The sequence below is a fragment of the Mycolicibacterium sp. XJ662 genome (assembly GCF_053484035.1).
In genome coordinates this window covers 1-44,775 of record NZ_JBEFTL010000017.1, presented here as the reverse complement: position 1 = coordinate 44,775, position 44,775 = coordinate 1, and the positions used below count along the sequence as shown (strand labels likewise).

Here is a 44,775-nt window from a genome sequence, read left to right as displayed (position 1 = left end):
GGCTGAGAGCAATCTGCACGCGCCGAAGGTCGTTTTCGTCGAAGTGGACGAGGACACCAGTGCATATGACCGTGACCATATTGCCGGCGCGATCAAGTTGGACTGGCGCACCGACCTGCAGGATCCGGTCAAACGTGACTTCGTCGACGCCCAGCAATTCTCCAAGCTGCTGTCCGAGCGTGGCATCGCCAACGAGGACACGGTGATCCTGTACGGCGGCAACAACAATTGGTTCGCCGCCTACGCGTACTGGTATTTCAAGCTCTACGGCCATGAGAAGGTCAAGTTGCTCGACGGCGGCCGCAAGAAGTGGGAGCTCGACGGACGCCCGCTGTCCAGCGACCCGGTCAGCCGGCCGGTGACCTCCTACACCGCCTCCCCGCCGGATAACACGATTCGGGCATTCCGCGACGAGGTCCTGGCGGCCATCAACGTCAAGAACCTCATCGACGTGCGCTCTCCCGACGAGTTCTCCGGCAAGATCCTGGCCCCCGCGCACCTGCCGCAGGAACAAAGCCAGCGGCCCGGACACATTCCTGGTGCCATCAACGTGCCGTGGAGCAGGGCCGCCAACGAGGACGGCACCTTCAAGTCCGATGAGGAGTTGGCCAAGCTTTACGCCGACGCCGGCCTAGACAACAGCAAGGAAACGATTGCCTACTGCCGAATCGGGGAACGGTCCTCGCACACCTGGTTCGTGTTGCGGGAATTACTCGGACACCAAAACGTCAAGAACTACGACGGCAGTTGGACAGAATACGGCTCCCTGGTGGGCGCCCCGATCGAGTTGGGAAGCTGATATGTGCTCTGGACCCAAGCAAGGACTGACATTGCCGGCCAGCGTCGACCTGGAAAAAGAAACGGTGATCACCGGCCGCGTAGTGGACGGTGACGGCCAGGCCGTGGGCGGCGCGTTCGTGCGGCTGCTGGACTCCTCCGACGAGTTCACCGCGGAGGTCGTCGCGTCGGCCACCGGCGATTTCCGGTTCTTCGCCGCGCCCGGATCCTGGACGCTGCGCGCGCTGTCGGCGGCCGGCAACGGCGACGCGGTGGTGCAGCCCTCGGGCGCGGGCATCCACGAGGTAGACGTCAAGATCACCTGATAGCTAGGAAGGATGTCTGAATGGCCAATGTGGTAGCTGAAGGTGCCTACCCTTACTGTCGGCTCACTGATCAGCCGCTGAGTGTGGACGAAGTGCTAGCCGCCGTCTCGGGCCCCGAACAAGGCGGCATTGTCATATTTGTGGGAAACGTGCGTGACCACAATGCCGGGCATGATGTCACGCGGTTGTTCTACGAGGCGTATCCGCCGATGGTGATTCGGACATTGATGTCGATCATCGGACGGTGTGAAGACAAGGCCGAGGGTGTCCGCGTTGCTGTCGCGCACCGGACCGGTGAATTGCAAATCGGTGATGCCGCGGTCGTTATTGGCGCGTCAGCTCCCCACCGTGCGGAGGCATTTGACGCCGCGCGTATGTGTATCGAGTTGCTTAAGCAGGAAGTGCCGATTTGGAAGAAGGAATTCAGCTCGACCGGTGCTGAATGGGTCGGCGATAGACCATGAGTCCGTCTCCATCGGCCCTGCTCGCCGACCACCCGGACCGCATTCGTTGGAACGCGAAATACGAGTGCGCTGACCCCACGGAGGCGGTATTTGCGCCCATATCCTGGCTCGGCGACGTGCTGCAGTTCGGGGTGCCAGAAGGGCCGGTTCTGGAACTGGCGTGCGGTCGGTCCGGCACCGCGCTGGGGCTAGCCGCGGCGGGCCGCTGCGTGACTGCGATCGACGTTTCCGATACCGCGTTGGTTCAGCTCGAGCTCGAAGCGACCCGACGGGAATTGGCCGATCGCCTCACACTGGTGCACGCCGATCTCTGCTCCTGGCAGTCGGGGGATGGACGCTTTGCTCTGGTACTTTGCCGACTATTCTGGCATCCGCCCACTTTTCGCCAGGCTTGCGAGGCTGTGGCGCCGGGCGGTGTAGTGGCGTGGGAGGCATGGCGGCGGCCCATCGATGTCGCTCGGGATACCCGTCGAGCCGAATGGTGCTTGAAGCCAGGCCAGCCCGAGTCTGAACTTCCCGCCGGCTTCACGGTGATTCGGGTGGTCGACACCGATGGTTCAGAGCCGTCGCGGCGCATCATCGCCCAACGGTCACTGTGAACGGTCCCTGGTTGTATGCGCACGTCCTTTGTTGAGAACCCGTTTCGCACCGCTCCGATACCGCCAGTCTGATGCACCGACCGCGCCGCCTCCCACCCGCGGAAGCTAACGAGGTGTGCATGAAACCGGGGCGGTTCAGCAGCCCGGTTAATTGACAATCTGTGAAGAGGTTCCCACGACAATGGGCACGTTGGGCTCGCGATGTCGCGCGATTCGAGCGAGGTTGGGTGACGTTCCCGTTTGAGGATCTCGCCCCAGGGCGATGGGTTGGCGGGATGTCGATGTACCCGGAAGAGCAAAACGTGGCATGCGATAACGATCCGAGAGGAGTGCGATGACAAGCACCTCGATTCCGACGTTCCCGTTCGACCGGCCGGTCCCGACGGAGCCGTCCCCAATGCTGTCGGAACTGAGAAACAGCTGTCCGGTAGCCCCGATAGAGTTGCCCTCGGGGCACACAGCATGGCTCGTCACTCGCTTTGACGATGTAAAGGGAGTGCTGTCCGACAAGCGTTTCAGCTGCAGGGCGGCAGCGCACCCGTCGTCGCCCCCGTTCGTGCCGTTCGTGCAGCTTTGCCCCAGCTTGTTGAGCATCGATGGGCCCCAACACACCGCGGCCCGCCGTCTGCTCGCGCAGGGCCTAAATCCCGGCTTCATCGCACGCATGCGGCCCGTTGTCCAACAGATCGTCGACAATGCGCTCGACGATCTGGCAGCCGCGGAACCACCGGTGGACTTCCAGGAAATAGTAAGTGTCCCTATCGGAGAACAGCTCATGGCCAAGCTACTCGGGGTCGAGCCCGAAACCGTGCACGAGCTCGCGGCGCACGTGGATGCGGCGATGTCCGTGTGTGAGATCGGCGACGAGGAGGTGAGCCGGCGGTGGTCAGCACTGTGCACGATGGTCATCGACATACTGCACCGCAAGCTCGCCGAACCGGGTGATGACCTACTTAGCACGATCGCCCAGGCGAACCGGCAACAGTCCACCATGACCGACGAGCAGGTTGTCGGCATGCTCCTCACCGTCGTGATCGGAGGAGTCGACACACCGATCGCCGTGATCACAAACGGGCTGGCGAGCCTGCTGCACCACCGCGATCAATATGAACGGCTCGTTGAAGACCCAGGCCGTGTCGCTCGTGCGGTTGAAGAAATAGTCCGGTTTAATCCGGCAACTGAAATTGAGCACTTGCGAGTTGTCACCGAGGATGTCGTCATTGCCGGAACCGCGCTATCGGCGGGGAGCCCAGCATTTACCTCTATCACTTCGGCTAACCGCGACTCCGACCAATTCCTGGACCCCGATGAGTTTGATGTCGAACGTAATCCGAACGAACACATAGCATTTGGATATGGTCCACATGCTTGCCCGGCCTCAGCGTATTCACGCATGTGCTTGACGACGTTCTTCACCTCGCTTACCCAGCGATTTCCGCAACTTCAACTCGCAAGACCGTTTGAGGATTTGGAACGACGGGGTAAGGGCCTACATTCGGTGGGGATCAAGGAACTCCTTGTTACCTGGCCGACGTGACCCCGCGTGCCAGCAAGGGACTGTTGACTTCTCCGACGGATGAAAGCCGCCCTGGAATATCCAACCGCTCCTGCTCCTCGGTCAACTCAAGCCGAAACCGCCAACGGTGGCCACAAAATACGAGTTCGTCCACAACGTCGGCAGCCGGGACCGCAACCACGCAAACTCCTCACGCACTACCCGCAACCGACGGCCCCTAATTGGGGTTGGGCCCATGATCGGTTGGCGGCTCATCAGGCGGTGCAGGATCTTGGTGTGCCCGCCTCGGCGCGGCGGAGCCGGGGTCGAGCATCTCTTTGCGAGTGATGAAGGCACAGCCCCGGCGCGGGGTGGGTGTGCAACACGAATGTAGGTAGCGGGAGTTGAGGCTGGGCGCGGTGTATTCTGGTTGTTGGATAAACAACCAGAATAGGGAGACGCGGGTGGGCGAGGACTCGCTGGAGGATCTGGAGCAGCGGCGAGCGCGACTGTATGACCAGTTGGCCGCGACCGGCGATTTCCGGCGCGGCTCGATCAGTGAGAACTATCGCCGCTGCGGCAAGCCCAATTGTGTGTGCGCGCAAGAGGGTCACCCCGGGCATGGGCCGCGATATTTGTGGACGCGCACGGTGGCCGGGCGGGGTACCAAGGGGCGGCAGCTCTCGGTCGAGGAGGTGGACAAGGTGCGCGCCGAGTTGGCCAACTATCACCGTTTCGCGCAGGTCAGTGAGCAGATCGTGGCGGTCAACGAGGCGATCTGCGAGGCCCGCCCACCGAACCCGGCGGCCACGGCGCCCCCGGCCGGCACAACGGGGCACAAAAAAGGGGGCTCTGCGACCAGATCGCGGCGGAGTTCACCGCCGAGGTAGAGCGGCTGGTTGCGCTCGCGGTCGGTGCGCTGGGATCCTCGGTGCCGACCTGGTCGCAGTGGAGTTGGCGATCCGCACTGCGATGACCCGGCTGGGCTCCTCGCTGCTGGAGCAGCTGCTGGGCGCCGACACCGGGCACCGGGGCCAGCGCATCGATTGCGGGCAAGGGCATTGCGCGTGGTTCGTCGGTTACCGCGACAAGAACCTCGATACCGTGCTGGACCGGGTCCGGTTGCTCCGCGCCTGCTACCACTGCCGCACCTGCGGGCGTGGGATGGCGCCCCCTGGATCTGGAACCTGGCCACCGCGATCCTGCCCGAAGCCACCCCGATCGTGGACCTCTACCACGCTCGCCAGCACGTCCACGACCTCGCCGGCCAGCTCGCACCCGCCCTCGGCGAACACCACAGTGACTGGCTGACCGCCCGGCTGGTCGACCTCGACTCCGGCGACATCGAAACGCTGGTTCAACAACCGATCGGGCAGCACACCGGTCACACGTAACGAAGTGTGCATGAAACCCGGAGTGGTTCAGGGGTCCGCCGCGCTCGTCCGCGCTGTGAGGGTCTCGGCACTACCACGAGATGAGATCGAGGCACCAGGTGCATTGTGCACCACATTCTGGCGATGTTGGTGAGGTTTGTTCCTGCGCCCGTCCGTGGCGCGTTCGGGATCGTTGGGGTTGGCCGGTTGCCCACCTCGGCGGAAGCGGACGGTGAGCGCGGCCGAGTCGTCGACATTTGGCGGTAGGAGGTTTCGATGCTGTTTGTCAGCGTGGCCCCGGAGTCGGTAGGGGTGGCGGCGGCGACTCTTGTTGGGCCCCCGTTGATCGGCAACGGCGCCGATCGGCCCCCGGCACCGGACAAGCCGGCGGGATCTTGTGGGGCAACGGCCGTTTTCGCCCAATCACAGGAGTGGAGTTTTGAACGCAACGACGGCAGGTGCTGTGCAATTCAACGTCTTAGGACCACTGGAACTAAACCTCCGGGGCACCAAACTGCCATTGGGAACGCCGAAACAACGTGCCGTGCTCGCCATGCTGTTGCTATCCCGGAACCAAGTCGTAGCGGCCGACGCACTGGTCCAGGCAATCTGGGAGAAGTCGTCACCTGCACGAGCCCGACGCACCGTCCACACGTACATTTGCAACCTTCGCCGGACCCTGAGCGATGCAGGCGTTGATTCGCGCAACATCTTGGTTAGTGAGCCGCCGGGCTATCGCCTTCTCATTGGAGATCGACAGCAATGCGATCTCGACCGTTTCGTGGCAGCGAAAGAATCGGGACTGCGCGCTTCTGCCAAAGGATATTTTAGCGAGGCGATCCGTTATCTAGATTCGGCCTTGCAGAATTGGCGCGGTCCAGTACTGGGGGACCTACGCAGCTTTATGTTTGTCCAAATGTTCAGCAGGGCGTTGACCGAAGATGAGCTCCTCGTCCATACGAAGCTGGCCGAAGCTGCAATCGCCTGCGGACGCGCCGACGTCGTTATCCCTAAATTGGAAAGACTCGTTGCGATGCATCCTTATCGCGAGTCGTTATGGAAGCAGTTAATGCTCGGCTACTACGTGAACGAATACCAGTCCGCGGCAATCGACGCATATCATAGACTCAAGTCCACGCTCGCAGAGGAACTCGGTGTTGAGCCGGCACCCACGATACGTGCGCTCTACCACAAAATTCTTCGCCAATTGCCCATGGACGATCTCGTCGGCCGAGTCACGCGTGGCAGGGTTGACTTGCGTGGCGGCAACGGCGCTAAGGTAGAGGAACTGACCGAGAGCGATAAGGATCTCCTTCCCATCGGTTTGGCATAACTACGCCCCTCAATGCAAGCGAGCTGATTCGATGTTGTCGAGCCGGAGCCCGCTCCGACCTCCGTCACACAGACCGGACTACGAATACTGACCCGCGCTGCTAGCCAACCCCGGTTCGTGGAATCACAGTGAGACGTGCCTGCGTGACATGCCAACCCGCACCATCACGATCCATCAGCCCACCGGGCATACCAGCGCCGGCACCGCTAATACTCATTGGCATCAGCATCATCGGCATACCACCACCGGCGGCCCCGGCCGCCTGCGTCAGCGCGACTGGGTTAGGCGGCACACCCAACCCGGACATCGCTGAAGAAGCCATCGAAATGGGTATCGACCCCCGCCACGTCGGCGGCACCGACATCGACCCCACCAACTGAGCCTGCCCTAAGCCAGCGGACATCCCCGCACCCAATTCCCGACCGCCTAGCGGCTTGAACGCCGGAATAGCCGCACCACTCGGGTTCGGCGTATTCGCGGCAGCCAACCCGCCAGCCGGCGGACCTAACCTGGTCGCGCTTTCACGCGCCATACTCGCCAACGTCGTTATCGGCGACGTCAGGATGCGGACCGGGAGAAACAACATCGACGCATGTTGCAACGGCAGCTGCGACACCAGCGACTGCATCCCGCTCATCACGGTCGGCACCGACGCCATCGCACCCTCGACCACCGGCGTCACGGCAGCCGACGCCGTCGTCGCCATCCCGGCAACCTGGGTACCCACCTGCGCGGCCAACCCGGCTAAGCTCACCGGCGGCAGACTAAATGGCGCCAACGTCGCCGCCACGGACTTTGCCCCAGCGTGATAGCCCACCATCGCAGCCACATCCTGAGCCCACATCTCCAGGTAATCGAACTCCGTGGCTGCGATCGCCGGGGTGTTCTGACCCAAAACGTTCGCCGCTATCAACGACGCCAGCGACACCCGATTCGCCGTCACCGCCGTCGGATGCACCGTGGCCGCCAACGCGGCCTCAAACGCCGTCGCTGCCGCGCGAGCCTGAATGGCCGCCAGCTGCGCCTGCGACGCCACCGTGCTCAACCACCCGACATACGGAGACGCGGCAGCAGCCATCGACATCGACGCCGGACCGGTCCACGGCCCAGTCGTCAACGCGGCGAGCACCGACTCAAACGACGATGCCGATGCCCACAAATCCGCGGCTAGCCCCTCCCACGCCGAGGCCGCCGCAAACAACGGCCCCGAGCCGGCTCCGGCAAACATGCGCGCCGAGTTGATCTCCGGCGGCAGCCACGAAAAGCCCAAAACCATCGCAACCCCAGCCCAATCAGCCGCCCAGAAGGGTCTCGTACAAGGGTTAACTAAACAATCGTTACCGAATGAATCGACACATCGTGACGCACCGATGGCTCAGCACGCCGGACTTCTAGAACAACGAGCACAACGGATATGATGCGGCAGGCATCTTCATGGATTGTCAATGACAGCCCAAACCGCCTTCGGCCACTGGCATTGGTGCACTGCACCGTGCGCCATTCGTGGCGACAACTGCGAGCGGGAGCGGGACCAAGGATGATGGTCCCGGTCGCGACGGGCGCGATCCCGCTCCGGAGTGGTCAACGCATCAAACGACAAAGCGCTCAGCTCATCGACCGCAGCATCGAGCCGGTCCAGCGCCGCGACCAAACTAGAATTCTCGCGCAGACACCGCTGAAACGACAGTGACGCAAGGGATTTCATTGAGAGGACCAATGACCCTATTTGATCAAACCGGATGACCATACCGTCAACGTTGTGGACATACAGGTGCTCAAGAACGCAGTCTTGCTGGCATGCCGGGCGCCGTCGGTGCACAACAGCCAGCCCTGGCGTTGGGTGGCCGAAAGCGGCTCCGAGCACACTACTGTGCACCTGTTCGTCAACCGCCACCGAACGGTGCCGGCCACCGACCATTCCGGCCGGCAAGCGATCATCAGTTGCGGTGCCGTACTCGATCACCTTCGCATCGCCATGACGGCCGCGCACTGGCAGGCGAATATCACTCGCTTTCCCCAGCCGAACCAACCTGACCAGTTGGCCACCGTCGAATTCAGTCCCATCGATCACGTCACGGCGGGACAGCGAAACCGCGCCCAGGCGATTCTGCAGCGCCGAACCGATCGGCTTCCGTTTGACAGCCCGATGTACTGGCACCTGTTTGAGCCCGCGCTGCGCGACGCCGTCGACAAAGACGTTGCGATGCTTGATGTGGTATCCGACGACCAGCGAACACGACTGGTGGTAGCGTCACAACTCAGCGAAGTCCTGCGGCGGGACGATCCGTACTATCACGCCGAACTCGAATGGTGGACTTCACCGTTCGTGCTGGCCCATGGTGTGCCGCCGGATACGCTGGCATCAGACGCCGAACGCTTGCGGGTTGACCTGGGCCGTGACTTCCCGGTCCGGAGCTACCAGAATCGCCGTGCCGAGCTAGCTGATGACCGATCGAAAGTCCTTGTGCTGTCGACCCCTAGCGACACGCGAGCCGACGCACTGAGGTGTGGCGAAGTGCTGTCGACCATCCTACTCGAGTGCACCATGGCCGGCATGGCTACCTGCACGTTGACCCATCTGATCGAATCCAGTGACAGTCGTGACATCGTGCGGGGCCTGACGAGGCAGCGAGGCGAGCCGCAAGCCTTGATCCGGGTAGGGATAGCCCCGCCGTTGGCAGCAGTTCCCGCCCCCACACCACGGCGGCCGCTGGACAGCGTCTTGCAGATTCGCCAGACGCCCGAGAAAGGGCGTAATGCCTCAGATAGAAATGCCCGTGAAACGGGTTGGTTCAGCCCGCCTTGATCAGGATGCCTTTGTGGATGTCGGGTAGGGCGGTGGGGATGTTAGCGAGGTAGAGCTGCTCGGTTTTCTCCTTGGCCAAGATGAGGAGTCGGTTCTGCAGGTCGGCGATTTTGCGGCCGATCTGGGCGGGGTTGAGGCTGTCTCGGTAGGTGATCAGGTCGGCCTGCTGGGCCGCGGAGAGCACCCTTGCGGCCAGTGGCCGGTCCAGCGGCGTCTGTGGGGCATCGTAGAGGCGTCGGCGGCGGCCGTCGGCGCTGCTGGCATACCCGATCGGTTTGATGGTCGGGGTGAGGTAGTTGAGGCGGTCGTTGACCAGCTTCCACATCCGGTTGAGCACGGCGCGTTCCTCGGCGGTGTCATAGCGGTAGTAGAACGCGTACTTGCGGACCAGGTGGTTGTTCTTGGACTCGATGGTGGCCTAGTGGTTTTTCTTGTACGGGCGAAAGCGGGTGAAGTAGATACCGTTGTCGCCGGCCCAGCTGATGACCGGCTTGTTGAGAAACACGGTGCCGTTGTCGAAATCTAAACCCGTTATCCCATGCGGGATCTCGGTGACAGAAGCTTTGAGCCCGGCGAGGATGTGGGTACGGGCGTTGTTGCGGACGGTGCGGGTGAACACCCATCCGATGTGCACGTCGGTCAAGTTCAGGGTGTGGGCGAACTCGCCTTTGAGCGTCGGACCGCAATGGGCGACGGTGTCGCCCTCGAAGAACCCCGGCTCCGCCTCGACCTCATCGCCGGCCCTGCGAACCTTGATCGAATTACGCAGCAGTGGTGAGGGTTTCGTCGTCGACACACCCGATATCTGGTCTTTGGCCTTCGCGGTCTTCAGATAACGATCGATGCTGGCCGCACTCATCGCCAACAGCTCCTCACGCACCTCGGGGCCATAGCGGTCACGCCCAAACTCCAACACACCGTGACGTTCCAACCCATCAAGCTGCAGCACCATCGAGGCGGCAAGATACTTCCCGCACTGCCCACCCGAGGCGGACCACACCCTCTGCAACACCTTCAGCGCGTCATAGGAGTACTTCAGCGAACGCGGTTTGCGCCGCCGCTTGGCAACACTGCGGCCCAGCCCCGGCGATAGCTTGGCCGCTGCGACAAGCCGGCGCCGCGCGTTATCACGTGACTAGCCCGTCAGGTCAACCACCTGGTCGAAAATCCGGCCCCGGCTCTTCTTCAAAGCCTGCACATACGCCTTGGCGTACCTGCTGGTGACCTCCGCGCGAGATCTCATCGACAACCCACTTCCCATGCCTCACGACGGTCACCATGTCGCGGGCATATTTACGTGAGGCACCGAGGGTGTTTCGCGGGCATTCTTGGTGAGTCAAGTCGAACGGTTGAGCCATGATCGACGATTCCGTTACCGTGCTGTCAGAAGACGAAAGTTGGCACCGGCTGGGCAGCGTTGCACTCGGTCGGCTAGTTACCACCTTTGCTGATGAGCCTGGGATCTTCCAGTCAATTTCGTGGTGCAAGGCCGCACCGTGCTGTTTCGTACCGCGGAGGGCGCCAAATTATTTTCAGCCGTCGCGAAGTGCGCGGTGGCTTTCGAGGCGGACGACCACAACGTTGCCGAGGGCTGGAGCGTGATCGTCAAGGTTCGCGCCCAGGTGCTGACGACCGACGCGGGGGTCCGCGAAGCCGAACGCGCCCAGTTACTACCGTGGACCGCGACGCTGAAACGTCACTGTGTGCGGGTGATCCCGTGGGAGATCACCGGCCGCCACTTCAGGTTCGGTCCGGAACCGGACCGCAGCCAGACCTTTGCCTGCGAGGCCTCGTCACACAACCAGCGATAGCGCTCCGCGCCTGCGAGTCACCTTGCGCCGCTTACTGATCGCCACCAGCCGTGCGACGGCGTCTTCAATTCCTCGCGCCAGCTGGCCGGCATCTGCTACCACGTCGTAGTCGGCCAGGATCCCGAAGTACAGGTCGTCGGCGTAGCTGAGCATCGCGACACTGGTGCGCAGTTGCATCGCGATCGGCGAAACCGGGTATAGGTCAAGCACCCGTCTGCCCATAATCTGCAGCGGCCGTCGTGGACCCGGCACATTTGTCGCCACGGTGACAACACCACGCTGCGGCAGCCGCATCAACAGCCCGACCGCCCATGCGGTCATGGGGAACGGAAGGCGGTTGGCAATCGCCATCAAAGTATTTCCGAATTGTCTCTGTCCCCCCGCCTTGGCCCGAGTCAGCCGCGAGTGCACGATCCGCAGCCGCTGCAGCGGGTTCTCTTGATCCACCGGCAGGTTGGGCAGCATTAACGAAACACGGTTATCGGTCTTGCTCAAAGCGCTGTTGGAACGCGTCGAGACCGGCACTAGCGTACGCAGCGAATCAAACCTAGGCCGCTCACCCCGCTGGATGAGGACGTTGCGGTAGCTTTCCGTAATCGCGGCAAGCGCAACATCATTGATGGTGACGTCGAATTTCCGGCACACCTGTTCGACGTCGGCGAGAGGGACCTTTGCTGCGCTGTAGCGACGCAAATCACTGATCGGCCCGTTCAACGACGACGCGGCGGGACTTAGCACGCCGGCCGCGATCTCACTGGCACCCTTGGCCGCGCGAACGATGCCTGCCATCACGGCGGTCGACGCGGTCAACGCCTCGCTTGGATTGACACGGAATCCACCCCGCCGCACAGATGCGGATTGCGACTGCATGGTCGTGTGGATGTTGCTCGCGAAGCTGTCGCTCATACTTTCATCGGAGAGCCCAGCTAGCAGGTGAGTCGCCGCGATTCCGTCGGCCATGCAGTGGTGCAGTTTGGTCAGGATCGCCCACTTGCTGTCCGCCAGGCCTTCGATGACCCAGACCTCCCACAGCGGTCGACCCCGGTCCAAACGACGCGCCATCAGATCGGCGATCAGCTCGAATAACTGGTCTTCGTTGCCAGGCCGCGGCAAGGCGATGCGCCACACATGACGGCCAAGATCGAAGTCGGGATCGTCCACCCATTTGGGTGCACCGAGGTCGAACGGGCGCAGGCGTAACCGCTGCCCGAACCGGGTACAGGGACGTAGGCGTTGAGCGAGCGACGATAAGAAGGCTTCCTGATCGGGAGCCGGCCCCTCGATGACCGCCAGAGCGCCGATTGCCAGACTCACGTGCCGATCCACGTCTTCTGCCTTGAGAAACCCGGCGTCAAGTGTCGTTAGGTGATTCATGGTCAGCGCCTTCCCCGGTGATCCGGATTATCTGCAACCGTCAGTACCACTCTCCGCTGCGAGGAGCCGTTGAGGCAGGGCCAAAGGTCCTCCGCTGGCGAGCCTTCGTGCTCTGCCACCGCGGCTGTCGACGCGCGATCCTTAATAGATGACCGCAGCCGTTGATGGGAAAGGCCCGGCAGCCATGAACACCCATTTCCCGGACGCCGAAACCGTGCGAACGGTTCTCACCCTGGCCGTCCGGGCCCCCTCCATCCACAACACGCAGCCGTGGCGGTGGCGGGTATGCCCGACGAGTCTGGAGCTGTTCTCTAGACCCGATATGCAGCTGCGTAGCACCGATCCGGACGGGCGTGAGTTGATCCTCAGCTGTGGTGTGGCATTGCACCACTGCGTCGTCGCTTTGGCGTCGCTGGGCTGGCAGGCCAAGGTAAACCGTTTCCCCGATCCCAAGGACCGCTGCCATCTGGCCACCATCGGGGTACAACCGCTTGTTCCCGATCAGGCCGATGTCGCCTTGGCGGCGGCCATACCGCGGCGACGCACCGATCGGCGCGCCTACAGTTGCTGGCCGGTGCCAGGAGGTGACATCGCGTTGATGGCCGCAAGAGCAGCCCGTGGCGGGGTCATGCTGCGGCAGGTCAGTGCCCTAGACCGAATGAAAGCCATTGTGGCGCAGGCTGTCTTGGACCACGTGACCGACGAGGAATATCTGCGCGAGCTCACCATTTGGAGTGGGCGCTACGGTTCAGTGGCCGGGGTTCCCGCCCGCAACGAGCCGCCATCAGACCCCAGTGCCCCGATCCCCGGTCGCCTGTTCGCCGGGCCCGGTCTGTCTCAGCCGTCCGACGTCTTACCCGCTGACGACGGCGCCGCGATCCTGGCACTAGGCACCGAGACAGACGACCGGTTGGCCCGGCTGCGCGCCGGCGAGGCCGCCAGCATCGTCTTGTTGACCGCGACGGCAATGGGGCTGGCGTGCTGCCCGATCACCGAACCGCTGGAGATCGCCAAGACCCGCGACGCGGTCCGTGCCGAGGTGTTCGGCGCCGGCGGCTACCCCCAGATGCTGCTGCGAGTGGGTTGGGCACCGATCAATGCCGACCCGTTGCCACCGACGCCACGGCGCGAACTGTCCCAGGTCGTTGAGTGGCCGGAAGAGCTACTGCGACAACGGTGCTGACCATCGCAGCACTGTTCCGCTCGCGCCCGGTACGCTCGCGAGGGTGAATTCGCCGCCGGCCTGCTCTGCCCGCTGCCGCAGGTTCGTTAAGCCGCTTCCGGTGAACTCGTCGGGCAGCCCGCGGCCGTTGTCGGTCACCTCGATGCACAAGTCGTCGTCGACTTTGACCCGGACGGTCAACGTGCTGGCCTTCGCATGGCGAACCGCGTTGCTGACCGCTTCCCGAACCACCGCCTCGGCCTGATCGGCGAGCGCGCTGTCGACCACCGACAATGGACCCACGAATTGAACGCTGGTGCGCAACCCCGAGTCGGCAAATTGGGCTACGGCCGCATCGATTCGCTGCCGGAGCCGAGTGATACCCTGCGATGCTCCGTGCAGGTCATAAATGGTGGTCCGGATTTCCTGTATAACGTCTTGCAGATCGTCTACCACGTCCGAGAGTCGTTGCTGCACTTCAGGATTACGTTCGTGCGGGACAGCACCCTGCAAAGCCAGGCCAATCGCGAAGAGCCGCTGGATGACATGGTCATGGAGGTCACGGGCGATACGATCCCGGTCGGTCAGTACGTCGAGTTCGCGCATCCGACGTTGCGAAGTGGCCAATTGCCAAGCCAGCGCGGCCTGGTCGGCGAACGCGGCCATCATCTCGAGTTGTTCGTCGGTGAAAGCCCCTGGACCGCCTTGACTCAGCACAACAACGACACCCGCTACGGTACCTCTGGCCCGCAGCGGCAACAGCAGCGCCGGACCTGCGTCGGCCAGTTCGTCCAGGCCTTCCAAATCGACCCGGTCGACCCGTCGCGGAATGCCGTTGACGAAGACCTCCCGCAGCACCGCGCCCGCCACCGGAATCGTTCGCCCAACAATGGAAGCCACAGCGCTGCCGACTGTTTCAATCACCAGCAGCTCCCCCACGTCAGCGGCAGGCATGTCCTCGTCGACGGGAACGGCTACCAGGGCAGCGTCAGCCGCCGTCAGCTTGAGCGCCTCCGCGGCGACAAGCCGGAACACCGTCGCGGGTTCGGTGCCGGACAACAACTCGGTGGCGATGTCACGGGTGGCCTCGATCCACGACTGACGCGCCTTAGCCTGCTGGTAGAGCCGGGCATTCGCGACTGCGATACCCGCGGCGGCCGCCAGCGCCTGGACCAGAACCTCGTCGTCGTCGCTGAACGGTTGCCCGTTGGTCTTGTCAGTCAGGTACAGAGTGCCGAACGATTCATCGCGCACCCGAACCGGTACCCCGAGGAAGGTACGCATCGGCGGATGATACGGCGGAAAACCAATCGAGGCCGGGTGCGCAGAAACATCGTCCAGCCGTAACGGTTTGGGATCTTCGATGAGCAGCCCGATGACGCCTAGGCCTTTCGGTAGGTGGCCGATCCGCCGAACGGTCTCCTCGTCGATGCCTTCATAGACAAAGTGCAATACCCGATGCTGCCGGTCGTGCACCTCCATAGCGCCATAGCGCGCATCGACAAGGCTGGTCGCTGAATGCACGATAGCGCGTAGGGTTGCCTCCAGGTCCAGGCCCGCTGTGACCACGAGCATGGCCTCCACCAGACCATCGAGGCGGTCCCGGCCCTCGACGATCTGCTCGACCCGGTCCTGCACCTCGACCAGCAGCTCGTGCAGGCGTAGTTGGGAGAGCGTGTGACGCAGTGGACGCATTGCGGCGCCGTCGTTTTCGTCGACGAGGCCCCCTGTTGTCATGGTCCATCACCGGGTGGCCGCGAGCGCTTCAACTCCGTCGCGAATACCGCGGCTTGCGTCCGACGTTCCATGCCCAGCTTGGCCAGCAACCGCGACACGTAGTTCTTCACCGTCTTTTCGGCTAGGAACATTCGGTCGGCGATCTGCTTGTTGGTCAGGCCCTCGCTAAGCAGGCCCAGTAGCGTCCGCTCCTGGTCGGTAAGGCCTGATAGCGGGTCCTGCTTCTCGGCGCCACCGCGCAGCTTGGCCATCAGCGCGGCCGCGGCCCGATTGTCCAGCAGCGACCGTCCAGCGCCCACATCTTTGACGGCGCGCGCCAACTCCATTCCCTTGATGTCTTTGACGACATATCCGCTGGCACCGGCGAGAATCGCATCTAGCATGGCCTCGTCAGAGGTGTAGGACGTGAGGATCAGACAGCGCAGATCGGGCATGCGGGACAACAGATCGCGGCACAGTTCAATGCCGTTGCCATCGGGCAACCGGACATCCAGCACCGCGACATCTGGGCGCGCGGCAGGAACCCTGGCCATCGCCTCGGCGACCGAACCCGCCTCACCTACGACGTCAAGCTCGGGATCGGCCCCAAGCAAGTCAACCAGACCACGACGCACCACCTCGTGGTCATCGACCAAGAAGACCTTTACCACCAGGGCACCACTCCCAAGATCCGCTCCCTACAAGTTGGCACTGCGTACCGTAAGTACGGCGCATCCGGGCTGGTATGCACCGCACAATTCGTGCGCGGAGTGTGAGTCCGCGACGAACAGCTGACCCGGCTTTGCGTTGGCGGCCAGATGACGGCACGCACTGCCGCCGGCGATGGCCCGATCCACCCGCACCTCGGGGTAGAGCCGGGTCCAGTGGGCGAGCCGACGGCTCAGGTGTACATGCGCCAACCGGCTGCCCTGTTCGACGTCATCGGGTGTTTCAGCAGCGTGGACAGCCACGGCCCGCAGCGGAACTCCGCGCAGCCTCGCCTCCTCGAATGCGTGCCGCAGCACCACACCATTGTCCACCTCCGCGACAACCGCGCTGACCTGGGAGGTTGTCGCTGGCTCGGCCGGCGACGGGTGAATCACCGCCACGGGGCATAAGGCCGACCCAGCCAGGGTCGCCGCGACCGAACCCCGGCGACCGCGGACATGATCAAGCCCCACCGAACCGACGCACAGCATCGCCGCGGACCTGGACTCCTGCATCAGCTTGGTGAGCGGCCTGCCGCACAGAACCTCCGTTTCGATCTTGACCGGTTGCCCGGTGGCCTCGACCTTCCGAGAGGCGTCGTGCAGCGCCGCTCGGGCCGCTGATTGCCCACCGCCCTCGCCGGCGGCGGACAGTTGGGACGGATCGATGACGTACACCAGTCGCAGCGGAATGTCTCGGTTCACCGCCTCATCGACCGCCCACAACGCCGCATGCGTTGCCGCCCTTGACCCGTCGATACCAACGACCACTGCCCGAGCTGGCCGAGGATCGCTCATCGCCGTCTCCTTCGCTGGGGCGGATACATCCCGTCGGTTCAGCGGTACGTTACTGGCGGGGACCGCTATCTCCCAGGGGCGTTGGTCCCCACCTGAGGGCCGTTAGTCCTTATCGACCGATGACAGACGCAACCCGTCAGGGCGAGAATGAATCTCACCTATCGCACGGGTGGCTCGTCCAGGTCCACAACCATCGCCCAGCTTTTCACAGCAAAGTCCCAGAAATGGCTTACAGTTGCCGACAGCTGCCGAACCAGCGGCCGTCCATCGGCTGCATATCGCTTGACCCACAGAATATTTGGGCATAGCCGCGCTGTGAGAGCGCATCTCGATGCGGCCGGCACGGCGTCGATCAATCTCCGATCCGCCGTCAGTCGACTGCCATACAACCTGCCCGCCCAGTTGTACACTGGCCGCGGCACGAGTTGCCGCACTGGTCAACAAGTATCAGCCGGCCTGCGCCCGAGCGGAGCCCACTCGGAGCCGCTCGTGACCATGGGGGGAGCCACTGCCGTCTCCCGCATGCCCACACCGAGGTCCGAATTGGGCTGGGTGCGCAATCGACGTTAGGGGCCTGCGGAGTAATGGACTACGCGTTCTTACCACCGGAGATCAACTCCGCGCGTATGTACAGCGGTCCCGGACCGAATTCAATGTTGGTTGCCGCGGCCAGCTGGGATGCGCTGGCCGCGGAGTTAGCATCCGCAGCAGAGAACTACGGCTCGGTGATTGCGCGTCTGACCGGTATGCACTGGTGGGGCCCGGCGTCCACGTCGATGCTGGCCATCCGGGGTGCCATCGTCGTCGAAACGGCCAGTGCCAGCAACACCGCTGGCACTCCACCTTGACCCATTCAGTTCTCGACCAGCACGACACCGTATCCGCACAAATGTAAGGAGCTGAGACACAATGGATTTCGCACTGTTACCACCGGAAGTCAACTCCGCCCGGATGTACACCGGCCCTGGGGCAGGATCGCTGTTGGCTGCCGCGGGCGGCTGGGATTCGCTGGCCGCCGAGTTGGCCACCACAGCCGAGGCATATGGATCGGTGCTGTCCGGACTGGCCGCCTTGCATTGGCGTGGACCGGCAGCGGAATCGATGGCGGTGACGGCCGCTCCCTATATCGGTTGGCTGTACACGACCGCCGAAAAGACACAGCAAACAGCGATCCAAGCCAGGGCGGCAGCGCTGGCCTTCGAGCAAGCATACGCAATGACCCTGCCGCCACCGGTGGTAGCGGCCAACCGGATACAGCTGCTAGCACTGATCGCGACGAACTTCTTCGGCCAGAACACTGCGGCGATCGCGGCCACCGAGGCACAGTACGCCGAGATGTGGGCCCAGGACGCCGCCGCGATGTACGGTTACGCCACCGCCTCAGCGGCTGCGGCCCTGCTGACACCGTTCTCCCCGCCGCGGCAGACCACCAACCCGGCCGGCCTGACCGCTCAGGCCGCCGCGGTCAGCCAGGCCACCGACCCACTGTCGCTGCTGATTGAGACGGTGACCCAAGCGCTGCAAGCGCTGACGATTCCGAGCTTCATCCCTGAGGACTTCACCTTCCTTGACGCCATATTCGCTGGATATGCCACGGTAGGTGTGACGCAGGATGTCGAGTCCTTTGTTGCCGGGACCATCGGGGCCGAGAGCAACCTAGGCCTTTTGAACGTCGGCGACGAGAATCCCGCGGAGGTGACACCGGGCGACTTTGGGATCGGCGAGTTGGTTTCCGCGACCAGTCCCGGCGGTGGGGTGTCTGCGTCGGGTGCCGGCGGTGCGGCGAGCGTCGGCAACACGGTGCTCGCGAGTGTCGGCCGGGCAAACTCGATTGGGCAACTATCGGTCCCACCGAGCTGGGCCGCGCCCTCGACGCGCCCTGTCTCGGCATTGTCGCCCGCCGGCCTGACCACACTCCCGGGGACCGACGTGGCCGAGCACGGGATGCCAGGTGTACCGGGGGTGCCAGTGGCAGCAGGGCGAGCCTCCGGCGTCCTACCTCGATACGGGGTTCGGCTCACGGTGATGGCCCACCCACCCGCGGCAGGGTAACCCGGCGCCTAACCGACAGGCGGCCCGTTGGGCGTAAACGTCCAATTGTCAGGATTCTTCGGCGAGTACACCACCGGAAGTATTTGACCGACGGTCGGCCACTGGTCGACGTCGACGGCCATGCGCTGATACACGGCGTACTCATTGACCGTGGGCCCAGTGATGATCCCGGCGATGGTGACATACTGCTGGCCGCCTGCGTCCGGTCGCGGGCTGACTCCGGTCACCAGGAGCGTGCCGCTGGCCAGATCTCCCCGCGGGCCGCGCGGGATAAGCCGCGGAGCAAGAAATACCGCTAGGACCGCGATCAGTATGAGTAGCACGCCAAACTCCCATCCCACCCGGCCATGGTAGGACTGCTGGCATGAGCCGTTATTACGCCGAGCGTGAACTCAGTGCAAGAACGCACGCGAAAAATCGCACTGGGTACACGCTCGGCGAAAGGATGGTGCACCAGTGAGCCACGACGATCTAATGCTTGCGCTGGCTCTGGCCGACCGTGCGGACGAATTGACGCGGGTCCGGTTCGGGGCGCTCGATCTGCGCATCGACACCAAACCGGATTTGACGCCGGTGACCGACGCCGATCGGGCGGTCGAATCCGACGTGCGCCAGACGCTGGGCCGCGACCGGCCCGGCGACGGCGTCTTGGGCGAGGAGTTCGGCGGATCAACGACCTTCACCGGACGGCAGTGGATCGTAGACCCGATCGACGGCACCAAAAACTTTGTGCGCGGGGTGCCGGTGTGGGCCAGTTTGATCGCGCTGCTTGAAGATGGCGTCCCGTCGGTCGGTGTGGTGAGTGCGCCGGCGCTGCAACGGCGGTGGTGGGCGGCACGCGGCCGGGGCGCGTTCGCATCCGTCGATGGTGCGCGTCCACACCGGCTGTCGGTTTCCTCTGTGGCAGAGCTGCATTCGGCGAGCTTGTCGTTTTCCAGTCTGTCCGGGTGGGCGCGGCTGGGTCTACGTGAACGCTTCATCGGGTTGACCGATACCGTGTGGCGCGTGCGTGCTTACGGCGACTTTCTGTCTTACTGCCTGGTGGCCGAGGGCGCCGTCGATATTGCCGCCGAACCGCAAGTGTCGGTATGGGATCTGGCGGCACTGGACATCGTGGTGCGTGAGGCGGGCGGGCGGCTCACCAGCCTGGACGGCGTCGCCGGCCCACACGGGGGCAGCGCCGTTGCAACCAACGGTCTGTTGCACGACGAGGTGCTGACACGGCTCAACGCCGGGTAACCTGGCGCTCGAGAGCGCCATGAGCGACCCGTTCACCATCGCAACCAAACACTGGCACCGACTGCACGACAGCCGGATCCAGTGCGATGTATGTCCACGCGCATGCAAACTTCACGAGGGACAGCGTGGCCTGTGTTTCGTCCGCGGCCGATTTGACGATCAAGTGAAGCTCACCAGCTACGGACGCTCTAGCGGATTCTGTGTCGATCCGATCGAGAAAAAGCCGCTCAACCACTTCTTGCCAGGTTCGGCGACGCTGTCTTTCGGCACCGCCGGGTGCAACCTGGCGTGCAAGTTCTGCCAGAACTGGGATATCTCCAAGTCCCGCGAGATCGACGTCCTGGCCAGTCGGGCGGCCCCGGCCGACATCGCCCGGACCGCACACGAATTGGGTTGCCGCAGCGTGGCATTCACCTACAACGACCCAACGATCTTCTGGGAGTATGCCGCCGATGTAGCCGACGCCTGCCACGACCAGGGAATCAAAGCCGTCGCGGTGACGGCCGGGTACATGTGTCCTGAGCCCCGCGCGGAATTCTACCGGCGTGTCGACGCCGCCAACGTCGACCTAAAGGCATTCACCGAAGACTTTTATCGCAAGGTTTGCGTCAGTCACCTGCGCAACGTCCTGGACACCCTGGCCTACCTGCGGCACCAGACGAATGTGTGGTTGGAGATCACCACCCTGCTGATTCCCGGACGTAACGACAGCGACGCGGAAGTCGCTGCCGAATGCAGATGGATCCGCGAAAACCTGGGCGTCGACGTGCCGGTGCATTTCACCGCGTTCCATCCCGACTACAAGATGATGGACACCCCGGCTACACCAACCGCCACATTGACCCGAGCCCGCGAGATCGGCATTGGCGAAGGCCTGCGCTTCGTCTACACCGGAAACGTTCACGATGCCGTGGGTGGCAGCACCTCGTGCCCAGGCTGCCGGGCAACGGTGATCGTTCGCGACTGGTATTCGATACGACATTACGCCCTCACCGAGGACGGCCGCTGCCAAGCATGCGGCTATCAGATGCCTGGCGTGTACGACGGACCGGCCGGACACTGGGGCCAGCGCCGGCTGCCCTTGCTGACCAGCTTGTCCCGGATGTGAACAACTTAACAAGCACCCCTATCTTACTCCGGAGTAAGATAGGGTGGTCCGCTATCACCCCGATGACCGAGGCTGCCGTATGACCAACACCACCTCTGCTGCAAATGCTGCAAAACCCTCCGGCGCACGCACCGATAGACGCGGCCGCACGACCGGTGTCGGCCTGGCGCCCCACAAACGGACCGGCATCGACGTCGCACTGGCGCTGCTAACCCCGATTGTCGGCCAGGAGTTCCTGGACAAATACCGCCTGCGCGATCCGCTGAACCGATCACTGCGCTACGGCGTGAAGACGATGTTTGCCACTGCCGGCGCCGCCACCCGTCAGTTCCAGCGGGTGCAAGGCCTGCGGGGCGGACCGACCCGGCTGAAGTCCAGCGGCCGAGACTACTTCGATCTGACGCCCGATGACGACCAGAAGCTGATCATCGAGACCGTCGACGAATTCGCCGAAGAGGTACTGCGACCCGCCGCGCACGACGCCGACGACGCCGCGACCTACCCGTCCGACTTGACCGCCAAGGCCGCCGAGCTGGGCATTACCGCGATCAACATCCCCGAGGACTTCGACGGTATCGCCGAACACCGCTCCAGCGTCACCAACGTGCTGGTGGCTGAGGCACTGGCGTATGGCGACATGGGCCTGGCACTGCCGATCCTGGCGCCTGGCGGGGTGGCGTCCGCGCTCACCCATTGGGGCAGCGCCGATCAGCAGGCCACCTATCTCAAAGAGTTCGCCGGCGAGAACGTTCCGCAGGCCTGCGTGGCCATCACCGAACCGCAGCCACTATTCGATCCCACCCGGCTGAAGACCACCGCGGTGCGCACCCCGTCCGGTTACCGGCTCGACGGCGTGAAGTCGTTGATCCCGGCCGCCGCCGACGCCGAGCTGTTTATTGTCGGCGCGCAGCTGGGCGGCAAGCCCGCACTGTTCATTGTCGAGTCCGCGGCCAGCGGCCTGACCGTCAAGGCGGATCCGAGCATGGGGATTCGCGGCGCGGCGTTGGGCCAGGTCGAACTCTGCGGGGTGTCGGTCCCGCTTAACGCCCGGCTGGGCGAGGACGAAGCCAGCGACAACGACTATTCCGAGGCGCTTGCGCTGGCCCGGTTGGGTTGGGCGGCGCTGGCGGTCGGTACCTCTCACGCCGTGCTCGACTACGTCGTCCCGTATGTGAAACAACGCCAGGCTTTCGGCGAGCCGATCGCTCATCGCCAAGCGGTGGCGTTCATGTGCGCCAACATCGCGATCGAGCTCGACGGCCTGCGCCTGATCACCTGGCGCGGGGCGTCCCGTGCCGAGCAGGGTCTGCCGTTCGCAAGGGAAGCGGCGCTAGCCAAGCGGCTTGGCTCCGACAAGGGCATGCAGCTCGGCCTGGACGGGGTGCAACTGCTGGGCGGCCACGGCTACACCAAGGAGCATCCGGTTGAGCGCTGGTACCGCGACCTGCGAGCCATCGGCGTCGCCGAGGGCGTTGTTGTCATCTAGAACGAGCTGAAAGATCAATCATGGCAATAAATCTGGAACTGCCGCGCAAGCTGCAGGCGATCATCGTCAAGACCCATCAGGGCGCTGCGGAGATGATGCGGCCGATAGCCCGCAAGTACGACCTGAAGGAACATGCCTACCCGGTCGAACTCGACACCCTGATCAATTTGTTCGAGGGCGCCGCCGAATCGTTCAACTTTGCCGGAGCCCATTCGCTTCGCGACGAGGACGAAGGCAAGGACGAAAACCACAACGGTGCCAACATGGCCGCCGTGGTACAGACGATGGAGGCCAGCTGGGGCGACGTCGCGATGATGCTGTCGCTGCCCTATCAGGGGCTGGGTAACGCAGCCATCTCCGCGGTAGCCACCGACGAGCAGCTGGAGCGGCTGGGCAAAGTGTGGGCAGCGATGGCCATCACCGAACCGGAATTCGGATCGGACTCGGCGGCAGTGTCGACGACCGCCACCCTCGACGGCGACGAGTACGTGATCAACGGCGAGAAGATCTTTGTCACCGCCGGTTCCCGCGCCACCCACATCGTGGTCTGGGCCACGCTGGACAAATCCTTGGGCCGCCCGGCGATTAAGTCGTTCATCGTGCCCCGTGAGCATCCCGGCGTGACCGTCGAACGACTTGAACACAAACTCGGCATCAAGGGTTCTGATACTGCGGTGATCCGGTTCGACAACGCCCGTATCCCCAAGGGCAACCTACTTGGGAACCCGGAAATCGAGGTCGGCAAGGGCTTTGCCGGGGTGATGGAGACCTTCGACAACACCCGGCCGATTGTGGCCGCCATGGCCGTCGGGATCGGCCGTGCCGCACTGGAGGAAATCCGTAGTGTCCTCACCGGGGCCGGCGTGGAGATCTCCTACGACAAGCCCTCACACACCCAGAGCGCCGCGGCCGCCGAGTTCCTGCGGATGGAGGCCGACTGGGAGGCCAGCTACCTACTGTCCCTGCGCGCAGCCTGGCAGGCCGACAACAACATCCCCAACTCCAAAGAAGCCTCGATGAGCAAGGCCAAGGCGGGCCGGATGGCCAGCGACGTCACCTGCAAAACCGTCGAATTGGCAGGAACTACCGGGTATTCCGAGCAATCACTGCTGGAGAAGTGGGCCCGCGACTCCAAGATCCTGGACATCTTCGAGGGCACCCAGCAGATCCAGCAGCTGGTGGTCGCACGCCGACTGTTGGGCCTGTCGTCGTCCGAGCTCAAATAGCCTCGGCGAGCAGACGTCAAAGCCCCCGAATTTCAGTGAAATCGGGGGCTTTTGCGTCTGCTGGCGCCCGTCTGCACCCCCGCCAGTAGGCTGGTCGGCATGCGCGCGGTACGGGTGACTCGGCTGGAGGGACCAGATGCGGTCGAGGTGGCCGAGGTCGAGGAACCCACGAGCGCCGGTGTGGTCATCGAGGTGCACGCTGCCGGCGTGGCCTTCCCGGACGCACTGCTAACCCGTGGCCGTTACCAGTACCGCCCGGAGCCGCCATTCGTGCTCGGCGCCGAGATCGCCGGAGTGGTTCGATCGGCGCCGGATAACAGCCAAGTGCGTTCCGGAGACAGGGTTGTCGGCCTCACGATGCTCACCGGCGGCATGGCCGAAGTCGCGGTATTGTCGCCCGAGCGCGTGTTCAAGCTGCCGGACAACATGACTTTCGAGGCGGGCGCGGGCGTGCTGTTCAACGACCTGACGGTGTACTTCGCGCTGGCGGTCCGGGGCCGGCTGCAGGCCGGTGAGACGGTGCTGGTGCACGGGGCGGCAGGCGCGATCGGCACATCGACGTTGCGACTAGCGCCGGCGCTCGGGGCGTCTCGCACCGTCGCGGTGGTCAGCACGCAGGAGAAGGCCGAGCTTGCGACAGTGGCCGGGGCGACAGATGTGGTGTTGGCCGAGGGGTTCAAGGACGCGGTACAGGAGCTGACGAACGGCCGTGGTGTCGACATCGTCGTAGACCCGGTCGGCGGCGACCGGTTCACCGATTCGCTGCGCTCGCTTGCTGCGGGAGGACGGCTGTTGGTCATCGGCTTCACTGGCGGCGAGATTCCCACCGTGAAGGTAAACCGCCTTCTGCTCAACAACATTGACGTTGTCGGGGTAGGCTGGGGCGCCTGGTCGCTGACCCACCCCGATGCGCTGGCCCAGCAGTGGTCACAACTCGAGCGGCTGCTACGCTCGGGCAAGCTGCCTCCTCCCGAACCAGTGGTCTACCCACTGGACCAAGCCGCTGCGGCGATTGCATCGCTGGAGAATCGCACCGCCAAGGGGAAGGTCGTACTACGCGTGCGCGACTAACGCCCCTCCCGGGACGCGTCGCCGGCGTGCTCTGGCCAATTTGCCGCTTCCTCACTGGTCGCCGTTGGCGTCGGCTACGTCATGCCGCACAACTCGCAGCTTGCCTGGCGCCAGGCACGCGGCGTATCCGTGGTATTTGCCATACAGTTCCCATGCGGTGACGCAATCATCGGGGTGCACGTCGATCTGATGACCGTCGGAGAACTCAAGATGGAGATCTCCGGTGTCATACCACGAAAGCTGTGCAGGTTGCCCCGGCGAAATCGAAGAGCGGACGCTCGTGGTCGGCTGGGTCGTTTGGGTCGATGGCGACCACTTCTGCGGGCGAGGTTTCGATGGCCGGCAGAGTCAGCTGTAGTGGTACCGAGATGACCAGCTCGTTGTAATCGTCGAAGTTCAGCACCAGACCGTCGCGGAACATAATCCGCTGAACCGCACAGCCCTCTAACCACTGCTCGGTCATTTCCTGTTCGGTCATATATTCACTCTGGCCTTGTTGTGCCCATATGTCACGTACACAACCGCCGAAATCTCGTGCGGGATTACACCCTAGGCGTCCGATGGACACCAGTACCATCTGACACCGTGCCCGACTCCAGCACCGCATTGCGGATCCTCGTCTACAGCGACAACGTCCAGACCCGCGAACGGGTGATGCGGGCCCTGGGCAAACGGTTGCACCCGGATCTGCCCGATTTGACCTACGTCGAAGTGGCTACCGGTCCGATGGTGATACGCCAGATGGATCGGGGGGGCATCGACTTGGCCATCCTCGACGGTGAGGCGACACCGACCGGAGGCATGGGAATCGCCAAACAGCTCAAAGACGAACTTGCCAGTTGCCCGCCCATCCTGGTGCTCACCGGCCGTCCGGACGACACCTGGCTGGCCAGCTGGTCGCGGGCCGAGGCCGCAGTGCCGCATCCCGTCGACCCCATCGTGCTGGGCCGCACGGTGCTCTCACTGTTGCGCGCACCCGCCCACTAACCGGACGCGGCCGGCATTCGCGGCGCGAACGTTCAGCCGCCCCGCATTTGAATCTTCGGGTCCTGTCTTACCCGAGGTCGTAATTGGCCCGCTGCCGCTTCCGGCCGCAACGACGGCGCTGTCTCCTCCGCCGCTGAAGTCTCTGAAGCCTGCTGACCTTGCGCGGTGCGTAGTGTCGATTCCGGAATTCCAGAACCCGCGGATTGGCCTACCCGCGTTGTCGACAGCGGAGCGGCCTTGGCCGCAACTTTCGGATCCACAGTTGGCAGCACCCCCATTGCTGGAACTTCAAGTTCTGGAACTTCCACAACGGCTTCCGGTGGCGCGGAAGCCGCCGGCTCTGGCGCTCGAGCTGACTCGGTGGCAGTTCCCGGGGCAGAGTTAGTGCCGCCACGTGCCATCTGACCCAGAGCGGCGAGCGCGAGCGGGGCACCGATGAAGCCGGGGCTCACAACGCCGGCATGGGCACTGGTAGCGCTCGACGCGACGACGTCTCCGGCGCCAACATCGCCACCGCCGAAATTCCCTTGGCCTACACTGCCATGGGCCGGATCACCGGCCGCTAACCCGGCGCTAGCCACGCCGCCTCCGACGTAGCCGACGCCCCCGCCGCTAGCGGTTGCACCTCCGGTGCCGACGCTCTCACCGCCGCCGGTGCCGACGCTCTCGCCGCCAGTAGCGCCGGTGCCGACGCTCTCACCGCCAGTAGCGCCGGTGGCGCCGGCACCCAAACCCGGAAATCGCTGCAGCAAACTCGCCCACGGCACCACTTGCGCGGCAATCGCCGATGCCCCGGAGTAGTACCCCGACATGGCGGCCACATCCGCGGCCCACATCTCCTCGTACACACCCTCGGCGGCAGCAATCAACGGCGCGTTCTGCCCGAACAAATTCGTCATCACCAGCTGCACGAATGCGTCGCGGTTGGCGGCCACCGCCGCCGGAAGCACCGTCGCCGCCTGCGCCGCCTCGAAGATGCTGGCCACTGCGCGCGCCTGTCCCGCCGCCCCGGCCGACTGAGCCGCTGCCGCGGTCAACCACCCCGCGTAGGGAGCCGCCGCTGCCGCCATCGCCAAGGCTGCCGGACCCTGCCACGCCTGACCCGCCAGCCCGGCCGTGACCGACGCAAATGATTGCGCCGCGGTCCCCAACTCTTCGGCAAGCCCGTCCCAGGCTGCCGCCGCCGCCAGCATCGGCGCAGTGCCTGCACCGATGAACATTCGCAAGGAATTGATCTCCGGCGGCAGCACGACGAAACTCACAGCTCCCGTCCTTCCGCTTCGCTGCTCGATGCCACGCCGACCTCAATACGGCCAACGATTAACCGGCAAATGCCGAGATTAACAACAAATGCTGCGCTTATCAGGGGGTTAGACCAACATTCATACAATTCGCCGGGACGCGCAATCCCCAGTTTTGCTTCGCAGCGACCGACGCCGGACCCAGCCACGGGTTCTGCTTCGACTCGCACAGGTATGCACCAGCCTGACCCCGGGAATGTGGGGTGGCCGTTGCGCGACTATGTTGAAGGTCACTGTGACGGCCCGAAGCCCCGGTTCGTCACGGCAGCCCGGTCACCGCCCGGCCGCCGCGCTGGCGGCCCCGTACGACGGATCATGGAGCGAGTTGAACGTCTACATACCCATCCTGGTACTGGCGGCGCTGGCCGCCGCCTTCGCCGTGGTGTCGGTGGTGATCGCGAGCCTGGTCGGCCCGTCGCGGTTCAACCGGTCAAAGCAGGCCGCCTACGAATGCGGGATCGAGCCCGCTAGCACTGGAGCCAGAACCTCCATTGGCCCCGGCGCGGCGAGCGGGCAGCGGTTCCCCATCAAGTACTACCTGACCGCGATGTTGTTCATCGTCTTCGACATCGAAATTGTGTTCCTCTACCCGTGGGCGGTCAGCTACGACTCGCTGGGCACGTTCGCGCTGGTCGAGATGGCGATATTCATGCTCACGGTGTTCGTGGCCTACGCGTATGTGTGGCGCCGCGGGGGCCTGACGTGGGATTGAGGTAGGGCGTGGGACTGGAAGAACAGCTGCCCGGCGGGATCCTGCTGTCGACCGTCGAGAAGGTGGCGGGCTATGTCCGCAAAAACTCCCTGTGGCCGGCAACATTCGGATTGGCGTGCTGTGCGATCGAGATGATGGCGACCGCGGGACCAAGGTTTGACATTGCGCGGTTCGGGATGGAACGGTTCTCGGCCACGCCGCGGCAGGCAGATCTGATGATCGTGGCGGGCCGGGTCAGCCAGAAGATGGCGCCGGTACTGCGCCAGATCTATGACCAGATGGCGGAGCCGAAATGGGTTCTGGCCATGGGTGTGTGCGCCTCGTCAGGTGGGATGTTCAACAACTATGCGATCGTGCAGGGCGTGGATCATGTTGTTCCGGTCGACATCTACCTACCCGGCTGCCCGCCGCGCCCGGAGATGCTGCTGCACGCAATCCTGAAGCTGCACGAAAAGATTCAGCAGATGCCATTAGGTATCAACCGGGAACGCGCTATCGCCGAGGCCGAAGAGGCGGCGTTGTTGGCCCGGCCCACCATCGAGATGCGCGGACTGCTGCGATGAGCCCGCCGAACCAAGACGCCCAGGAAGGCCGCCCGGACTCCCCCACCGCGGAGGTGGTCGACGTTCGCCGCGGCATGTTCGGCGTCTCGGGCACCGGTGACACCTCCGGTTACGGACGGTTGGTGCGCCAAGTCGTCCTCCCTGGCAGCAGCCCCCGGCCCTACGGCGGCTACTTCGACGATATCGTCGACCGGCTGGCCGAGGCACTGCGGCACGAGCGCGTCGAATTCGAGGACGCCGTCGAGAAAGTCGTGGTCTACCGCGATGAACTGACCCTGCATGTCCGCCGGGATCTACTGCCGCGGGTCGCCCAGCGGCTGCGCGACGAACCCGAATTGCGATTCGAGCTGTGTCTTGGGGTGAGCGGGGTGCACTACCCGCACGAGACGGGTCGGGAGCTGCATGCCGTCTACCCGCTGCAGTCGATCACCCACAACCGTCGCCTCCGGTTGGAAGTGTCTGCGCCGGACAGTGATCCGCACATCCCTTCCCTGTTCGCGATCTATCCGACCAACGACTGGCACGAGCGGGAAACCTACGACTTCTTCGGGATCATCTTCGACGGCCATCCGGCCCTGACCCGGATCGAGATGCCCGATGACTGGCAGGGGCATCCGCAACGCAAGGACTACCCTCTCGGCGGCATCCCGGTCGAATACAAGGGCGCGCAGATACCCCCGCCCGACGAGCGGAGGGGCTACAACTGATGACGGCAATCGCCGACTCGGCTGGCGGCGCCGGCGAGACCGTCCTGGTCGCTGGCGGGCAGGACTGGCAGCAGGTCGTGGACGCCGCGCGCAGCGCGGATCCCGGTGAACGCATCGTCGTCAACATGGGGCCCCAGCACCCGTCTACCCACGGGGTGTTGCGGTTAATCCTGGAGATCGAGGGCGAAACAGTCGTCGAAGCCCGGTGCGGAATCGGCTACCTGCACACCGGAATCGAGAAGAACCTCGAATACCGGTACTGGACCCAGGGCGTCACCTTCGTGACCCGAATGGATTACCTGTCACCGTTTTTCAACGAAACCGCCTACTGCCTCGGCGTGGAGAAGCTGCTCGGCATCACCGATGAGATACCCGAGCGGGTCAACGTCATCCGCGTGCTGATGATGGAGCTCAACCGGATCTCGTCGCATTTGGTCGCATTGGCGACCGGGGGCATGGAATTGGGCGCCATGACTCCGATGTTCGTCGGCTTCCGGGCACGCGAGATCGTGCTCACGCTGTTCGAAAAGATCACCGGTTTGCGGATGAACAGCGCCTACATCCGACCCGGCGGCGTGGCGCAGGACTTACCGCCCAACGCGGCCACCGAAATCGCGGAAGCACTCAAGCAGTTGCGCCAACCACTGCGCGAAATGGGCGAGCTGCTCAACGAAAACGCCATCTGGAAGGCCCGCACCCAGGGCGTCGGATACCTGGATCTGACCGGATGCATGGCACTGGGCATCACCGGCCCGATACTGCGTTCCACTGGGTTGCCCCACGACCTGCGGAAAAGCGAGCCCTACTGCGGATACCAGCACTATGAATTCGATGTGATCACCGACGACAGCTGTGATGCCTACGGGCGCTACATGATTCGCGTCAAAGAGATGTGGGAGTCGATGAAGATCGTGGAGCAGTGTCTGGACAAGTTACGACCCGGCCCGACCATGATCTCCGATCGCAAGCTCGCCTGGCCGGCCGACCTGCAGGTGGGGCCCGACGGCCTGGGCAACTCACCCAAGCACATCGCCAAAATCATGGGCTCCTCGATGGAAGCGCTGATCCACCACTTCAAACTGGTCACCGAGGGCATCCGGGTGCCGGCGGGCCAGGTCTACGTCGCGGTGGAGTCCCCCCGTGGTGAGCTCGGCGTACACATGGTCAGCGACGGTGGCACCCGCCCCTACCGGGTGCACTACCGGGATCCCTCCTTCACCAACCTGCAGTCCGTCGCCGCGATGTGCGAAGGCGGGATGGTCGCCGATTTGATCGCGGCGGTCGCCAGCATTGACCCGGTCATGGGCGGGGTGGACCGGTGACACAGCCACCCGGTCAGCCGGTGTTCATCCGGCTCGGACCGCCACCGGACGAACCCAACCAGTTTGTCGTCGAGGGCGCTCCGCGGTCGTATCCGCCGGACGTACTGGCGCGGCTGGAGGTCGACGCCAAGGAGATCATCGGCCGCTATCCCGACAGGCGCTCGGCGCTGTTGCCGTTGCTGCACCTGGTGCAGGGCGAGGATTCCTACCTGACGCCGGCGGGTTTGCGGTTCTGCGCCGATCAACTCGGGCTGACCGGGGCCGAGGTGTCGGCGGTGGCCAGCTTCTACACCATGTACCGCCGGCGCCCCACCGGCGAGTACCTGGTGGGTGTGTGCACGAACACGCTGTGCGCCGTCATGGGCGGCGACGCCATCTTCGACCGCCTCAAAGAGCATCTCGGCGTCGGCCACGACGAAACCACCTCCGACGGTGTGGTCACCTTGCAACACATCGAATGCAACGCCGCCTGCGATTACGCACCGGTGGTGATGGTCAACTGGGAATTCTTCGACAACCAGACGCCGGAGTCCGCGCGCGAACTCGTCGACTCGCTGCGCTCCGACACACCGAAGGCGCCCACCCGCGGCGCGCCGCTGTGCGGCTTCCGGCAAACATCGCGCATCCTGGCGGGTCTACCCGACCAGCGTCCCGACGAAGGCCAGGGCGGTCCCGGCGCGCCCACCCTGGCCGGGCTGCAGGTGGCAAGGAAGAACGACATGCAGGCGCCACCAACCCCCGGAGCGGACGAATGACCACGCAGGCCACCCCGTTGACCCCGGTGATCAGCCGCCACTGGGACGACCTGGAGTCGTGGACCCTGGCCACTTATCAACGCCACGATCGCTATCGGGGCTATCAGGCGTTGCAGAAAGCCCTGACGATGCCGCCCGACGACGTGATCAGCATCGTCAAGGATTCCGGGTTACGCGGACGCGGCGGCGCGGGCTTTGCCACCGGGACCAAGTGGTCGTTCATCCCGCAGGGCGACACCGGCGCCGCGGCCAAGCCGCACTACCTGGTGGTCAACGCCGACGAGTCCGAACCCGGTACGTGCAAAGACATTCCGTTGATGCTGGCGACGCCACATGTGCTCATCGAAGGCGTCATCATCGCCGCCTACGCGATCCGCGCCCATCACGCGTTCGTCTACGTACGCGGTGAGGTGGTGCCGGTATTGCGCCGGCTGCACAACGCGGTGGCCGAGGCCTATGCCGCCGGCTTCCTAGGCCGCAACATCGGAGGTTCCGGATTCGATCTGGAGCTGGTGGTACACGCCGGCGCGGGCGCCTACATCTGCGGCGAGGAGACCGCCCTGCTCGACTCGCTGGAAGGCCGGCGCGGCCAGCCGCGGCTGCGGCCCCCCTTCCCCGCGGTGGCCGGTCTGTATGGCTGCCCGACCGTGATCAACAACGTCGAAACGATCGCCAGTGTCCCATCGATCATCCTGGGCGGCATCGACTGGTTCCGGTCGATGGGCAGCGAGAAATCGCCTGGCTTCACCCTGTATTCGCTGTCCGGCCACGTCACCCGCCCCGGCCAGTACGAGGCGCCGCTGGGCATTACGCTGCGCGAGTTGCTCGACTACGCAGGCGGGGTGCGCGCCGGGCACCGGCTGAAGTTCTGGACACCGGGCGGCTCGTCGACCCCGCTGCTCACCGACGAGCATCTGGATGTGCCGCTGGACTACGAGGGTGTGGGTGCGGCCGGCTCGATGCTGGGGACCAAGGCGCTGGAGATCTTCGACGAGACCACCTGCGTGGTGCGCGCGGTGCGCCGCTGGACCGAGTTCTACAAGCACGAATCGTGTGGGAAATGCACGCCGTGCCGGGAGGGCACCTTCTGGCTGGATAAGATCTACGAGCGGCTGGAAACCGGCCGGGGTAGCCATGAAGACATTGACAAACTGTTGGACATTTCCGATTCCATCTTGGGAAAGTCGTTCTGCGCGTTGGGCGACGGTGCCGCGAGTCCGGTGATGTCGTCGATCAAGCACTTCCGCGACGAGTACCTGGCCCACGTCGAAGGAGGCGGTTGCCCATTCGACCCCCGAGACTCCATGCTCGTCGCGAACGGAGTGGACGCGTGACCCAGGCGGCCGACACTGACATCCGGGTAGGCCAACCGGAGATGGTGACACTGACCATCGACGGCGTCGAAATCAGCGTCCCCAAGGGCACGTTGGTGATTCGCGCCGCCGAACTGATGGGAATCCAGATCCCGCGATTCTGCGACCACCCGCTGCTGGAGCCCGTCGGCGCCTGCCGGCAATGCCTGGTCGAGGTCGAAGGGCAACGCAAGCCGCTGGCGTCGTGCACCACCGTGGCCACCGACGACATGGTGGTGCGCACCCAACTCACCTCCGAGATTGCCGACAAGGCCCAGCACGGTGTGATGGAACTGCTGCTGATCAACCATCCGCTGGATTGCCCGATGTGCGACAAGGGCGGTGAATGCCCGCTGCAAAACCAGGCAATGTCTAACGGCCGCACGGATTCTCGCTTCACCGAGGCCAAACGTACCTTCGCCAAACCGATCAACATCTCCGCGCAGGTGCTGCTGGACCGCGAACGTTGCATCCTGTGCGCCCGCTGCACCCGGTTCTCCGACCAGATCGCCGGCGATCCGTTCATCGATATGCAGGAGCGCGGCGCCCTGCAGCAGGTCGGTATCTACGCCGATGAACCGTTCGAGTCGTACTTCTCCGGCAACACGGTGCAGATCTGCCCGGTGGGGGCGCTAACGGGGACCGCCTACCGGTTCCGCGCGCGTCCGTTCGATTTGGTCTCCAGCCCCAGCGTCTGCGAGCACTGCGCGTCGGGCTGCGCGCAACGCACCGACCATCGCCGCGGCAAGGTGCTGCGGCGGCTGGCCGGTGACGACCCGGAAGTCAACGAGGAGTGGAACTGCGACAAGGGCCGGTGGGCCTTCACGTACGCGACCCAGCCGGACGTGATCACCACTCCCCTGATCCGCGACGGTGGGGACCCCAAGGGCGCGCTGGTGCCCACCTCGTGGTCGCACGCAATGGCGGTGGCCGCCCAGGGACTGGCGGCAGCGCGGGGCCGCACCGGGGTGCTGGTCGGCGGCCGAGTGACCTGGGAGGACGCCTACGCGTACGCCAAGTTCGCGCGGATCACGTTGGGCACCAACGACATCGACTTCCGCGCCCGGCCGCACTCGGCCGAGGAGGCCGACTTCCTGGCGGCCCGCATCGCCGGGCGGCATATGGCGGTCAGCTATGCCGATTTGGAATCGGCTCCGGTGGTGCTGCTGGTGGGATTCGAGCCCGAAGACGAGTCGCCGATCGTGTTTCTGCGGTTACGCAAGGCCGCTCGCAGACACCGCGTCCCGGTGTACACGATCGCCCCCTTTGCCACTGGTGGCCTGCACAAAATGTCGGGCCGGCTGATCAAAACCGTTCCTGGTGGCGAACCCGCGGCGCTGGACGATCTGGCCACCGGTGCAGTGGGCGACCTGCTGGCCACCCCGGGCGCGGTCATCATGGTCGGGGAGCGCTTGGCCACGGTACCGGGCGGATTGTCGGCGGCCGCTCGGCTGGCCGATACGACCGGCGCCCGTTTGGCGTGGGTGCCGCGGCGGGCGGGGGAACGCGGAGCGCTGGAAGCCGGAGCGTTGCCCACGCTGTTACCCGGTGGCCGCCCGCTGGCCGACGAGGTCGCCCGCGCGCAGGTGTGTGCGGCGTGGCATATCGCCGAATTGCCTGCCGCGGCTGGACGGGACGCCGACGGCATCCTGGCCGCCGCTGCCGACGAGACGTTGGCTGCGCTGCTGGTCGGGGGTATCGAACCCGCGGACTTCGCCGACCCGGACGCCGTGCTGGCCGCGTTGGACGCCACCGGTTTCGTGGTCAGCCTGGAGCTGCGACACAGTGCGGTCACCGAACGCGCCGACGTGGTGTTCCCGGTCGCGCCGACGACCCAGAAAGCCGGCGCGTTCGTCAACTGGGAGGGTCGCTACCGTACATTCGAACCCGCGCTGCGCGGCAGCACACTGCAAGCTGGCCAGTCGGATCACCGGGTGCTGGACGCGTTGGCCGACGACATGGGTGTCCATCTGGGCGTGCCCACCGTGGAGGCGGCCCGCGAGGAGCTGGCCGCGCTCGGTATCTGGGACGGCAAACACGCTGCCGGTCCCCACATCGCGGCCACCGGGCCGACCCAACCCGAAGCTGGTGAGGCGATCTTGACCGGGTGGCGGATGCTCCTCGACGAGGGCCGCCTGCAGGACGGCGAACCATATCTGGCCGGTACCGCGCGCACACCCGTGGTACGGCTGTCGCCGGATACGGCAGCCGAGATCGGCGCCGCCGATGGCGAGGCGGTCACGGTCAGCACGTCACGCGGCTCAATCACCTTGCCGTGCAGTGTCACCGACATGCCCGACCGCGTCGTGTGGCTTCCGCTGAACTCGGCGGGCTCGACGGTGCACCGACAGCTGAGGGTGACAATCGGCAGCATCGTGAAAATCGGAGCGGGCTCATGAGCGTCTCCCCTTGCCGCGAGCGCGCGTGTTCCCCCGCAAGCGGGAGGTGCCCCCAGTACGCCGACACACCGATTTTGATGTACCAGTGCGGACCCTCGCGCAAGGAGTGGCGGCCATGACCACGTTCGGCCACGACACCTGGTGGCTGGTGGCGGCCAAAGCGATCGCGGTATTCGTGTTCCTCATGCTGACGGTGCTGGTGGCGATCCTGGCCGAACGCAAGCTGCTGGGCCGGATGCAGTTGCGGCCCGGCCCCAACCGGGTTGGCCCAAAAGGAGCCCTGCAGAGCCTGGCTGACGGCATCAAGCTGGCGCTCAAAGAGAGCATCACACCCGGTGGCATCGATCGATTCGTATATTTTGTGGCGCCGATCATTTCGGTGATTCCGGCATTCACCGCTTTCGCGTTCATCCCGTTTGGTCCCGAGGTGTCGGTGTTTGGCCACCGGACACCGTTGCAGATAACCGACCTTCCCGTCGCCGTGCTGTTCATCCTGGGACTGTCGGCGATCGGGGTATACGGCATCGTGCTGGGCGGTTGGGCGTCCGGGTCCACCTACCCGCTGCTGGGCGGGGTGCGCTCCACCGCGCAGGTCATCTCCTACGAGGTCGCGATGGGCCTGTCGTTCGCGACGGTGTTCCTTATGGCCGGCACCATGTCGACGTCGCAGATCGTGGCCGCACAAGACGGTGTCTGGTATGCCTTCCTGTTGTTGCCGTCATTCGTCATCTATCTCATTTCTATGGTGGGTGAAACCAACCGGGCGCCGTTCGATTTGCCCGAAGCCGAGGGCGAGCTGGTCGCGGGATTCCACACCGAGTACTCGTCGTTGAAGTTCGCGATGTTCATGCTCGCCGAGTACGTCAATATGACTACGGTTTCGGCACTGGCCGCGACCCTATTCTTCGGTGGCTGGCATGCTCCCTGGCCGCTGAACATGTGGGCGAGCGCCAACACCGGCTGGTGGCCACTGATCTGGTTCACCGCTAAAGTGTGGGGCTTTCTGTTCATCTATTTCTGGCTGCGGGCTACGCTGCCGCGGCTGCGCTACGACCAGTTCATGGCGCTGGGCTGGAAGTTATTGATCCCCGTCTCGCTGGTGTGGGTGATGGTCGCCGCGATCATCCGCTCACTACGCAACCAGGGCTACCAGTACTGGACCCCGACTCTGGTGTTTAGCAGCATTGTCGTTGCCGCTGCCATGGTGCTGTTGTTGCGAAAGCCGTTGAGCGCTCCCGGCGCTCGCGCATCGGCACGGCAACGCGGGGACGAAGGCACCAGCCCTGAACCGGCATTTCCGACACCACCGCTGCTAGCCGGTGCAACCAAGGAGAATGCAGGTGGCTAACACTGATCGTCCGGCTCTCCCCCACAAGCGGGCGGTACCCCCATCTCGGGCTGACTCCGGCCCGCGTCGTCGCCGGACTAAGTTACTGGACGCCGTAGCCGGATTCGGGGTAACGCTTGGTTCGATGTTCAAAAAGACGGTCACCGAGGAGTATCCGGAAAGGCCCGGTCCGGTAGCAGCGCGCTACCACGGCCGTCATCAGCTCAACCGGTATCCGGACGGCCTGGAGAAATGCATCGGCTGCGAGTTGTGCGCCTGGGCCTGCCCGGCCGACGCAATCTATGTCGAGGGCGCGGACAATACCGAAGAGGAGCGGTTTTCGCCGGGCGAACGCTACGGCCGGGTGTACCAGATTAACTATTTGCGTTGCATCGGTTGCGGTTTGTGCATCGAGGCGTGCCCGACGCGGGCGCTGACGATGACCTATGATTACGAACTGGCCGACGACAACCGCGCCGACCTGATCTACGAGAAGGACCGGCTGCTGGCCCCGCTGCTGCCCGAGATGGCCGCGCCGCCGCATCCGCGGACGCCCGGTGCCACCGATAAGGACTACTACCTAGGCAATGTGACCGCCGAGGGCTTGCGGGGCGTGCGTGAGAGCCAGACCACCGGAGATTCCCGATGACCGCGGTGCTGGCTTCAGATGTCATCGTCCGCACCTCCACCGGGGAAGCGGTGATGTTCTGGGTGCTCAGTGCGTTGGCGCTGCTGGGCGCGGTCGGGGTTGTGCTGGCCGTCAACGCCGTGTACTCAGCGATGTTTCTGGCGATGACCATGATCATCCTGGCGGTGTTCTACATGGCCCAGGACGCGCTGTTTTTGGGTGTCGTCCAGGTGGTTGTCTACACCGGCGCGGTGATGATGCTGTTCCTGTTCGTGCTGATGCTGATCGGTGTGGACTCCGCGGAATCACTGAAGGAGACGCTGCGCGGGCAGCGGGTCGCCGCGGTGCTGACCGGTGTCGGGTTCGGCGTTCTCCTGATCAGCACCATCGGCCAGGTGGCGACCCGAGGTTTTGCCGGACTAACCGTCGCCAACGCCAACGGCAACGTCGAAGGCTTGGCCGCGCTGATTTTTTCCCGTTACCTGTGGGCGTTCGAGTTGACCAGTGCGCTGTTGATTACCGCCGCCGTCGGGGCGATGGTGCTAGCGCACCGGGAGCGTTTCGAGCGCCGCAAGACCCAGCGCGAACTCTCCCAGGAACGCTTCCGTCCCGGCGGGCACCCCACCCCGCTGCCCAACCCGGGTGTCTACGCGCGCCACAACGCGGTCGACGTTGCCGCCCTGCTCCCCGACGGTTCCTATTCCGAATTGTCGGTCCCCCGGATGCTGCGCACCCGCGGGGCCGACGGCCTGCAAACACCCTCGCCCGGAGCCGTCTCCGGCTCTTTAGAAGGCGGTGCATCATGAATCCGGCCAACTACCTTTATCTTTCGGTGCTGCTATTCACCATCGGAGCCTCCGGTGTGCTGCTGCGACGCAACGCGATCGTGATGTTCATGTGCGTCGAGCTCATGCTCAATGCCGTTAACCTGGCGTTCGTCACCTTCGCGCGCATGCATGGCCATCTCGACGCCCAGATGATCGCGTTCTTCACCATGGTGGTGGCCGCCTGCGAAGTGGTCGTCGGCCTGGCCATCATCATGACGATTTTCCGTACCCGCAAATCGGCGTCGGTCGACGACGCGAATCTACTCAAAGGCTGACGACGCCACCGTGACAACTTCCTTGGGGACTCACTACACCTGGCTGCTGGTGGCACTGCCACTGGCGGGTGCCGCAATCTTGCTGTTCGGCGGCAGACGCACCGATGCGTGGGGCCACCTGCTGGGCTGTGCCGCAGCGCTGGCGGCATTCGGGGTGGGCGCGATGCTGCTGGCCGACATGCTCGGTCGCGATGGGCTCGAGCGCGCGATCCATCAGCAGGTGTTCACCTGGATACCCGCCGGCGGACTCCAAGTCGACTTCGGGCTGCAGATCGATCAGTTGTCCATGTGCTTCGTGCTGCTGATCTCCGGGGTCGGATCGCTGATTCACATCTATTCGGTCGGCTACATGGCCGAGGACCCGGACCGGCGCAGGTTTTTCGGCTATCTCAACCTGTTTCTGGCCTCGATGCTGCTGCTGGTGGTCGCCGACAACTATGTGTTGCTGTACGTCGGCTGGGAGGGTGTGGGCCTGGCGTCGTATCTGTTGATCGGTTTCTGGTACCACAAGCCGTCGGCGGCCACCGCGGCCAAAAAGGCATTCGTGATGAACCGGGTTGGGGACGCCGGCCTAGCGGTGGGTATGTTCTTGACGTTTAGCACTTTCGGCACCCTGTCGTATGCCGGCGTGTTCGCCGGCGTACCCGCCGCAAGTCGCGCAGTGCTGACCGCGATCGGGTTGTTGATGCTGTTGGGGGCGTGCGCCAAGTCCGCGCAGGTTCCGCTGCAAGCCTGGCTTGGCGACGCGATGGAGGGCCCCACCCCGGTGTCCGCGCTGATCCACGCCGCCACCATGGTGACCGCCGGAGTGTATTTGATTGTGCGGTCGGGCCCGCTGTACAACCTGGCGCCCACCGCCCAACTGGCGGTCGTCATCGTCGGCGCGGTGACGCTGCTGTTTGGGGCGATCATCGGCTGCGCCAAGGACGACATCAAACGTGCGCTGGCAGCCTCGACCATTAGCCAGATCGGCTACATGGTGCTGGCCGCGGGCCTGGGTCCGGCCGGCTACGCGTTTGCGATCATGCATCTGCTCACTCACGGTTTCTTCAAGGCCGGCCTATTCCTTGGGTCCGGCGCGGTGATTCACGCGATGCACGAAGAGCAGGACATGCGCCGTTACGGTGGTCTGCGCGCCGCCCTGCCGGTCACGTTCGCAACCTTCGGCCTGGCGTATCTGGCGATTATCGGGGTACCGCCGTTCGCGGGCTTCTTCTCCAAGGATGCGATCATCGAGGCCGCATTGGGCGCCGGCGGCATCCGGGGCTCGCTGCTGGGCGGTGCCGCGCTGCTGGGTGCGGGCGTCACCGCGTTCTACATGACGCGAGTGATGCTGATGACCTTCTTCGGCGAAAAGCGTTGGACGCCAGGCGCCCATCCGCACGAGGCACCGGCCGTGATGACCTGGCCGATGATCTTGCTCGCCGTCGGCTCGGTGTTCTCCGGTGGCCTGCTCGCGGTGGGTGGCACGTTGCGGCATTGGCTGCAGCCAGTTGTCGGATCTCATGAAGAGGCCACCCATGCGCTGCCGACCTGGGTCGCCACCACCCTGGCGCTCGGTGTGGTCGCCGTCGGTATCGCGGTGGCCTACCGGATGTACGGCACCGCGCCGATCCCGAGGGTTGCCCCGGTTCGGGTGTCGGCGCTGACCGCGGCCGCACGTGCGGACCTGTACGGCGATGCCTTCAACGAGGAGGTGTTCATGCGCCCTGGTGCGCAATTGACCAACGCGGTGGTCGCGGTGGACGACGCGGGTGTGGACGGCTCGGTTAACGCGCTGGCGACGCTCGTGAGCCAGACTTCGAATCGCCTGCGGCAAATGCAAACCGGCTTCGCCCGTAACTACGCGTTATCGATGCTGGTAGGAGCGGTGTTAGTGGCGGCGGCGCTGCTGGTGGTGCAGCTGTGGTGAATAACGTGCCGTGGCTGAGCGTGCTCTGGCTGGTGCCGCTGGCAGGTGCGGTGCTGATCATCCTGCTACCACCCGGTCGGCGCCGACTCGCCAAGTGGGCCGGTATGGTTGTCAGCGTCCTGACGTTGGCGGTGTCGATCGTCGTCGCGGCCGAATTCAAGCCCAGCGCCGAGCCGTATCAGTTCGTCGAAAAGCATTCCTGGATACCGGCGTTCGGCGCCGGCTATACCCTTGGTGTGGACGGCATCGCAGTGGTGCTGGTGTTGTTGACCACAGTGCTGATTCCGTTGCTGCTGGTGGCCGGCTGGAACGACGCAACCGATGCTGACGACCTGTCCCCCGCAAGCGGGAGGTACCCCCAGCGCCCGGCTCCGCCGCGCTTGCGATCGTCAGGTGGCGAACGCACCCGAGGCGTGCACGCCTACGTGGCATTGACGCTGGCCATCGAGTCGATGGTGCTGATGTCGGTGATCGCGCTGGACGTGCTGCTGTTCTACGTGTTCTTCGAGGCCATGCTGATCCCGATGTACTTCCTCATCGGCGGCTTCGGCCAGGGGGCCGGACGCTCGCGTGCCGCGGTGAAGTTCTTGCTGTACAACCTGTTTGGCGGGTTGATCATGCTGGCGGCGGTGATCGGGCTGTATGTGGTGACCGCACAGTACGATTCGGGCACCTTCGACTTCCGTGAGATCGTGGCCGGCGTGGCGGCGGGCCGCTACGGAGCGGACCCGGCGGTGTTCAAGGCGCTGTTCTTGGGCTTCATGTTCGCGTTCGCGATCAAGGCTCCGCTGTGGCCGTTCCATCGCTGGCTGCCGGACGCCGCCGTCGAGTCCACCCCAGCGACCGCGGTGCTGATGATGGCGGTGATGGACAAGGTCGGCACCTTCGGCATGCTGCGCTACTGCCTGCAGCTGTTTCCTGACCCGTCAACGTATTTCCGTCCGCTGATCGTGACGCTGGCCATCATCGGGGTGATCTACGGCGCGATCGTGGCGATCGGCCAAACCGACATGATGCGGCTGATCGCCTACACCTCGATCTCGCACTTCGGGTTCATCATCGCAGGCATCTTCGTCATGACCACCCAGGGCCAGAGCGGGTCGACGCTGTACATGCTCAACCACGGCCTGTCCACGGCGGCGGTGTTCCTGATCGCCGGTTTCTTGATAGCGCGGCGCGGCAGCCGATCGATCGCCGACTACGGCGGTGTCCAGAAGGTGGCGCCCATCCTGGCCGGCACGTTCATGGTCTCGGCCATGGCCACCGTATCGCTGCCCGGCCTAGCCCCGTTTATCAGCGAATTCCTGGTTCTGCTGGGCACTTTCAGCCGCTACTGGCTGGCGGCGGCGTTCGGCGTTACCGCACTGGTCCTCTCGGCCGTTTACATGCTGTGGCTCTACCAGCGGGTGATGACCGGTCCGGTAGCCGAAGGCAACGAACGCATAGGGGATCTGGTGGGCCGCGAGATGATCGTGGTGGCACCGTTGATCGCGCTGTTACTCGTGCTTGGGGTCTACCCCAAACCTGTGCTCGACATCATCAATCCGGCGGTCGAGAACACCATGACCACCATCGGCCAGCATGATCCCGCGCCCAGCGTGGCACACCCGGTTCCGGCCGTGGGCGCCTCCCGGACAGCCGAAGGACCGCACCCATGATCCTGCCCGCCCCGCACGTCGAGTACTTCCTGCTCGCTCCGATGCTCATCGTCTTTTCGGTTGCGGTCGCCGGTGTGCTGGCCGAGGCTTTCCTGCCGCGCCGGTGGCGCTATGGCGCCCAAGTGACGCTCGCCCTTGGCGGGTCGGCAGTGGCACTCATCGCGGTCATCGTGGTGGCCAGGTCGATTCACGGGTCGGGTCACGCCGCGGTGCTGGGGGCCATAGCCGTGGATCGAGCGACCCTGTTTCTGCAAGGCACCGTACTACTGGTCACGATCATGGCAGTCGTCTTCATGGCCGAACGCAGCGCCCGGGTGAGTCCGCAACGCCAGAACACCCTCGCTGTGGCGCGGCTCCCTGGACTCGATTCGTTTACCCCGCAGGCTTCCGCCGTGCCCGGCAGCGATGCTGAGCGCCAAGCGGAACGGGCGGGAGCCACCCAGACGGAACTTTTCCCGCTGGCGATGCTGTCCGTCGGCGGCATGATGGTGTTTCCCGCGTCCAACGACCTGTTGACGATGTTCGTTGCGCTGGAGGTGCTATCGCTGCCGCTGTACCTGATGTGTGGGCTGGCCCGGAATCGCCGCCTGCTGTCGCAGGAAGCCGCGATGAAGTACTTCCTGCTGGGCGCCTTCTCGTCGGCGTTCTTCCTCTACGGCGTCGCGTTGCTATACGGCGCGACCGGCACGCTGACCTTGCCGGGTATTCGGGATGCGTTGGCAGCGCGCACCGACGACTCAATGGCGTTGGCCGGCGTCGCGCTGCTCGCGGTCGGCCTACTATTCAAGGTCGGCGCGGTGCCATTCCACTCCTGGATTCCCGATGTGTACCAGGGCGCACCCACCCCGATCACCGGGTTCATGGCGGCCGCCACCAAGGTCGCGGCGTTCGGTGCGCTGCTCCGGGTGGTCTATGTCGCGCTGCCGCCGCTGCACGATCAGTGGCGCCCGGTGCTGTGGGCGATTGCCATCCTCACCATGACGGTGGGCACCGTCACCGCGGTAAACCAGACCAACGTCAAGCGTATGCTGGCCTATTCATCGGTCGCGCACGTCGGTTTCATACTTACCGGCGTGATCGCCGATAATCCGGCGGGTCTTTCCGCGACGTTGTTCTATCTGGTCGCCTACAGCTTCAGCACGATGGGTGCGTTTGCCATCGTGGGTCTGGTCCGAGGCGCCGACGGCTCAGCAGGTTCAGAGGATGCCGACCTGTCCCACTGGGCCGGGCTGGGACAGCGTTCACCTATCGTGGGCGTGATGCTGTCGATGTTTCTGCTGGCCTTCGCCGGCATCCCGTTGACCAGTGGATTCGTCAGCAAGTTCGCGGTGTTTAGGGCCGCCGCTTCCGCCGGCGCGGTGCCGCTGGTAATCGTCGGCGTGATCTCCAGCGGCGTCGCCGCCTACTTCTACGTGCGGGTGATCGTGAGCATGTTCTTCACCGAAGAATCCGGTGACACACCACACGTGGCGGCACCCGGCGTGCTGAGCAAGGCCGCCATTGCGGTATGCACGGTAGTCACCGTGGTGCTGGGGATCGCCCCGCAGCCGGTGCTCGACCTGGCCGACCAGGCCGCCCAGTTGCTGCGCTGAATCCGTTAGGGCTGACCGAAGAAGCCCGACTGGTCACTGCCCTGATTGAAGCCCCCCGAGCTGTGGTCACCCGTGTTCGCCACACCCGTGTTGAGGGTGCCCGAGTTCGCAATGCCTGTGGTCTGCAGGCCAGAGTTTGCGATGCCCACGGTGCCGGCACCCGAGTTATAGAAGCCGACGTTGAAGCCGCCGGAGTTGGTGTTATTGATGCCCGACTGAACGTCACCGTTGTTCCCATAGCCAGCCGAAACATTGCCCGTGTTAAAGAAGCCTGAGGAATTCATGCCGGTGTTGCCGAAGCCCGAGCTCGAAACGGATTGGTCGACCGAGCTTCCAAACCCGGTGTTCCGGTCGCCCGAGTCGAAACCGCCCGTATTGATGCTGCCCGAGTTCGCGAATCCCGTATTGATACTGCCCGCGTTTGCGAAGCCCACGTTTAGGGTGCCCGCGTTGCCAAAGCCCACACTTTGGTTGCCCGCATTGCCAACGCCCACGTTAAAGGAACCGCCGTTCCCGACGCCCATGTCTTCGTTGCCCGCGTTCCCGATGCCCATATTGAAGAAGCCGGCGTTTCCGAAGCCCGTGTTGGTGTCGCCGGCGTTTCCGAAGCCCGTGTTGATGTCGCCCGCGTTTCCAAAGCCGAAGTTGTTGTTGCCCGAATTGAAGAAGCCCACGTTGTTGTTGCCAGAGTTGAAGAAACCGATGTTGTTGTTACCCGAGTTCCCGAAACCTAGATTCCCGATGCCCGAGTTCAGCGCGCCAATGCCCACCAAGTTGTCGCCGGTGAGCCCAAAACCGATGTTGTTGTTGCCATTGTTCCCGAGGCCGAGGTTATTGTCGCCGTTGTTTCCGAAACCGATGTTGGAGGAGCCGATGTTTCCACTGCCCAAGTTGAAGGAACCGAGATTTCCGCCGCCGAAGTTGGTACTTCCGGTGTTTCCACTGCCCAGGTTCCCACTGCCAAAGTTTCCGTTGCCGAGGTTTCCAAAGCCTCGGTTTCCGCTGCCCAGATTGACATTGCCAACGTTTCCGCTGCCGAGATTGGTGTTGCCGATATTTCCGCTGCCCAAATTCGTGGCACCGTCATTTCCGCTGCCCACATTGGCGTTGCCGGAGTTTCCGCTACCTACGTTGGCGTTGCCGGAATTTCCGCTGCCCAGATTGTAGTCACCGGTGTTCCCGCCGCCCAGGTTCCCGACGCCGATGTTGCCGAGGCCGATCGCGGCGGCCAGCGCCGATGGCGCAGCTGGCAACGCCTGCTGCAGACCAATTGACCACGACGACAGCTGCGCCGCGGCCGCCGATGCCCCGCCGTGATAGCCCACCATCGCGGCCACATCGGCGGCCCACATCTGTTCATACATCGCCTCAGCGGCCGCGATCGCCGGCGCATTCTGCCCAAACAGATTCGACAACACCAACTGCACAAACGCATTACGGTTGGCCGCCACCAGCATCGGATGCACCGTCGCCGCCCGCGCCGCCTCAAACGCACTGGCCACCGCCTTGGCCTGAGCCGACGCGCCAGCGGCCCG

General features: G+C 64.3%; 42 protein-coding genes and 3 pseudogenes. 33 read left to right on the top strand and 12 right to left on the bottom strand.

Going from position 1 to position 44,775, the window contains the following annotated elements; all coding sequences use genetic code 11:
• From ABQE93_RS26610 to cyp141, 5 genes are all read left to right on the top strand, one after another.
• Positions 1-799: sulfurtransferase (locus ABQE93_RS26610; protein WP_448438084.1), on the top strand; the 799-nt coding region annotated here is incomplete at its 5' end.
• 1 nt (position 800) lies between these two features.
• The gene (locus tag ABQE93_RS26605) at positions 801-1,103 is read left to right on the top strand and encodes a DUF1416 domain-containing protein (RefSeq protein WP_003404278.1); all 303 of its coding nucleotides are present in this window, start codon (positions 801-803) and stop codon (positions 1,101-1,103) included.
• A 20-nt stretch (positions 1,104-1,123) separates the two neighbouring features.
• Positions 1,124-1,567 (top strand): molybdenum cofactor biosynthesis protein MoaE, encoded by a 444-nt coding sequence (locus tag ABQE93_RS26600; protein WP_003899923.1) that lies wholly within the window; start codon positions 1,124-1,126, stop codon positions 1,565-1,567.
• Positions 1,564-2,166 carry a class I SAM-dependent methyltransferase gene (locus ABQE93_RS26595; protein ID WP_003899924.1) on the top strand — a complete coding sequence of 201 codons (603 nt, stop codon included), beginning with the start codon at positions 1,564-1,566 and terminating at the stop codon, positions 2,164-2,166. Before ABQE93_RS26600 ends, ABQE93_RS26595 begins: the two co-directional genes overlap by 4 nt.
• Before the next feature lie 334 nt (positions 2,167-2,500).
• Positions 2,501-3,703: a cytochrome P450 Cyp141 gene (cyp141, locus tag ABQE93_RS26590; protein ID WP_003899925.1), complete on the top strand. Its 1,203-nt coding sequence runs from the start codon at positions 2,501-2,503 to the stop codon at positions 3,701-3,703.
• An 81-nt stretch (positions 3,704-3,784) separates the two neighbouring features.
• Here cyp141 and ABQE93_RS26585 read toward each other — a convergent pair.
• Positions 3,785-3,904, bottom strand: a pseudogene (locus tag ABQE93_RS26585) (IS200/IS605 family transposase); the annotation flags it as partial.
• Between the two features lie 221 nt (positions 3,905-4,125).
• On the opposite strand from ABQE93_RS26585, the gene ABQE93_RS26580 reads away from it, so the two are divergent.
• The 3 genes from ABQE93_RS26580 to moaR1 all read left to right on the top strand — a co-directional run bounded on the left by ABQE93_RS26580 (position 4,126) and on the right by moaR1 (position 6,367).
• Complete coding sequence (locus ABQE93_RS26580) at positions 4,126-4,551, top strand: DUF6788 family protein (RefSeq protein WP_003912101.1); 426 nt, start codon at positions 4,126-4,128, stop codon at positions 4,549-4,551.
• Between the two features lie 9 nt (positions 4,552-4,560).
• Entirely contained in the window at positions 4,561-5,055 is a 495-nt protein-coding gene (locus ABQE93_RS26575) for a hypothetical protein (RefSeq protein ID WP_003901547.1), read from the top strand.
• Between the two features lie 442 nt (positions 5,056-5,497).
• A complete protein-coding gene (gene moaR1, locus ABQE93_RS26570; RefSeq protein WP_015630713.1) occupies positions 5,498-6,367 on the top strand; it encodes a transcriptional regulator MoaR1 in 870 nt (289 codons plus the stop codon).
• 100 nt (positions 6,368-6,467) lie between these two features.
• Here the strand turns inward: moaR1 and ABQE93_RS26565 are convergent, their stop codons facing one another.
• Complete coding sequence (locus ABQE93_RS26565; protein ID WP_448438083.1) at positions 6,468-7,643, bottom strand: PPE family protein; 1,176 nt, start codon at positions 7,641-7,643, stop codon at positions 6,468-6,470.
• Between the two features lie 495 nt (positions 7,644-8,138).
• Here ABQE93_RS26565 and ABQE93_RS26560 point away from each other — a divergent pair, with 495 nt between their 5' ends.
• Positions 8,139-9,173, top strand: coding sequence for an Acg family FMN-binding oxidoreductase (locus ABQE93_RS26560; RefSeq protein ID WP_003416354.1), 1,035 nt, complete (start codon positions 8,139-8,141; stop codon positions 9,171-9,173).
• On the opposite strand, the gene ABQE93_RS26555 is transcribed toward ABQE93_RS26560, so the two are convergent.
• Both ABQE93_RS26555 and ABQE93_RS26550 read right to left on the bottom strand, forming a co-directional pair.
• On the bottom strand, positions 9,160-9,510 hold the full coding sequence (locus ABQE93_RS26555; RefSeq protein ID WP_003416355.1) for a hypothetical protein: 351 nt from the start codon (positions 9,508-9,510) through the stop codon (positions 9,160-9,162). The genes ABQE93_RS26560 and ABQE93_RS26555 overlap by 14 nt on opposite strands.
• Positions 9,511-9,591: 81 nt before the next feature.
• Complete coding sequence (locus ABQE93_RS26550; protein ID WP_003904179.1) at positions 9,592-10,173, bottom strand: integrase catalytic domain-containing protein; 582 nt, start codon at positions 10,171-10,173, stop codon at positions 9,592-9,594.
• Positions 10,174-10,651: 478 nt separating this feature from the next.
• Between ABQE93_RS26550 and ABQE93_RS26545 the strand changes: the two genes are divergently transcribed.
• A complete protein-coding gene (locus tag ABQE93_RS26545; protein ID WP_003416360.1) occupies positions 10,652-10,984 on the top strand; it encodes a pyridoxamine 5'-phosphate oxidase family protein in 333 nt (110 codons plus the stop codon).
• Here ABQE93_RS26545 and tgs1 read toward each other — a convergent pair.
• Entirely contained in the window at positions 10,967-12,358 is a 1,392-nt protein-coding gene (gene tgs1, locus ABQE93_RS26540) for a diacylglycerol O-acyltransferase (protein ID WP_003899932.1), read from the bottom strand. The genes ABQE93_RS26545 and tgs1 overlap by 18 nt on opposite strands.
• 184 nt (positions 12,359-12,542) lie before the next feature.
• Here tgs1 and ABQE93_RS26535 point away from each other — a divergent pair, with 184 nt between their 5' ends.
• Entirely contained in the window at positions 12,543-13,541 is a 999-nt protein-coding gene (locus ABQE93_RS26535; RefSeq protein WP_003416362.1) for an Acg family FMN-binding oxidoreductase, read from the top strand.
• On the opposite strand, the gene dosS is transcribed toward ABQE93_RS26535, so the two are convergent.
• From dosS to ABQE93_RS26520, 3 genes are read right to left on the bottom strand one after another with little or no spacing between them, the layout of a single operon-like run.
• Entirely contained in the window at positions 13,521-15,257 is a 1,737-nt protein-coding gene (gene dosS, locus ABQE93_RS26530; protein WP_003899933.1) for a hypoxia sensor histidine kinase DosS/DevS, read from the bottom strand. The genes ABQE93_RS26535 and dosS overlap by 21 nt on opposite strands.
• Complete coding sequence (gene dosR, locus ABQE93_RS26525; RefSeq protein WP_015630715.1) at positions 15,254-15,907, bottom strand: hypoxia response regulator transcription factor DosR/DevR; 654 nt, start codon at positions 15,905-15,907, stop codon at positions 15,254-15,256. Before dosR ends, dosS begins: the two co-directional genes overlap by 4 nt.
• A gap of 27 nt (positions 15,908-15,934) precedes the next feature.
• A complete protein-coding gene (locus ABQE93_RS26520; RefSeq protein WP_003416373.1) occupies positions 15,935-16,741 on the bottom strand; it encodes a universal stress protein in 807 nt (268 codons plus the stop codon).
• A gap of 584 nt (positions 16,742-17,325) precedes the next feature.
• Between ABQE93_RS26520 and ABQE93_RS26515 the strand changes: the two are divergent.
• Positions 17,326-17,520: pseudogene (locus tag ABQE93_RS26515) on the top strand (PPE domain-containing protein); the annotation flags it as partial.
• A gap of 130 nt (positions 17,521-17,650) precedes the next feature.
• Positions 17,651-18,793 carry a PPE family protein gene (locus tag ABQE93_RS26510; RefSeq protein ID WP_003416381.1) on the top strand — a complete coding sequence of 381 codons (1,143 nt, stop codon included), beginning with the start codon at positions 17,651-17,653 and terminating at the stop codon, positions 18,791-18,793.
• An 8-nt stretch (positions 18,794-18,801) separates the two neighbouring features.
• On the opposite strand, the gene ABQE93_RS26505 is transcribed toward ABQE93_RS26510, so the two are convergent.
• Positions 18,802-19,134, bottom strand: a complete 333-nt coding sequence (locus ABQE93_RS26505) for a hypothetical protein (RefSeq protein WP_003416383.1) — start codon at positions 19,132-19,134, stop codon at positions 18,802-18,804.
• 115 nt (positions 19,135-19,249) lie between these two features.
• Here ABQE93_RS26505 and hisN point away from each other — a divergent pair, with 115 nt between their 5' ends.
• The 5 genes from hisN to ABQE93_RS26480 all read left to right on the top strand — a co-directional run bounded on the left by hisN (position 19,250) and on the right by ABQE93_RS26480 (position 24,923).
• A complete protein-coding gene (hisN, locus tag ABQE93_RS26500) occupies positions 19,250-20,032 on the top strand; it encodes a histidinol-phosphatase (RefSeq protein WP_003416388.1) in 783 nt (260 codons plus the stop codon).
• A gap of 19 nt (positions 20,033-20,051) precedes the next feature.
• Complete coding sequence (gene amrS, locus ABQE93_RS26495) at positions 20,052-21,140, top strand: AmmeMemoRadiSam system radical SAM enzyme (RefSeq protein WP_003899934.1); 1,089 nt, start codon at positions 20,052-20,054, stop codon at positions 21,138-21,140.
• Positions 21,141-21,219: 79 nt separating this feature from the next.
• The gene (locus tag ABQE93_RS26490) at positions 21,220-22,626 is read left to right on the top strand and encodes an acyl-CoA dehydrogenase family protein (RefSeq protein ID WP_016719639.1); all 1,407 of its coding nucleotides are present in this window, start codon (positions 21,220-21,222) and stop codon (positions 22,624-22,626) included.
• Between the two features lie 20 nt (positions 22,627-22,646).
• Positions 22,647-23,852 carry an acyl-CoA dehydrogenase family protein gene (locus ABQE93_RS26485; RefSeq protein ID WP_003899936.1) on the top strand — a complete coding sequence of 402 codons (1,206 nt, stop codon included), beginning with the start codon at positions 22,647-22,649 and terminating at the stop codon, positions 23,850-23,852.
• A 99-nt stretch (positions 23,853-23,951) separates the two neighbouring features.
• Positions 23,952-24,923: an NADPH:quinone oxidoreductase family protein gene (locus ABQE93_RS26480; protein WP_031683844.1), complete on the top strand. Its 972-nt coding sequence runs from the start codon at positions 23,952-23,954 to the stop codon at positions 24,921-24,923.
• A 51-nt stretch (positions 24,924-24,974) separates the two neighbouring features.
• Here the strand turns inward: ABQE93_RS26480 and ABQE93_RS26475 are convergent.
• Positions 24,975-25,401: pseudogene (locus ABQE93_RS26475) on the bottom strand (DUF6188 family protein).
• A gap of 107 nt (positions 25,402-25,508) precedes the next feature.
• On the opposite strand from ABQE93_RS26475, the gene ABQE93_RS26470 reads away from it, so the two are divergent.
• Positions 25,509-25,910, top strand: a complete 402-nt coding sequence (locus ABQE93_RS26470) for an Rv3143 family two-component system response regulator (protein WP_003416410.1) — start codon at positions 25,509-25,511, stop codon at positions 25,908-25,910.
• 32 nt (positions 25,911-25,942) lie between these two features.
• Here ABQE93_RS26470 and ABQE93_RS26465 read toward each other — a convergent pair whose 3' ends face one another.
• On the bottom strand, positions 25,943-27,172 hold the full coding sequence (locus ABQE93_RS26465; protein WP_003901551.1) for a PPE family protein: 1,230 nt from the start codon (positions 27,170-27,172) through the stop codon (positions 25,943-25,945).
• A 364-nt stretch (positions 27,173-27,536) separates the two neighbouring features.
• Here ABQE93_RS26465 and ABQE93_RS26460 point away from each other — a divergent pair, with 364 nt between their 5' ends.
• The 14 genes from ABQE93_RS26460 to nuoN all read left to right on the top strand — a co-directional run bounded on the left by ABQE93_RS26460 (position 27,537) and on the right by nuoN (position 43,240).
• Positions 27,537-27,923: an NADH-quinone oxidoreductase subunit A gene (locus ABQE93_RS26460; RefSeq protein WP_003416417.1), complete on the top strand. Its 387-nt coding sequence runs from the start codon at positions 27,537-27,539 to the stop codon at positions 27,921-27,923.
• An 8-nt stretch (positions 27,924-27,931) separates the two neighbouring features.
• Positions 27,932-28,486, top strand: coding sequence for a NuoB/complex I 20 kDa subunit family protein (locus ABQE93_RS26455; RefSeq protein ID WP_003416420.1), 555 nt, complete (start codon positions 27,932-27,934; stop codon positions 28,484-28,486).
• Positions 28,483-29,193, top strand: coding sequence for an NADH-quinone oxidoreductase subunit C (locus ABQE93_RS26450; RefSeq protein ID WP_003416425.1), 711 nt, complete (start codon positions 28,483-28,485; stop codon positions 29,191-29,193). Before ABQE93_RS26455 ends, ABQE93_RS26450 begins: the two co-directional genes overlap by 4 nt.
• Complete coding sequence (gene nuoD / locus ABQE93_RS26445) at positions 29,193-30,515, top strand: NADH dehydrogenase (quinone) subunit D (protein ID WP_003416430.1); 1,323 nt, start codon at positions 29,193-29,195, stop codon at positions 30,513-30,515. Before ABQE93_RS26450 ends, nuoD begins: the two co-directional genes overlap by 1 nt.
• The gene (gene nuoE, locus ABQE93_RS26440; protein WP_003416434.1) at positions 30,512-31,270 is read left to right on the top strand and encodes an NADH-quinone oxidoreductase subunit NuoE; all 759 of its coding nucleotides are present in this window, start codon (positions 30,512-30,514) and stop codon (positions 31,268-31,270) included. The genes nuoD and nuoE overlap by 4 nt, the downstream gene beginning before the upstream one ends.
• Positions 31,267-32,604 carry an NADH-quinone oxidoreductase subunit NuoF gene (nuoF, locus tag ABQE93_RS26435; protein WP_016719640.1) on the top strand — a complete coding sequence of 446 codons (1,338 nt, stop codon included), beginning with the start codon at positions 31,267-31,269 and terminating at the stop codon, positions 32,602-32,604. The genes nuoE and nuoF overlap by 4 nt, the downstream gene beginning before the upstream one ends.
• Complete coding sequence (locus ABQE93_RS26430; protein WP_003899937.1) at positions 32,601-35,021, top strand: NADH-quinone oxidoreductase subunit G; 2,421 nt, start codon at positions 32,601-32,603, stop codon at positions 35,019-35,021. The genes nuoF and ABQE93_RS26430 overlap by 4 nt, the downstream gene beginning before the upstream one ends.
• Positions 35,022-35,136: 115 nt before the next feature.
• Complete coding sequence (gene nuoH, locus ABQE93_RS26425) at positions 35,137-36,369, top strand: NADH-quinone oxidoreductase subunit NuoH (protein WP_003416445.1); 1,233 nt, start codon at positions 35,137-35,139, stop codon at positions 36,367-36,369.
• A complete protein-coding gene (gene nuoI / locus ABQE93_RS26420) occupies positions 36,362-36,997 on the top strand; it encodes an NADH-quinone oxidoreductase subunit NuoI (protein ID WP_003899938.1) in 636 nt (211 codons plus the stop codon). Before nuoH ends, nuoI begins: the two co-directional genes overlap by 8 nt.
• Positions 36,994-37,782, top strand: coding sequence for an NADH-quinone oxidoreductase subunit J (locus ABQE93_RS26415; RefSeq protein WP_003416449.1), 789 nt, complete (start codon positions 36,994-36,996; stop codon positions 37,780-37,782). Before nuoI ends, ABQE93_RS26415 begins: the two co-directional genes overlap by 4 nt.
• Positions 37,779-38,078 carry an NADH-quinone oxidoreductase subunit NuoK gene (nuoK, locus tag ABQE93_RS26410; protein WP_003416452.1) on the top strand — a complete coding sequence of 100 codons (300 nt, stop codon included), beginning with the start codon at positions 37,779-37,781 and terminating at the stop codon, positions 38,076-38,078. Before ABQE93_RS26415 ends, nuoK begins: the two co-directional genes overlap by 4 nt.
• Positions 38,079-38,088: 10 nt before the next feature.
• Positions 38,089-39,990 carry an NADH-quinone oxidoreductase subunit L gene (gene nuoL / locus ABQE93_RS26405; protein ID WP_003900642.1) on the top strand — a complete coding sequence of 634 codons (1,902 nt, stop codon included), beginning with the start codon at positions 38,089-38,091 and terminating at the stop codon, positions 39,988-39,990.
• On the top strand, positions 39,987-41,648 hold the full coding sequence (locus ABQE93_RS26400) for an NADH-quinone oxidoreductase subunit M (RefSeq protein WP_003416460.1): 1,662 nt from the start codon (positions 39,987-39,989) through the stop codon (positions 41,646-41,648). Before nuoL ends, ABQE93_RS26400 begins: the two co-directional genes overlap by 4 nt.
• Complete coding sequence (gene nuoN, locus ABQE93_RS26395) at positions 41,645-43,240, top strand: NADH-quinone oxidoreductase subunit NuoN (protein WP_003900644.1); 1,596 nt, start codon at positions 41,645-41,647, stop codon at positions 43,238-43,240. The genes ABQE93_RS26400 and nuoN overlap by 4 nt, the downstream gene beginning before the upstream one ends.
• 5 nt (positions 43,241-43,245) lie before the next feature.
• Here the strand turns inward: nuoN and ABQE93_RS26390 are convergent.
• On the bottom strand, positions 43,246-44,775 hold a 1,530-nt coding region (locus ABQE93_RS26390), incomplete at its 5' end, for a PPE domain-containing protein (RefSeq protein WP_052617284.1).

Coding starts and splice junctions, on each gene's coding strand:
- ABQE93_RS26605 (WP_003404278.1), top strand. CDS start 801: ATGTGCTCTGGACCCAAGCAAGGACTGACATTGCCGGCCAGCGTCGAC.
- ABQE93_RS26600 (WP_003899923.1), top strand. CDS start 1,124: ATGGCCAATGTGGTAGCTGAAGGTGCCTACCCTTACTGTCGGCTCACT.
- ABQE93_RS26595 (WP_003899924.1), top strand. CDS start 1,564: ATGAGTCCGTCTCCATCGGCCCTGCTCGCCGACCACCCGGACCGCATT.
- cyp141 (WP_003899925.1), top strand. CDS start 2,501: ATGACAAGCACCTCGATTCCGACGTTCCCGTTCGACCGGCCGGTCCCG.
- ABQE93_RS26565 (WP_448438083.1), bottom strand. CDS start 7,643: ATGGTTTTGGGCTTTTCGTGGCTGCCGCCGGAGATCAACTCGGCGCGC.
- tgs1 (WP_003899932.1), bottom strand. CDS start 12,358: ATGAATCACCTAACGACACTTGACGCCGGGTTTCTCAAGGCAGAAGAC.
- ABQE93_RS26535 (WP_003416362.1), top strand. CDS start 12,543: ATGAACACCCATTTCCCGGACGCCGAAACCGTGCGAACGGTTCTCACC.
- dosS (WP_003899933.1), bottom strand. CDS start 15,257: ATGACAACAGGGGGCCTCGTCGACGAAAACGACGGCGCCGCAATGCGT.
- ABQE93_RS26520 (WP_003416373.1), bottom strand. CDS start 16,741: ATGAGCGATCCTCGGCCAGCTCGGGCAGTGGTCGTTGGTATCGACGGG.
- ABQE93_RS26510 (WP_003416381.1), top strand. CDS start 17,651: ATGGATTTCGCACTGTTACCACCGGAAGTCAACTCCGCCCGGATGTAC.
- amrS (WP_003899934.1), top strand. CDS start 20,052: ATGAGCGACCCGTTCACCATCGCAACCAAACACTGGCACCGACTGCAC.
- ABQE93_RS26490 (WP_016719639.1), top strand. CDS start 21,220: ATGACCAACACCACCTCTGCTGCAAATGCTGCAAAACCCTCCGGCGCA.
- ABQE93_RS26485 (WP_003899936.1), top strand. CDS start 22,647: ATGGCAATAAATCTGGAACTGCCGCGCAAGCTGCAGGCGATCATCGTC.
- ABQE93_RS26480 (WP_031683844.1), top strand. CDS start 23,952: ATGCGCGCGGTACGGGTGACTCGGCTGGAGGGACCAGATGCGGTCGAG.
- ABQE93_RS26450 (WP_003416425.1), top strand. CDS start 28,483: ATGAGCCCGCCGAACCAAGACGCCCAGGAAGGCCGCCCGGACTCCCCC.
- nuoD (WP_003416430.1), top strand. CDS start 29,193: ATGACGGCAATCGCCGACTCGGCTGGCGGCGCCGGCGAGACCGTCCTG.
- nuoF (WP_016719640.1), top strand. CDS start 31,267: ATGACCACGCAGGCCACCCCGTTGACCCCGGTGATCAGCCGCCACTGG.
- nuoH (WP_003416445.1), top strand. CDS start 35,137: ATGACCACGTTCGGCCACGACACCTGGTGGCTGGTGGCGGCCAAAGCG.
- ABQE93_RS26415 (WP_003416449.1), top strand. CDS start 36,994: ATGACCGCGGTGCTGGCTTCAGATGTCATCGTCCGCACCTCCACCGGG.
- nuoK (WP_003416452.1), top strand. CDS start 37,779: ATGAATCCGGCCAACTACCTTTATCTTTCGGTGCTGCTATTCACCATC.
- nuoN (WP_003900644.1), top strand. CDS start 41,645: ATGATCCTGCCCGCCCCGCACGTCGAGTACTTCCTGCTCGCTCCGATG.